The sequence below is a fragment of the Robertkochia solimangrovi genome, from assembly GCF_007279655.1.
GTDB classification, from domain to species: Bacteria; Bacteroidota; Bacteroidia; order Flavobacteriales; family Flavobacteriaceae; genus Robertkochia; species Robertkochia solimangrovi.
In genome coordinates, this window is record NZ_QKWN01000012.1 from 57672 (window position 1) to 115342 (window position 57671).

The 57671-nt window shown below is 41.5% G+C and carries 48 protein-coding genes (2 of these 48 cut by a window edge); 31 read left to right on the forward strand and 17 right to left on the reverse strand.

Features of this window, described 5'->3' with window-relative positions; all coding sequences use genetic code 11:
- The 3 genes in view from DMZ48_RS15735 to DMZ48_RS15745 are tightly spaced (each overlapping or abutting the next) and all read left to right on the forward strand, a layout consistent with a single transcriptional unit that may run on beyond the window.
- Positions 1–105, forward strand: partial view of an ABC transporter ATP-binding protein gene (locus DMZ48_RS15735; protein ID WP_143956127.1) — the 3' portion only. The gene continues 753 nt to the left of window position 1, outside the view; 105 of the gene's 858 nt are visible here — the last part of the coding sequence; the start codon falls outside the window, past its left edge; the stop codon is at positions 103–105.
- The gene (locus tag DMZ48_RS15740) at positions 102–935 is read left to right on the forward strand and encodes an ABC transporter permease (RefSeq protein ID WP_143956128.1); all 834 of its coding nucleotides are present in this window, start codon (positions 102–104) and stop codon (positions 933–935) included. The genes DMZ48_RS15735 and DMZ48_RS15740 overlap by 4 nt, the downstream gene beginning before the upstream one ends.
- Positions 932–1588 carry a hypothetical protein gene (locus tag DMZ48_RS15745; RefSeq protein ID WP_143956129.1) on the forward strand — a complete coding sequence of 219 codons (657 nt, stop codon included), beginning with the start codon at positions 932–934 and terminating at the stop codon, positions 1586–1588. Before DMZ48_RS15740 ends, DMZ48_RS15745 begins: the two co-directional genes overlap by 4 nt.
- A gap of 343 nt (positions 1589–1931) precedes the next feature.
- Here the strand turns inward: DMZ48_RS15745 and DMZ48_RS15750 are convergent, their stop codons facing one another.
- A complete protein-coding gene (locus DMZ48_RS15750; RefSeq protein ID WP_143956130.1) occupies positions 1932–4373 on the reverse strand; it encodes a M14 metallopeptidase family protein in 2442 nt (813 codons plus the stop codon).
- Between the two features lie 216 nt (positions 4374–4589).
- Between DMZ48_RS15750 and bshC the strand changes: the two genes are divergently transcribed.
- From bshC to DMZ48_RS15815, 13 genes are all read left to right on the forward strand, one after another.
- On the forward strand, positions 4590–6209 hold the full coding sequence (gene bshC, locus DMZ48_RS15755) for a bacillithiol biosynthesis cysteine-adding enzyme BshC (protein ID WP_143956131.1): 1620 nt from the start codon (positions 4590–4592) through the stop codon (positions 6207–6209).
- Positions 6210–6347: 138 nt separating this feature from the next.
- Entirely contained in the window at positions 6348–6824 is a 477-nt protein-coding gene (locus tag DMZ48_RS15760) for a VOC family protein (RefSeq protein ID WP_162558740.1), read from the forward strand.
- 53 nt (positions 6825–6877) lie between these two features.
- On the forward strand, positions 6878–7462 hold the full coding sequence (locus DMZ48_RS15765; protein WP_143956133.1) for a GrpB family protein: 585 nt from the start codon (positions 6878–6880) through the stop codon (positions 7460–7462).
- A gap of 101 nt (positions 7463–7563) precedes the next feature.
- Positions 7564–8838, forward strand: coding sequence for a TraB/GumN family protein (locus DMZ48_RS15770; protein WP_143956134.1), 1275 nt, complete (start codon positions 7564–7566; stop codon positions 8836–8838).
- Positions 8839–9414: 576 nt separating this feature from the next.
- Positions 9415–10206 carry an alpha/beta hydrolase gene (locus tag DMZ48_RS15775; protein WP_143956135.1) on the forward strand — a complete coding sequence of 264 codons (792 nt, stop codon included), beginning with the start codon at positions 9415–9417 and terminating at the stop codon, positions 10204–10206.
- A 114-nt stretch (positions 10207–10320) separates the two neighbouring features.
- On the forward strand, positions 10321–12198 hold the full coding sequence (locus DMZ48_RS15780; protein WP_143956136.1) for a helix-turn-helix domain-containing protein: 1878 nt from the start codon (positions 10321–10323) through the stop codon (positions 12196–12198).
- A 168-nt stretch (positions 12199–12366) separates the two neighbouring features.
- Positions 12367–12951, forward strand: coding sequence for a hypothetical protein (locus DMZ48_RS15785; RefSeq protein ID WP_143956137.1), 585 nt, complete (start codon positions 12367–12369; stop codon positions 12949–12951).
- Between the two features lie 736 nt (positions 12952–13687).
- A complete protein-coding gene (locus DMZ48_RS15790; protein ID WP_143956138.1) occupies positions 13688–14260 on the forward strand; it encodes a dihydrofolate reductase family protein in 573 nt (190 codons plus the stop codon).
- 86 nt (positions 14261–14346) lie between these two features.
- Positions 14347–14577 (forward strand): hypothetical protein, encoded by a 231-nt coding sequence (locus DMZ48_RS15795; protein ID WP_143956139.1) that lies wholly within the window; start codon positions 14347–14349, stop codon positions 14575–14577.
- Between the two features lie 133 nt (positions 14578–14710).
- The gene (locus DMZ48_RS15800; RefSeq protein WP_143956140.1) at positions 14711–15112 is read left to right on the forward strand and encodes a GFA family protein; all 402 of its coding nucleotides are present in this window, start codon (positions 14711–14713) and stop codon (positions 15110–15112) included.
- A 187-nt stretch (positions 15113–15299) separates the two neighbouring features.
- Positions 15300–16421 carry a ligand-binding sensor domain-containing protein gene (locus DMZ48_RS15805; protein ID WP_162558741.1) on the forward strand — a complete coding sequence of 374 codons (1122 nt, stop codon included), beginning with the start codon at positions 15300–15302 and terminating at the stop codon, positions 16419–16421.
- Positions 16422–16523: 102 nt separating this feature from the next.
- On the forward strand, positions 16524–16952 hold the full coding sequence (locus tag DMZ48_RS15810; RefSeq protein ID WP_242009235.1) for a helix-turn-helix domain-containing protein: 429 nt from the start codon (positions 16524–16526) through the stop codon (positions 16950–16952).
- Between the two features lie 29 nt (positions 16953–16981).
- Positions 16982–17692, forward strand: coding sequence for a CPBP family intramembrane glutamic endopeptidase (locus DMZ48_RS15815; RefSeq protein WP_242009236.1), 711 nt, complete (start codon positions 16982–16984; stop codon positions 17690–17692).
- 21 nt (positions 17693–17713) lie between these two features.
- Here the strand turns inward: DMZ48_RS15815 and DMZ48_RS15820 are convergent, their stop codons facing one another.
- Positions 17714–18262 (reverse strand): pyridoxamine 5'-phosphate oxidase family protein, encoded by a 549-nt coding sequence (locus tag DMZ48_RS15820; protein ID WP_162558742.1) that lies wholly within the window; start codon positions 18260–18262, stop codon positions 17714–17716.
- Between the two features lie 77 nt (positions 18263–18339).
- Between DMZ48_RS15820 and DMZ48_RS15825 the strand changes: the two genes are divergently transcribed.
- Entirely contained in the window at positions 18340–19710 is a 1371-nt protein-coding gene (locus DMZ48_RS15825; RefSeq protein WP_143956143.1) for a pyridoxal phosphate-dependent decarboxylase family protein, read from the forward strand.
- Between the two features lie 31 nt (positions 19711–19741).
- Here the strand turns inward: DMZ48_RS15825 and DMZ48_RS15830 are convergent, their stop codons facing one another.
- Positions 19742–21139, reverse strand: a complete 1398-nt coding sequence (locus DMZ48_RS15830; protein WP_143956144.1) for a porin family protein — start codon at positions 21137–21139, stop codon at positions 19742–19744.
- Between the two features lie 125 nt (positions 21140–21264).
- On the opposite strand from DMZ48_RS15830, the gene guaA reads away from it, so the two are divergent.
- The 6 genes from guaA (at position 21265) to yidC (ending at position 29249) form a co-directional block, all read left to right on the forward strand.
- On the forward strand, positions 21265–22794 hold the full coding sequence (guaA, locus tag DMZ48_RS15835; protein WP_143956145.1) for a glutamine-hydrolyzing GMP synthase: 1530 nt from the start codon (positions 21265–21267) through the stop codon (positions 22792–22794).
- A 10-nt stretch (positions 22795–22804) separates the two neighbouring features.
- Positions 22805–24820 carry a PBP1 and LysM peptidoglycan-binding domain-containing protein gene (locus DMZ48_RS15840; protein ID WP_143956146.1) on the forward strand — a complete coding sequence of 672 codons (2016 nt, stop codon included), beginning with the start codon at positions 22805–22807 and terminating at the stop codon, positions 24818–24820.
- On the forward strand, positions 24753–25169 hold the full coding sequence (locus tag DMZ48_RS15845; protein ID WP_143956147.1) for an OsmC family protein: 417 nt from the start codon (positions 24753–24755) through the stop codon (positions 25167–25169). The genes DMZ48_RS15840 and DMZ48_RS15845 overlap by 68 nt, the downstream gene beginning before the upstream one ends.
- A gap of 3 nt (positions 25170–25172) precedes the next feature.
- A complete protein-coding gene (locus DMZ48_RS15850; RefSeq protein WP_143956148.1) occupies positions 25173–25397 on the forward strand; it encodes a DUF3820 family protein in 225 nt (74 codons plus the stop codon).
- A 216-nt stretch (positions 25398–25613) separates the two neighbouring features.
- Positions 25614–27248 carry a CTP synthase gene (locus DMZ48_RS15855; RefSeq protein WP_143956149.1) on the forward strand — a complete coding sequence of 545 codons (1635 nt, stop codon included), beginning with the start codon at positions 25614–25616 and terminating at the stop codon, positions 27246–27248.
- Between the two features lie 111 nt (positions 27249–27359).
- Positions 27360–29249, forward strand: coding sequence for a membrane protein insertase YidC (gene yidC, locus DMZ48_RS15860; RefSeq protein ID WP_143956150.1), 1890 nt, complete (start codon positions 27360–27362; stop codon positions 29247–29249).
- Positions 29250–29323: 74 nt separating this feature from the next.
- Here yidC and DMZ48_RS15865 read toward each other — a convergent pair whose 3' ends face one another.
- Both DMZ48_RS15865 and DMZ48_RS15870 read right to left on the reverse strand, forming a co-directional pair.
- Positions 29324–30334, reverse strand: a complete 1011-nt coding sequence (locus DMZ48_RS15865; protein ID WP_143956151.1) for a fasciclin domain-containing protein — start codon at positions 30332–30334, stop codon at positions 29324–29326.
- 186 nt (positions 30335–30520) lie between these two features.
- Positions 30521–32368 (reverse strand): fasciclin domain-containing protein, encoded by a 1848-nt coding sequence (locus DMZ48_RS15870; protein WP_143956152.1) that lies wholly within the window; start codon positions 32366–32368, stop codon positions 30521–30523.
- A 261-nt stretch (positions 32369–32629) separates the two neighbouring features.
- Between DMZ48_RS15870 and mnmA the strand changes: the two genes are divergently transcribed.
- Together mnmA and DMZ48_RS15880 are read left to right on the forward strand one after the other, a co-directional pair.
- On the forward strand, positions 32630–33817 hold the full coding sequence (gene mnmA, locus DMZ48_RS15875; protein WP_143956153.1) for a tRNA 2-thiouridine(34) synthase MnmA: 1188 nt from the start codon (positions 32630–32632) through the stop codon (positions 33815–33817).
- Positions 33818–33832: 15 nt separating this feature from the next.
- Positions 33833–34783: an NAD(P)H-dependent flavin oxidoreductase gene (locus tag DMZ48_RS15880; RefSeq protein ID WP_143956154.1), complete on the forward strand. Its 951-nt coding sequence runs from the start codon at positions 33833–33835 to the stop codon at positions 34781–34783.
- Positions 34784–34884: 101 nt separating this feature from the next.
- Here DMZ48_RS15880 and DMZ48_RS15885 read toward each other — a convergent pair whose 3' ends face one another.
- The 5 genes from DMZ48_RS15885 to DMZ48_RS15905 all read right to left on the reverse strand — a co-directional run bounded on the left by DMZ48_RS15885 (position 34885) and on the right by DMZ48_RS15905 (position 37668).
- Positions 34885–35319 (reverse strand): hypothetical protein, encoded by a 435-nt coding sequence (locus DMZ48_RS15885; RefSeq protein WP_143956155.1) that lies wholly within the window; start codon positions 35317–35319, stop codon positions 34885–34887.
- A 468-nt stretch (positions 35320–35787) separates the two neighbouring features.
- A complete protein-coding gene (locus DMZ48_RS15890) occupies positions 35788–36300 on the reverse strand; it encodes an SRPBCC family protein (protein WP_143956156.1) in 513 nt (170 codons plus the stop codon).
- 175 nt (positions 36301–36475) lie between these two features.
- On the reverse strand, positions 36476–37216 hold the full coding sequence (locus tag DMZ48_RS15895) for an NYN domain-containing protein (protein WP_143956157.1): 741 nt from the start codon (positions 37214–37216) through the stop codon (positions 36476–36478).
- Positions 37217–37220: 4 nt separating this feature from the next.
- Positions 37221–37415 (reverse strand): 30S ribosomal protein S21, encoded by a 195-nt coding sequence (gene rpsU, locus DMZ48_RS15900; RefSeq protein ID WP_143956158.1) that lies wholly within the window; start codon positions 37413–37415, stop codon positions 37221–37223.
- Between the two features lie 58 nt (positions 37416–37473).
- Positions 37474–37668: a cold-shock protein gene (locus DMZ48_RS15905; protein WP_143956159.1), complete on the reverse strand. Its 195-nt coding sequence runs from the start codon at positions 37666–37668 to the stop codon at positions 37474–37476.
- A gap of 537 nt (positions 37669–38205) precedes the next feature.
- Between DMZ48_RS15905 and DMZ48_RS15910 the strand changes: the two genes are divergently transcribed.
- A complete protein-coding gene (locus DMZ48_RS15910) occupies positions 38206–39885 on the forward strand; it encodes a M1 family metallopeptidase (RefSeq protein WP_143956160.1) in 1680 nt (559 codons plus the stop codon).
- A complete protein-coding gene (locus DMZ48_RS15915) occupies positions 39885–41273 on the forward strand; it encodes an aminopeptidase P family protein (protein ID WP_143956161.1) in 1389 nt (462 codons plus the stop codon). Before DMZ48_RS15910 ends, DMZ48_RS15915 begins: the two co-directional genes overlap by 1 nt.
- 65 nt (positions 41274–41338) lie before the next feature.
- Here the strand turns inward: DMZ48_RS15915 and agaR are convergent, their stop codons facing one another.
- The 7 genes from agaR to DMZ48_RS15950 all read right to left on the reverse strand — a co-directional run bounded on the left by agaR (position 41339) and on the right by DMZ48_RS15950 (position 48811).
- Complete coding sequence (gene agaR / locus DMZ48_RS15920; RefSeq protein WP_143956162.1) at positions 41339–42100, reverse strand: transcriptional repressor AgaR; 762 nt, start codon at positions 42098–42100, stop codon at positions 41339–41341.
- Between the two features lie 76 nt (positions 42101–42176).
- On the reverse strand, positions 42177–43163 hold the full coding sequence (locus tag DMZ48_RS15925; protein ID WP_143956163.1) for an amidohydrolase family protein: 987 nt from the start codon (positions 43161–43163) through the stop codon (positions 42177–42179).
- Positions 43145–43987, reverse strand: a complete 843-nt coding sequence (locus DMZ48_RS15930) for a class II fructose-bisphosphate aldolase (protein WP_143956164.1) — start codon at positions 43985–43987, stop codon at positions 43145–43147. Before DMZ48_RS15930 ends, DMZ48_RS15925 begins: the two co-directional genes overlap by 19 nt.
- A gap of 19 nt (positions 43988–44006) precedes the next feature.
- Complete coding sequence (locus DMZ48_RS15935; RefSeq protein WP_143956165.1) at positions 44007–44951, reverse strand: carbohydrate kinase family protein; 945 nt, start codon at positions 44949–44951, stop codon at positions 44007–44009.
- Complete coding sequence (locus DMZ48_RS15940; protein ID WP_143956166.1) at positions 44944–45864, reverse strand: 1-phosphofructokinase family hexose kinase; 921 nt, start codon at positions 45862–45864, stop codon at positions 44944–44946. Before DMZ48_RS15940 ends, DMZ48_RS15935 begins: the two co-directional genes overlap by 8 nt.
- Positions 45865–45869: 5 nt before the next feature.
- A complete protein-coding gene (locus DMZ48_RS15945; RefSeq protein WP_143956167.1) occupies positions 45870–47021 on the reverse strand; it encodes an SIS domain-containing protein in 1152 nt (383 codons plus the stop codon).
- A gap of 11 nt (positions 47022–47032) precedes the next feature.
- Complete coding sequence (locus DMZ48_RS15950) at positions 47033–48811, reverse strand: sodium:solute symporter family protein (protein WP_143956168.1); 1779 nt, start codon at positions 48809–48811, stop codon at positions 47033–47035.
- 269 nt (positions 48812–49080) lie between these two features.
- Between DMZ48_RS15950 and DMZ48_RS15955 the strand changes: the two genes are divergently transcribed.
- The 4 genes from DMZ48_RS15955 to DMZ48_RS15970 form a co-directional block, all read left to right on the forward strand.
- A complete protein-coding gene (locus tag DMZ48_RS15955; RefSeq protein WP_143956169.1) occupies positions 49081–52005 on the forward strand; it encodes a SusC/RagA family TonB-linked outer membrane protein in 2925 nt (974 codons plus the stop codon).
- A gap of 18 nt (positions 52006–52023) precedes the next feature.
- Positions 52024–53667: a RagB/SusD family nutrient uptake outer membrane protein gene (locus tag DMZ48_RS15960; protein WP_143956170.1), complete on the forward strand. Its 1644-nt coding sequence runs from the start codon at positions 52024–52026 to the stop codon at positions 53665–53667.
- A gap of 10 nt (positions 53668–53677) precedes the next feature.
- Positions 53678–55030 (forward strand): DUF3472 domain-containing protein, encoded by a 1353-nt coding sequence (locus tag DMZ48_RS15965; RefSeq protein WP_143956171.1) that lies wholly within the window; start codon positions 53678–53680, stop codon positions 55028–55030.
- Between the two features lie 151 nt (positions 55031–55181).
- On the forward strand, positions 55182–57671 hold the 5' portion of the coding sequence (locus DMZ48_RS15970) for a glycoside hydrolase family 2 TIM barrel-domain containing protein (RefSeq protein WP_143956172.1). 846 nt of this gene lie beyond the right edge of the window; 2490 of the gene's 3336 nt are visible here — the first part of the coding sequence; it begins with the start codon at positions 55182–55184; its stop codon lies beyond the right edge, outside the window.

The following is a 57671-nucleotide window of genomic DNA, read 5'->3' on the forward strand; positions in this document are numbered from 1 at the left end:
GGTATTCCTGAATTGCTGAAGGGATTGTCTTCGGAAAATATTAAGATTCATTCCTGCATACCGGAACTGGATATGGTTAAACTCTTTGACTTCGCTCCTCAATGATAATTGCCATTTTTACCACAGAACTCTATAAGTTGCTAAAGCAGGCTCGTACCTGGTATGCCCTGGGGGCCCTGTTATTGATTGAAGGTATTGTATTATTTGCCGCATACTACCAGGGAACGAATATCATCGATATCCTGTTGGATAACCTGAAACAGAATTTCTATTTTGAAGGTGATCTCGTAAATGGGAATCTCCTGATCTATCTTATTTTGAATACGATGTGGTTTCATTTGCCGCTGATCCTGATGATCGTGATTTCCGGGATGCTGACCTCAGAATACAAGGATCGTACACTCCAAACGGTAATGCTACAGCCTGTATCCAGAGCCGCATTTATTACAGGGAAATTTCTGGTGGCAATCGTATTTACCGTCTTTGTCGTAATCATGATGGCACTCTCCAGCTTTATCCTGTCATACAGTTTTTTTGGATCCGGAGATCTTATCGTTTATCTGGATACCCTAAATTTCTTTTCGGCAGACGATGCGCTTAAGAGACTATGCCTGGCCTATGCTGCAGGAACCTTCTCTATGGTTTTCTTTTCAGTAGCAAGCCTTACCATTGCGGTGATCTTTAAAGAGGCGACCAAGACCTGGATCGTCGCTGCGTTCTTCCTGATCATATGCAACCTACTGGTCAAAGTTGATCTCGGTTATGCGATTTTTGATGATTATTTCTTTGCGAAGCTTAATGATACCTGGCAATATTTCTTTTACTTCGATATCGACTGGTCGCGTATATTTATGAATTTATCACTGTTAACGGTCTATATAATATTGTTTATACTGGCAGGTGTGTTTATCTTTAAAAAAAATGATATAGGATGAGAAAAATGCTTTGTGCTTTTCTATACCTGGCCGTAAACATGGTCTCAGCTCAGGTAGTTGATCCGGACCTGCTTTTGGTTAAAGCCAGAATGGATTCTATCATCGGTTTTGAAGCCAATTTGGAATTAAAACTGGATGTGGAATTTATAAATATGCCCGCAAAATATGCCGTGATGAAATATGAAAAAGGAAAAATGATCGATTTCGATTCGGAAGACTTTGTCATGATTCCACGCAAAGGATTGGATTTTACTCTGGGAGAATTACTAAAGTATCCTGTGATTACCGTAGATCGGGGGATGGAAGTAGTGAATGGTGTATCATGCAAGATGATCAATGTAATTCCCGATGACCGTCGGGCTGACTTTTCGATCGCTGCCTTGTTGATCGATACTGCACGAAATCGGGTTATGCAATCGGAAATCACAACCCGTAAGCACGGCACTTACCTGATGGAATTCAAGTACCGGAGTAACAAGGACCCTTTGCCGGAACAGATCATTGTAAACTTCGAGATCGAGAAGATTCGAATTCCTCTGAGTTATATGGGAAAAGAGGCAGATGTTGATAAGGAGAGGATGAAAGCGGAAGGCCCAAAGACGGGGAGTATTATATTGAATATGAGCGATTACCAGATCGATTATCTCCAGTGACGGCCATCAAAGCCTTTGGCTTTGATGGCGTGACGATCCTGAAGGCTGGCGCCTTCACTTCCTAGTGTCGCGGTTTGTTTTGCTGGCACAAAACTCCCTTAAGTGACCTTACTGCTCGCTTCGCATTGCTTTTTTGGGTTCGCTTCGCATTGCCTGATAGAAAAAATATGATTTAAGCCAATATTTCATCAAACATTGGTCTCAAAACTATTACTGTCATAGAAAAAGCGCAAATTTTAAAATTCGTTCTCAAAGTCCCTTAAAAAGCTCAACTCTCAACTCTCAACACTCAATTCTCAACTCTTAATTCATAATTCATAATTCTTAACTCATAACGCTGCCCTCAATCTACCATAAAGATCGCATTGGCGAAAAAGAGTTTTCCGTTTTCCCAGAAAGCTCTGAAAACAGGATTGTCGACCAGATAAACAGCGGTACCTCTTCCCATTCCGGTAGATCCGAAAACGAGACTGTTTTCCTGAGTTTTAAGTGCTTCACTCCCCGCAAATCCTGCAACAGGCTTGGCCTCAGCCCCGATGTATGCGGCTGAGCCATTGGTTAGGGTCTCAAAGGCTATACCGTCTAGTTTTAAACTAAAATAGTCATCACCATATCCGTAAGCTAACGGATTGGTGTTATCAACTTTAGTTTTGAAGATAGCTCCGGTAATCATATTCTTGATATAGGAGCGCTGTCTTGACGAATAAGGTACCGGTAGTTCCGGTTCTTCCTCTTTCGATTCTTGTTCTTTGATCTTTAATCCAAAATCCTCGTCCTCTGCCAGGGAAGAAAGACTCTGGCCGATAGCGATCAGTTTACCACCTTTTTTCACCCAGGATTTAATTTGATCCCTGCGTTGTTCACTGATGTTGTTCGCTTCGGGAAGGATCAGAATATCGTAATGATTAAGGTCGACACGATTGAAATAAGAATCGTCAATTACAGTTACAGGAAACTTTAGTTGTTGCTCAAAGAAATGCCAGATCTCACCGAAGTTCAGCGTGGAAACACTTCCTCCTGAAAGCATCGCGATCTTTGGATTTTTGATCAGTTGCACCGCACTGGACCCAAAGTCCTTTCCACTATCAACGAAACCGCTGTTGGTAGTGAACAATGATTTATTGAATTTCTTCGCAATCTCCGGGATCAGGGTATCAAAATCCGTGATGGAAGCGTTATCGGATCGGGTGATGATCAGTGATCCGTTGTCAAATTCATTTTGCCCGATTCTGAATTCTTCATGGTTCGTACGTACCTTAATATTTTTTGTCAATAAAGCACTGAGAAATTTAGCATCATTGATCGAATGCCATTCGGTAACATAGGCATAGATATTTGTACCCGATGCGATTTCCGGAGAAAATTGAGAAGTAGTACGGTCGGTCGGTATCAATTTTTCAGAAGCCAGGGCATTCAGGCCATAGGCATAGGGTAATGACCAGGCCGTGATGTCATAGGTTAGTGAGTCTGATAATTTTGTATTAGGTTCGAAAAGCACTTTTACAAGTGTGCCCTTAGGTTGGTCGGTACTGATTACTAATTTTTCGCTCCCTGATTCTATTCTTCCTTTTTCCTCGGAATTGAATTTTATTCCATCGATCTGTTTATCAGTAAATCCATAAGTTATTCCGTGGGCGTCTAAAAGTTTTGAAAGCGTATTGATCATTGAAGGATCTCCCGTCATTGCATAGGAGTGATATTTATAATTCTGAGATCTGTGGAAATTCCTGAATTCTGTAATGAGGCGGTCTGCATGGGTAGAAGCCATTTCAACGGTGGAGAGACCAGTGGTAAAGTGATGATCGATCCTGTCATTGAGTGTCAGGGTATCTTCGGAAGCGGTAATTACTCCAAGGCCGGCTCTGCCGCTACCTCCTTGTTCATAGGTCATACCAATACTTCCGTTATAGATAGGATAGGTGTCTCCATAGCTCGGATAAAGCAGGTCGAAAACTTCCTTTGTAAAATAGAACCAACCATTCGCATCGAAATAACGGGCATGATTCTTTCCGATAATAAGCTGAAATTCTTTCTGCCAGTCGGTGATTACTTCATGCATCGGTTCAGAAGCTGGAGCAAAGAAATACGGGTTGTTAATTCCCTGTTCATGAAAATCGACATGAATGTGAGGGACCCATTGCGAAAACTGAGCTATTCTTTGCTGACTTTCTACTTGTGTAAGCCAGGCCCAATCGCGATTCAGATCGAAAAGGTAATGATTTGGTCTGCCAGAGGCCCAGGGTTCATGATGTTCCCTGGAATCGGGATTTACATTATTTGGGTGATTGCGATTTTGATTGTACCAGTTCACATACCGGTCACGACCATCAGGGTTTATACAGGGGTCGATGATCACAACGGTGTTCTTTAGCCAGTTTGAGTGAGATTTAAGTAGTTCATAAGCAGTCTTCATTGAGGCTTCTGTACTTACACTTTCGTTGCCGTGAACATTATAGCTCAGCCATACAATTGCGGTGTCGGTATCTCCCTTCCCGGACATGTTCTCCTGATGAAGCTTTTTGATGGTTTCAAGGTTGCTGATATTCTCCGGAGACGATAAAACGGCTAATAAAAGTTCCCTGCCTTCATAAGTCTTGCCATAAGGAATCAGTTTTACCTGATCCGGTAAGGTTTCAGCCAGGTATTCATAGTAATCGATGACCTGATGGTGACGGGAGAATTCACTCCCAAGATGATATCCCAGAAAATCAGAAGGAGATTGAATCTTTTGTGCGGTTACGATCGAACACAAAAAAATAAATAGTAGCGCAGTTTTAATATTCATGTCAGGTTGGTATACTTTTCTCAAATCTACTAATTAATTTTGTAGTTTATATCTTAACTAATTTTTAGGAATAGAAAGTACAAAGTATTTTATCTTTACTTTTTTGAAAGTGAGGTTATGTGACGGAAGAATAGTTCTTTTGAACCGGTAACGATCCCGTTCATTTTTCAGCGAAACGTCCTGATAACCACCGCCTAAAGAATTTCGCAAACGACTATGCCAGCAAACTATATTCCCTTTAAAGAAACAGGATATTTTTCAACCCTGATCTGTGATTATCTGGATCAGTATGAGCCTTTAAGGGAGCTTTACGGTCAATTCCCCGGGATTGAAGAATTCGGGAAACAGCTCGAGGAGAAGAAGGAATCTTATACCGCCGGTCAAAGGGAGGTTCTTGTGACTTCCTTAAGAGCACAATATGCAGATATCCAGTTAACTGATCCAACTGCAAATCATCTCGATCTTCTCGAAAATAAAAATACGTTCACGATCGTTACAGGGCATCAGTTGAATCTTTTTACCGGGCCGCTGTATTTTCTCTATAAGATTATTTCTACGATCAATCTTTGTAAGCGATTAAAGCAAGCTTATCCTGAAAATAACTTTGTTCCTGTCTATTGGATGGCGACAGAAGATCATGATTTTGAAGAGATCAATTACTTCAATTATAAAGGGAAAAAGTTTCAATGGCAGGGACCTGAAAATGCCGTTGATAACAATGCAGGAGCTGTAGGTAGAATAGAGACCAATGGTCTTGAAGAGGTTTTTGAACTTTTCAATCTGGAACTGGGTCAGGGTAAAGCAGCGGATACCTTACGGGAATTGTTTACAAAAGCGTATTTGCAAGGGTATACTTTAAGTAAGGCTACTCGCTTACTGGTGAATGAACTCTTTGGAAACGAAGGACTGGTGATTCTTGACGGAGATGATGCAAAGCTGAAATCACTTTTTATTCCTGTAATGGAAAAGGAATTAAAGGAGAATTTTGTGTCTGAAAATGTAGCGGAAAGTAATGCAAAACTGAATGACATCGATGGTTCCTATAAGATTCAGGTAAATCCGAGAGAGATTAATCTGTTCTATCTGGATGAGGGTTTAAGAGAACGAATCATTGAAACTGAAAATAAATTTTTGGTTAATAATTCAGATCTGGAATATTCAAAGGAAGAACTCCTCGATCTTCTTCATACGTCTCCGGAGAAATTTTCTCCAAATGTTTTGATGCGTCCGATGTTTCAGGAGGTGATCCTGCCTAACCTGTGTTATATCGGTGGTGGGGGGGAACTCGCTTACTGGCTGCAGTTAAAGAAAGCTTTTCATGCTGCTTCACTGGTTTTCCCGGTTTTGTTATTACGCAATTCAGTATTGATTAAGGAAGGAAAGCAGGCAGAGAAACTTGAAAAATTACATATTAGCGATCGTCAGTTGTTCCTGAACAATCATAGTTTTATCAATAAAAAGGTAAGAGAGATCAGCGATATCGATATTGACTTTACTCCACAAAGAGAACTTCTTAAAGAGCAATTTAGATCGATGTATGAGCTGGCAGAGAAAACTGATGCCTCTTTTTTGGGTGCAGTAAAGGCTCAGGAAGTAAAACAACTGAAAGGGCTCGATCATTTGGAAAAGCGATTGCTTAAAGCACAGAAGCGAAAATTATCGGATGAAGTGAACCGAATGATGGACCTTCGCAATGCTTTATTTCCAGGTGATTCTTTACAGGAGCGTACCGCTAATTTTTCTGAGTTTTATGAAACCTTTGAAGATGCTTTAATACCGACACTACTCCAGGAACTGGATCCCTTAAGAGCAGATTTTGTCGTACTGACCCTGTGATCGGGATCTCGTTTTATGGGTCAGATCGATTCCTTTACCTTTTAAAAGTACCGCCTGAATAGGTTTCGGAACCCCGAGGTCAGTAGTTGTAGGCAGCCATTTTAATTTTGTATCTTCATGAAATATAATAGTCTACACATGAGGATTCTGTTTTTGTATTTACTTTTTTTATTCGCTGTATTTCCGGCAAAAGCTCAGACGATCAAGCCTTTTGGAGCAGCTATTTATGTGGACGATCTGGAGCGTGCCTCTGAATGGTATCAGGACATTTTTGATGTGACTTCCACAAATAAAATATCATATCCCGAACTGAATAATTTAAACATAGAAATTCTCAACAATGAATATCTTCAGTTTGAACTGGTGGAAAGAGACAATTCCTTTTCCATTTACGAACTGGAACCTGATTACAATATTAGAGAGAAGCCATTAAGAGGGTTTTATAAATTAGCCTTTCAGGTGGAGGATATTGAGTATCTCTATGAACAGATACAGGCAAAACAAGTTGAGATTCATTTTGAACTTACTACCGATTCGGAATTTGGCATAAAAACATTTATAATAAGAGATCCAGGCAATAATCTGCTTCAGTTTATCGAAATTATTTCTAAATAATGACACTTTATGAATGACCTTTCCAGTTTAAAACTGGCATCGTTTAATGAAAAATGAAAAATACCGTGACAATCATTATTGAACCCTTTAGTCTTCAGTGGGAGAAGCATTTTTCATCGTTACAAGCCTATTTACTCCAATATTTGGAAAACGATATTCTAAACATAGAGCATGTGGGTAGTACTGCGGTTCCAGGAATGAGTGCTAAACCCGTCATTGATCTGGATATTGTGATCAGTAATGATAATACCGTTATGAAAAGGGTAATCGATAAACTGGAAATGCTCGGCTATCAGCATTGTGGCGAAATGGGGATTTCTGGAAGAGAAGCCTTTAAGAGAAGAAGTTCAAAAGTTCGTGTTACCGATTCAAATAAGGAATGGTTTAAACATCATCTCTACCTCTGTAAAGAAGGCAGTGTAGGCTTACGTAATCATTTGGCTTTAAAAAAACATCTGCTCGAAAATCCTCAAATGGTTGTAGAATATAGTGCATTGAAGCGGGAGCTTGCAATGAAATATCCAAATGATATGGAGGCTTATATCGAGGGTAAAACCGAATTTATTCTGAACATTCTGAAAATAGAGGGGTTAAGTGGTGATGATCTGGATCTTATCAAAAAGGAGAATGAGATGTAGGAAATTCAAGGCGGTTAAGTAATAAATATCGTTAACTTAGTGCAATTTTATATTTGTATTAATAGGTGATCTAAAGACTTATACCGGATTAGTAATTTAAAATGAAGCCCATCAAAAGAACACAGATATTTACGATGTTATTAACCTTTGTACTACTGCATGGTTATTCCCAATCCAAAATAGCATATTTAGAAAAAAACAGATTCGATTTAAATTCCTCAGCGTTTGATTTTCCGGAAAGGGATTTCAATATTATTGGGTTCGGAGCTTATCATGGAAGTGCGAAAACTGAACAAACCGAATATGCATTACTCAGATCTTTAACGAAAGAGGGTTTAATACAATATTATCTGCCGGAAACTGATTTTAGTATCGGACATTTCTTCAATGAATATTTACAAACAGGAGATACACTTTTACTCAAGGATTTGATCTATAATTATGGAATCAGGGTACCGCAGGAACGAAGTATAGAGACCTATGAAAAATGGAAAAAAATTAAAGAACTTAACGATGATTTATCAGGAAAGCACAAATTAACCGTTGTAGGAATCGATCTGCTAGTCTCCTATAAATACACCTGTAAACATCTGCTTGAAATTATTGACTATAAACAAAATCAGGAAAAATCATTACTGGGAATCGTCAATATGGTAGTATCTGATACTACTGATTTTTCACCTTATTATGATAGTTATTCGAAAAAAGTACTGAAAAATTTTGTTGAGGATTACGAAATAAATCCGGCAAAATTTGAAACGGTAATTAAAGATAAATTTGTCTTTGATCACCTTATAGAAAATCTAAAAAGTACATTTGAGAATTTTGGCAGTTCCTCCAATCGCGAGAAAATAATCTATGACAACTACCTCCGGTTAAATGAGTATTACAATTTTGACAGGAAACGGCAATTTGTTCGATTTGGTTTTTTTCATTTAGAAAAGGAGAGAGAAGGAAATAATGCATCCTTTTTTACAAGATTAATAGAAGGCAATATATATCAACGTAATAAAATTATTACGGTAATCGGGTATTTGACCAATAGTCGAGTACTATGGGATATTGTATATGACGATCATAATAATTACAAGTCCTACACTACCGAAGGGGGTTATGGAATAGGAGATTATGAGAAGGAGTATTTTCTCGGCATCGGGAATCTAAAGAATGCCAAAAACTCGGATATTACGCTTTTTCGACTTAATCAAAAAAATACACCCTATTCCAACGGTATTCCCGATTTGATGGAAATTGTAATGGAAGATGATACTTCCAATGGAGAACAGGTAAAAGGAAAATCTACCACTGAATTTTTGGATTATGCAGTACTGATTTCTAACTCTAAAGCGAATACGCCCATTGAGGAAATCAAATAAAACAGTCGCTGATTATTCTTTTAAATCATGAGAATATTTCCGCCCCTTCCAATTGCAATTCGGATCGCTGCAATCGATAATATATGACTATGCAGAAAATTTAAAAAATCACAGTGATTTTTAGGAGTATCTCCCGAATGGTAAGAATAGCCAAAATAAGTGCGTATCATGCTTAGCGATAAAAATACTGATGACAGTTTGGATTAGTCCTTACATGCGGTTGTTGCTTTAAATTTCTGTGCGATTTATTTCTTTTTGAATGCATGGCCAAATGTAAGAAGGAAGTATGGTGTAAAAGAAAGGTATTCATTTAAATAACACTTCCTGATAATAATTTGGGTAGTTCTACGGGTCTGCTATCTGCATCGGGAATACTGTGGGACTATAGGTTCAGCATTGTGATGTTTCTGGTTTAGAAAGTTATCGACTATTTTCTTATCTTATACTGTCGTAAGAATCTAAAGTCTGATAACAAAATCGCTCCTATGATTGCTGACCTTTAGATTGAATTATTCTTCCCATTTCATGAACATTGACTTATCCTTGAATCAAGTTGTTGCATTTAATTAAGTCAATATGAAGTCATTGAAACAAGTATTTATTTTATTTATTCTTTCAGGTTCACTAATGTTGAACCAAACTTTTGCTCAGGATGATGTTCCGAATAAAGATACTACCCTATGGAGCAGATCGGAGGCATATACGCCTACGAGAGTTAATTTGCCGGATAACTATGATCCCGATAAACCCTATACTCTGGTAATTGGCCTGCATGGCTATGGTAGTTCCGCAGAAGGTTTTCTTGCACTGAGTAAACCTTTTACTGATGCAGGATTTATTTTTGCAGCACCGGAAGCATACTATCCAGTGCCGTTGGATAACGGTAAATTGGGGTATGAATGGTTTCTATATGATATCTCATCGTTAATTATGCTGGAAAGGCCTGCATCTGACCTTGAAAAGGCCGCAATGAGAGTCACTACAGAAAAGCAAATGGGGCAGGTGATCAGCGATCTTAAAACTAATTATCGTATCGATAAGGTCTTTGTGGCTGGTTTTTCACAAGGAGGAATTATTACCTATCTCACCGGTATCCATCACTATGATAAGATTGACGGGATGATAATTTTTAGTTCTGTGGTCGATACAGACTGGTTAGGGAATGATGATATTCGGGAGGGCAATCGGGTCAGGACTCTGATCATTCAGGGCGAACAGGATACGCTGGTTCCGATAGCACTGGCGGAGAATGGCAGAGATCTCTTACTTGAAAATGGTTATGAGGTCACCTACAGGAAATTCGAAGGGAAACATTCCATACCGATGCATCTTATGGACTTTGTGATTGAATGGATCAAAGAAGAATAGGTGAGCTGCCATTGATAATTATGCGATCATGGCCGGTCAGGAAGTTTTGAATTTATCCGTATCTTAGATATAGGGGTAAATTACTGGAGTTAAGTATTTTGAAAGCCGGGGTTTATGAATTTCAGTTCTTTAAATGATACAGAATTCATTGAGAGGCTCAGTAAGGTCGTCGAAGCAAACCTTGCTGATGAGAATTTTGGTGTAAATGAACTGGCAACCTGTATCAAACTTAGCAGAACTCAGCTTCACCGAAAGCTCAAAGCTATAAGGAATCAATCAGCCAGTCATTTTATTCGGGAGATCCGACTGATCAAAGCCCGCGAAATGTTACAGGACAATGTGGGTACAGTCTCTGAGATTGCATATAAGGTTGGCTTTGGGAGTCCTTCGTACTTTATCAAATGTTTTCATGATTTTTATGGCTGTTCCCCGGGTGTTCTGATGAAATTACCCGCTGGTGAAGCAATAGAATTTCGTGATCCCTCTGATTCAAATCTGAAACCTTCCAAAAGGAAAATTATTCTCAGCCTCATCCTGGGGTTAGCGAGTGTAGTTTTGCTAGCTGTGCTGATCTTGCTTGTATCCGGATATCTGAGTAGTAATTCTGAAGCTGGTCCCACAGACAAATCCTTAGCGGTTTTACCCCTGAAAAACCTGAGTGACAACCGTGATATTCAATACCTCGCAGATGGGATTATGGAAGATATCCTGAATCGGTTGTCGAAAGTTCATGACCTCAAGGTTAAATCGAGAATCTCCTCAGAACAATACCGGCAGCCTGAAATGTCGGTTCCCAAAATTGCCCGGGAAATGAAGGTTTCCTATGTTTTGGAAGGAAGTATTATGAATCAGGAGGACAAAGTTAGGATCTATGTCCAGCTGATCGATGCCAAAAGTGATAATCACATTTGGTCACAGGAATACAATCAGGATCTGACCGATATATTGGATATTACCACAGAAGTTTCCCGTCAGATTGCCCGAGAGTTGCAATTGGCACTTACGAACAAGGAAGCTAACTATCTTGGAAAGAATTATACAACAAACCGTGAGGCTTATAATCTCTATTTAAAAGGCCGGTTCTTCTGGAGTCGGCGAACGGAGGAAGACCTGCTGAAAAGTATTCTGTATTTTGAACAGGTGATTGAAAATGACGAAAATTTTAGCCTGGGTTATGCAGGACTTGCCGATGCCTATTATATTTCTGCCTGGTGGGGGTTTTATCCCAGAGTAGCGGGTTTTGAAATGAGTAAACGATTTGCTCAGAAAGCTCTGGAGTTAGATAATGAGTTGGCTGAAGTTCACGCAACGCTGGGAGGTATTGCTACCTTTTATGACTGGGACTGGAAATCAGCAGAGGAGGAACTAAGAATGGCGATAGCGCTCAATCCTAATTATGCCAGCGGCTATCAGTATTATGCGGAATTCCTGGATATTCTGGGTGAAAAAGAAGCTGCGCTTAATATGATCACTAAAGCGATGGAACTAAATCCGAATGTCTCGATCTTCAACTATATTCGTGGTGTCTGCGAGTATAAAAACGGGAATTTTGGAGAAGCCTTGAATTCCTGTAATAAAAGTTTGGAAATAAGTACCATGGAACTGCCATTATGGATCAAATTTTATATTCATCTGAAGCAAGGAGAAGATGTATTGGCGATTGCGGTGCTTAATGAAGTGCTGACCTTTCTGTATCCTGAAGACAATCCGCAACGGCAAATTCGAAGAATACATGACCGATCTGATATGAAAGAGGTCTTATTATATACCACAGAATGGTTGAAGGATCATGGTTATCAAAATGATTATCGGTTGGCTGAACTCTATGCCTTAGCCGGTGAGGAACAGATTGCATTGGACTATCTGGAGCTGGGATTTGAGCATGGAAATAACCGGATTCCAAGAATGAACAGCAATCCTGAATTTACCTCGATTAGTCAGGATCCGCGGTTTATCGCATTATTGGAAAAGATGAATCTCATTGTCGATTAAGGGGTGGTAAATCCAAAATAGCAGCGCAGAATAGATATTCAGGGAGGAACATAATTTATATGTTCCTTTTTTTATTAGGATGATTGGAACATGATTAATAGGTTTCAGGAAGGAAAAGGGGTGAACTTTAAATACCGTTTAAAACAGTGTTTAACCAAAAGAAAAATTATGAGAACTATTAAATGTATTTTCTGTGCCCTGTTTACCATATTTATGATCGCAGCTTGTGATAATAACACCGAAAGCGATTTAAACTCAGACCTGCAAAGCTCTGCAATAGAACAGGATGTATCGAACAAATCCCACACTGTAACTCTGCCGTTCAAAGGCAAATTTACAGTAATGCGAGCAATGGATCCAGTTGTGATCGAATGCGGGTTGCAAGAATCCATGATCGGAGCAGGAACATTGACCCATTTAGGTAAAATGAGCACAACCATGTTGTTCTGTGTAGATCTTTCAGATCTTAGTTATTCCTTCCTGGAAGATGGTGCCTTTGTGGCGGCCAATGGAGACGAATTGTATTTTAGGGTAGATGACGGGCAGATATTATTCGGTGATTATGGCTATTATCAGGGCTATTTCAACGATGAGGTTGTTTTCACCGGAGGTACTGGCCGATTCGAAGGGGCAACCGGTTCTATCTTTACCAATGCTTACGTGCATTCCGGAACTCCGGGTAATGAATCTGATCCGTTCCATACCGATTTTTCCATCATTGAAGGAAGTATTACGCTTAATAAAGGAAAATAACCCATGACTCTTAAAGCGCCATTAATTAGTTGATTACAATGCTTTTAAGGTCCGAAGGAACCTGTGTTACAGGTGTGTGTTATCCAAATCAAAGAATTGCAGGTTCCTTTGTTTTTTGCTATTGTATTGTTAAGTGAATACAGAAAATTCGTATTAAACACCTATATTCCCCATTACGACAGCATAATCTCAAAAGTAATGAGGTTTCCCGTTTTAGTTTTGTTAATGTTATTGCTTACCGGAATTGCTGATTATTTACAATCAATCGAAAATAACTGTTCCGAAAATTTTAAAAGCGATGTGGCACTTGGTGTCAATGCAGATAGAGATGTGTACAGGGTGGGAGACACCATACATCTGCGTATTATTTTTAGGAATACCTCCTCATAAGATCTGACGATCGCCTTCAGGTAGGGCGATTTTCATTATTGGCAATTAGGAATCACGCAAAATGGCAAAAAATTGATCGGTGCCGATCGATATGTATTTAAAATTCCACCTCTTGGATTTTTTGAAAGTGATTATCATGATCTTGCCAGCAGTTCTTTCCGGGAATTGAATAAGGGGTTTAATTATAGTATACGAGTGCCAAATTTTGCCGCAGAATCGAGCAATTCACCCTATCTCAGAATGAAAGCCGTATGGTATGGGAATCTAAGTGCTGAACAAATTAATATCCAGATAACATGTTAATTCCTAATTGATTAATTTTAGAAGATAAGACAAAATTATACTTATGAGAAGAATAATCTCTTTTGTGCATATTTCACTAGATGGATTTGTAGCAGGACCAAATGGAGAAATGAACTGGATAAAGCTGGATGAGGAGTTGTTTGATCACATTGGAATGCGAATCAGTAAAAGTAATGCCGGGTTATATGGACGTAAGACTTATGAATTGATGGAGGATTACTGGCCGACTGCGGCAGATAATCCGAATGCCACTAAACACGATATCGAGCATTCTGCATGGTATGCCAGGGCTCATAAGTTCGTGATATCCCATAGCCTGAAAGGCTCATCGCTGGAAAATACAACCATTATCGGGGAAGACCTTACGGGACAGATCAATGAGTTGCGTCAGCAGGAAGGGAAGGAACTCCTCCTTTTCGGGAGTCCGACCACCACACATGCTCTCTTAAGATTAAATTTGATCGATGGTTTCTGGTTTTTCGTGAATCCTGTGGTGTTAGGTGAAGGTATTCCCTTGTTTGAAGGTGTTAAGGATCCCTTAAAACTGAAACTTCAGTCTACGAAACGGTTTGCTTCCGGAGTAACGGAATTGAGTTATAGTGTAGTTCGTAGTTAGTACCTGATTGCAGTATTACTATAGGGAACTTTGAAGGCAATTACATCGAAATTTTGTGTTTTATTCCCAGTATCTAAAAATCAAAAATGGTAGGAATACAAAGCATAGAATCTAATGTTGATCATCAGTCTGAAAGGGTTAAAAAGTATATAATTCTTTGGTGTAGCAAAGGCCATTTCTCCCTGGAAATGGATAATAAAAGTATTATTCTGAGGAAGTATCAGGTGCTGACAATCACTTCCGGTAAACATAGTGTGAGCACCAAAACCGGTTGTATACTTTTTCAGTCGATCCCAGAGGAAGTTATATTATTATAGGGTAGTCACCAGACAGTGTTTTCAAATCTTAGGAAGTGTGAAACAGTTCAATTGGAAAAAGCACTGCCCCCTTATCAAATGGCTATGAGGTAATTTGCATAAATTTGATATTCAAAATATAGCAATTCGATTTATGGAATATTCAGGTTCATGTTTGTGTAAAGGTGTAAAGTTTAAAATAACTGGTGTATTTGAAAGTTTTTATCTCTGTCATTGCCGATATTGCCGAAAAGATACCGGATCGGCACATGGAGCCAATCTTTTTTCATCCTCTGCGAAAATTGAATGGTTAAGAACCGAGAAAAAAATTAAAACGTATCAACCTCACAAAAGTGAACATCTTAAAGCATTCTGTACGAATTGTGGTTCAGCTTTACCAAGTTTGCAAATGGAAGGAAAGCTTTTAGTAGTTCCGGCAGGTTGTCTGGATACAGAAATAGACCGAAGACCTGATGCACATATCTTTTTTTCCAACAAAGCAAACTGGGATGAATCTCTGGAAACACTAAAGCGATTCGATCGTCTGCCTGATTAGATTTTTATTCTGGTAATGATACGAAAGGATATTTGACAAGATTTTAATAAGGGCATTGCTGTGAACATTACCTGACATGGAACTTTAATTGCCGGAAGATCCTGTTTTTTATACTTTTAAGGAGGCGATGAACCGAAGTGATGAGTTTTGTTTCAACTCGGTATTGTGGTCACTTAAAATTTCGAAAATGCATAAAATCAATTGTAATGTGATAGTTATGGTAAGGCTCTTAGGTTTTGTTTTTTTAGCGATTGCCACATTTTCATGTAAAGGCCAGGAAACAGAGAATGTTCCCGTTGGAAGTATGGAACAAAAGGAGCTGTCCGATACGGTTGCAATTCAACCGCTGGTTTATCAGAAGCCTAGGGCTGATACCCGCCACCATTCCACCTTGAACGGTAAGGTTAGTGAATTTATATGGCAGTTTTTTGAAGACAGTCTGGGGAATTTTTGGTTTGGAACCAATCATGACGGAATCATCATGTATGATCAAAAATCGCTCGTAAATTATAGGAAAGTGGATGGAATTGGAGGCAATGCGGTTAGAGCGATTAAAGAAGATCGCGATGGTGGAATTTGGTTCGGCACTTCCGATGGACTCACCCATTTTAACGGGAAGGAGTTCATCAACTATACTACAAAAGACGATTTGATCAATGATGAGATCTGGGCAGTAGAGATCGATCCGTCAGGACTTCTCTGGATAGGTACGGCCGGAGGGGTGAGTAAATTTAACGGGAAGCGGTTTGAGGATTTCATGATTCCAAAACCTGAGGTTGCCGATGCGCGGCCAATGCTGTCTGCCGACAGAGTGAGTGATATTCTGATCGATGATACTGGTAAAGTATGGTTCGTGAATGACGGTTATGGTATCACCCTATACAAGGATGGTCGTTTCGAGTTTTTAACGGCTGAATATAACCTTACGGATAATAATGTTGCGGATCTTTATCAGGATAGCCGGGGAGATATCTGGATTGGAACTTTCTATGGAGGCGTGAGTAAATTTAATGGGGAAACCTTCAGGAACTTTACCAGCGAAGGACTTTTAGAAGGTGTGGAGGCTTATAATTTTTGTGAGGACAGGAATGGAAATATTTGGTTCTCTGCAGAAAATTTCGGAGTGTACCGATACGATGGCGAAAGGTTCACCCGATTTTCTATAGAGGATGGATTAGCCACTAATACTATACAATCGATTTACGAAGATAAAAAAGGGCAAATCTGGTTCAGTACCTGGAGTGGGATCAGTCTGTATGATGGGGAGGGAATCAGCGATGTTGCAGAGAAAGTGCTCTGGGCAAGATAAATACGGATAATAGAAATGTGAAATTTGTGCTAGCCCGTTAAATGGCGTAAGAATGGCATATTGGTGACGTCCGTTAATTTGATTAACTAAAATAATTTTACGATGAATAAGGGAAAGCAACTCATGATAGCAACTATCGTAAAAGAAAGACGGATGAAGTTTAATTATACTCAAATGGAATTGGCGGAAATCTCCAATATTAGTCTGCGTTCCATTCAGCGCATCGAAAATGGAGCGGTTATGCCAAGAGTACATACCTTGAAAATACTTGCTAAGATTCTGGATTTCCCTCTGGAACTTATAACTACAACGGATAGTTTAAACGTAGGTAAATGGCAAACCTGGTCTTTTAGAGAAATTATCATTTCTCTTCTGATAATTATTGCAACTATATTATTGGCAATTGCCTTTATCGCACAATCATCAACATTTCCCGAAACTGATTTCGAGTTGTTGCTGTATTGTGCTTCCGTAATAGGGATATTGATTTTCCTGTTACAGTTATACTGGAGATGTAAGGTTTTTCGATAGGTGAAACATCGATCTGAAACGAATACAATATGATCGGAATTGTCATTATTCTCATGGCTTCATGGCTGTTACTTTATTTTTTTAGGCATGAAGGACTGCAGGTGCTCGGAATTTGTCCATTACGGCAAAGGAGTACTGAATTCGCCGTTGGTCTGACCTTCATCTTTCTTTTAAAATCCATGTTCATTATCATCGATTCAATGGTGTATGCGATAGACTGGAAACTGAATCCTGCAATTGATTATATGCATACAAGTCGATCATTTTTGTATCATCTCAGATCGGCGCTTACGGAAGATCTTGTGTTTCGGGGGGCGCTGTTTTATTTGCTACTCCAAAAACTTGGAATGCACACAGCAATTCTGATTTCTGCTGTTGTCTTTGGTATGTATCATTGGGTTTCCTATGGTGTAATTGGCGATGGGATAGTTGTCTTAATCTATGTACTTGTAACGACAGGTTTAACCGGTTATATCTGGGCTTTTACCTATGTAAAGACGGGTTCAGTCCTCATGTCTTTTGGCTTTCATGCCGGTTGGAATTTTTTTAACACACTGTTTTACGATTCTGAACCTTATGGCAATCTTCTTTTTCTGGACTCCACACGGCGTAGTTTATCTGGAACTTATGGCACTCTTTATGCTATTTTTATAGGTATTGCACCCGCCATATTTACACTGATATTTGTAAAGTGGTGGGTTAAATTTAAAAGTATCTCTGAAGAGGAGTCCCCAATGTAAACAAAGGCATGAGCGTCGGTTCTATGGTACCATAAAATGTCCGCTCCACTGACCGCTTTCTTCATAACTGTACATCACTCGAAGATGAATCGGGCGTTTTAACTGCAGGTACTCGATTTTGTAAGGTTCTATGTTTAAAACACAGAAATGATTACTGTTATTCAGGTACTCGATCTTGTCAGGTCGTGTGACCTTAGTGCCCGGAGATTGTGCAGCACTGTAATCATGCTTAGCTTCTTCATTGATCTGTTCCCAGAGCTTTTTAATACGCTTTGGGTTCTCTTCGGGAAAAGCGACTGCATCGATCTTTACCTGTAATAATTTGAAGTGATCGAAGAACAACAGGCATACTTTGTTGTTCTCTCTGATATGTGTTACTTTCTTAGATCTGCGATCGGTAAAGATCGAGATCTTGAGCTCATCATCCACATCTCTGAGTACCACTGTTCTCAATCGGGGAGTCTGGTTGATACCCATGGTAGCCAGCGTAAAATATCGGAAGGGATGTTTATGGTCTTTAAGAGCTTTTTTTAGCTCATTTTTGGCATTATCTAAATATTCCTGAGTCACGATCCAAGTTTTTATAAAGGTACAAATTCTGTGTTAAATTTTACAAAAGCCTACCTTTGCAAAAAAATTACAGATACATGCATAATATCGATATAGATGTGGTGGAAATGACATTGGATGTCATGAAGTATGCCATTCACAGAATTACGAATTCCAATCCTGAACTGGGTATTCCCCGTAAAGAATCTGAATTACGGGAATTGGTAGGTGAAACTATTACTGAGCAAGGGATCGGTGGAGAAAAAGCCTTTCAGTTATTTCGTGATGTACTCGTGAAAGCTACGGTACCGATCGATCACCCCAGACACCTGGCTTTTGTGCCTGCATCACCAACCCGTGCAGCTGTGATGTTCGATCTTGTGACTTCTGCTTCCAGTATCCATGGTGCCTACTGGATGGAAGGTGCCGGTGGAATTTATTGTGAGAATGAAGCGATGAAATGGCTGGTCTCACTTACCGGACTTCCGGAAGGAGCCTTTGGTGTATTTACCAGTGGAGGTACTGCTGCCAATCTTTCAGCTATGGTAGCAGCTAGGGAAAATTGGAGATCTGCAGGCGAACATATCAGGGAGCGTGGACTCATTATTACCTCAATAGGGGCCCATTCGTCTATCAAGGCAATGGCCAAGGTCATCGATGCCGATGTTTTACTGGTGGATACAGAAGATCGTATGGATGCTGAGATGCTGATCGCGAAGATCGCAGGATTGTCAGAGCAGGATCGCCATCGTCTATTTGCTGTAGTAGCAACCGGAGGTACGACCAATGCCGGGATCATCGATGATCTGGATGGTATCGCTTCTGTTTGTGAGCAAGAAGAATTATGGTTCCATGTAGATGCCGCTTATGGTGGAGGAGCATTGGCTGCTGATTCGGTTCGGCACTTGTTCAATGGGATCGAACGAGCAGACAGTATTACCATTGACCCGCATAAATGGTTGTTCTCTCCATACGATTGTGGGGCTGTTATCTATAAGAGACCAGAACTGGCTAAAAAGGCACATTCTCAGGAAGGATCCTATCTCGACATTTTTAAAGATGAAGGAGCACACGGATTCAATCCTTCCGATTACCAGATCCAGCTTACCAGAAGGGTGAGAGGCTTACCTTTGTGGTTCTCACTGGCCATGCATGGAACCGATAAATATAAATGGGCGGTCGAGTGTGGAATATCGATGGCCAAAAAAGCCGGAGATATGATCGAGGCGGAAGATCATGTAGAACTGGTTCGTGACCCTAGCTTGTCTTGTGTTTTATTCAGAAGAAAGGGATGGACGCCGGATCAATACCGCGACTGGACTTATAAGAACCATCGTGAAGGTGTCGCATTGGTTACTCCTACAAAATGGAAATCCGGACAACAGTATGAAACCGTAGCGCGATTTTGTTTTATTAACCCGGATACTACGGAAAAGGATGTACAGTTGATACTGGACACCATGAAATAATAAAAATAGCCCCGGATTCGTTCCGGGGTTTTTAATTTAAAGGGATGTTGAAACCCACGAGAAGTCGGAAGCGGTCAACACTTACCGAAAGATTGTCGTCGTTGAAATCTGTTGGCCCTACAGGTAAGGTGATCGCTCTTTGAAAATCTCCCGCAGCGGTGGTATATACTGCTCCAAAGACGAGGTGGAAAGTGTTGGCATCGATATTTACCCCACCTCCGAAATGATAATTGTCGAGGGTAAGGAGATTCTCCTCTCCGAAGCCATTTTCATTCTCGATGAGTGACTCATTTCTTTTCACCGGTGAAAAATCAGTGGTAAAGCTGAGGTAGAGTCCGAGTGTCTTTGTCAAATATAGCTCCGTACCAAAACCAAAATTGAGGACCCCTTTTAGTTCTTCTTTTCTTTCTGCCGTATCCACAGGTTCTGTTACACTTTCGATGGGAGGAATATCGAGTCGGTCATAGGCTGAAACCGGTGCATGCCAGTCGGCATTTAGATGGAGTACATGTTTATCAATTGGAATTCCCGCCCCGATATTCACGCCTAACGGGACCTTTCTTTTAGAATTTATATTGTCAAACTGAGCGATGGTAAGAATGTCGGCACCGGTATTTCCGGAAGCGAAGATAAACTCACCGTTATAATTTCCTTTCTGGCTGATCTCGAGGTAAGGAAGATCGATGTTGATCCCCAGGTCAAAGCTTGGTAATTTCCATGCAGCACCTAATTTAAAGAACAGCCCCATGGAATGTTGTTCGAAAGAGGTTTCTCCATCGGAAAGGTAGATCGGATCGTCTTCATTTAAGAGTACGAAACGAATGGCATCGGTTCCGCTGTAATTATAGAAACTGGCGAACATAGAAATACCAATACTGAAATTGTCTTTGAGCTTTTTACCCCAACTCAGGCCGAACCACTCTTCAGTGACCTTCATAGTAATGCCAATTTTGGTATTGAAGAATTGCCCAGGTGAAAGAAGGTCCGAATTATCTGCGTCCAAAAGGCCTGTGTCAAAGGAAGCATCTACGTCGATGCGGCTACGGGATAAAAAAGAATAATAGAAGTTCTCAGTTCCCAGTTTAACGCTACCGGCTACTAGTCCGGGAAGGGCATTGAATCTTGGGTTCTCGATGTTGATACCTTCTCCCAGAAAATCATCGATACGTATCATCGAACGTTCGTAGAATTTACCTTCGATGGAAAACTTTGGGTTTTCGACCAAGGCAAGTCTGGCTGGATTATAGAAAACAGCACCGAGATCGGTTACACTTCCAGTAACGTTCCCATTGAGAAGAACAGATTTATTACCATAGTTTTCATAGCGATAACTCCGCTGTCCATAGGTGTTTAAATTTATAAATACTACAATTACTGTAGTGAGAAATGTGAGGCGTTTCGGGAAATTGCGTCTTTCAGATACTATCATAAAAGTATGAATCGGTTATTTGAAGGGGCATGGGATAACGCCTTTTTTCTAAAGGTGTTGATTATTAATTTTTAAATATAGTTAAAAGAGACTTTTTCTAACAGTTCAAATTGTTATTTTTGCGCATGCAAAATAATGTACTCATTTTAGACTTCGGATCGCAGTATACGCAACTCATTGCGCGCAGGGTCAGGGAACTGAATATATACTGTGAAATTCATCCATACAATAATATTCCAGAGAATCTATCTGATTTTAAGGCGACCATCCTTTCCGGGAGTCCGTTTTCAGTAAGGGCGGAAGATGCTCCGCATCCGGATCTCAGTGGAATTAAAGGAAAAATGCCTGTTCTGGGTGTTTGTTACGGTGCTCAATATATGGCACATTTCAACGGAGGAAATGTTTCTCCTTCTAACACCCGTGAATACGGAAGGGCAAATCTTTCCTTTATCAAAGAGAATGAATCTTTCTTCAACGATATTCATATCGGGAGTCAGGTGTGGATGAGTCACAGCGATACAATCAAGCAATTACCCGAAGGCGGAGTGAAGCTGGCAAGTACTGCGGATGTTGAAAATGCAGCCTATAAGATCGAAGGTGAGGAAACCTATGCGATCCAGTTCCATCCGGAAGTTTATCATTCAACCGATGGTAAGAAGTTATTGGAAAACTTCCTCGTAGGCATTGCAAAAGTTAAACAGGACTGGACTCCTGATAACTTTGTGGAAATGACCGTGGAAAGTCTTAAAGAAAAAGTAGGGGATGGGAAAGTTGTACTCGGACTTTCAGGAGGAGTAGATTCAACCGTTGCTGCTGTCTTGCTCAATAAAGCTATCGGAAAGAATCTGTATTGTATATTCGTGAATAACGGACTTTTACGTAAGAATGAATTTGAGAACGTTCTCGATCAGTATGAGGGGATGGGACTTAACGTAAAAGGAGTGGATGCGACGGCACGCTTTTTGGATGCATTGGATGGAATCGAAGATCCTGAGGAGAAAAGAAAAGCGATCGGTAGAGTATTTATCGAGGTCTTCGATGATGAGGCGCATCTCGTACAGGATGTTGACTGGCTCGGACAGGGTACTATTTATCCTGATGTGATCGAATCTATTTCTGTTAAAGGGCCTTCTGCTACGATCAAGAGTCATCATAATGTAGGTGGATTGCCTGATTTTATGAAACTTAAGGTGGTGGAGCCATTGAATATGCTCTTTAAAGATGAAGTGCGACGCGTAGGAGCAAGTCTTGGTATCGATCCGGAACTGCTTGGACGTCATCCATTTCCGGGACCTGGTCTGGCAATTCGTATTCTGGGTGATATTACTGCCGAAAAAGTTCGTATTTTGCAGGAAGTTGACGATATTTTCATCAGCGGACTCAAAACCTGGGGACTGTACGATAAAGTATGGCAGGCAGGAGCTATTCTTTTACCGGTGAATTCGGTAGGAGTAATGGGAGATGAACGAACCTACGAAAAATGTGTGGCCTTACGTGCGGTGGAAAGTACCGATGGAATGACTGCAGATTGGGTGAATCTTCCTTATGAGTTTTTACAAAAAACATCTAATGATATAATAAATAAGGTTAAAGGCGTTAATAGAGTAGTATATGATATCAGTTCTAAGCCGCCGGCAACCATAGAATGGGAATAACATTAATTTCATGAAGAAACACATTGTAACTTTTGTACTGACACTCGTGATCGGTTTTGTCGCTTCTGCGCAGGATCATTTTAAGACCCATGCCGTTAAAGAAGGTGAGACGGTAGAGCAGATCGCGAAAATGTACAGCGTCACTCCTTACAATATCTTAAAATTAAACCCCGAGATAAAATCGGGGTTGAAACCGAATACCATCCTGATTATTCCAGTTGGCGATGTTGCCGTGCCGGAAACCAAGGATGTGGTGACCACCACAAATGTTGATCCGTTACAGCAGGAAGTGGAGCGTTTCATAAAGCATAAAGTAAGGAAAAAAGAGACGCTGTATGGTCTGGCACAGAAGTATAATGTGAGTGAAGCGGTTATCAAAAGATACAATTCACAGCTTTATAGCCGTACACCGATGAAAGGTGAAAAACTGGACATTCCGGTATTCAAGAAAATACCTGTAAAAGAGGATAATGGGCTTACCAACGGACTCGTTCCTTACCTGGTGAAGGCTTCAGAAGGGAAATGGCGTATTGCTTATGAACATGGGATCACCGAAGCGAAATTGCTGGAGCTGAACCCTGAAATGAAAGAAATACTGCAGGAAGGTGATACGCTTATGGTACCCTTCATTGCCGGGAATGACATGAGAATGGTAGATTCTGACGAATATAATTATTATACGGTTCAGGAGGCAGAAGGTTTTTATCGACTCAATGTAAAACTCGGACTCACGCAGGATCAGATCGAAATGCTCAATCCTGAAGTTAAGGAAGTCGGGCTTCAAAAGGGGATGATCCTTAAAATACCCAAAGAAGTTACAGGTGATTTTACTGTTAGTGACGGAAGACTTGTGGAGAAATTCAGTTTGCTGGATAGTCTGAACTATGATTCGGTTTCAAGAATTGCGATCGTACTTCCTCTGGATCTTGGAAGTCTGGATTACGATTCTATTCCGGCTCTCCAAAGCCGTCTGATGCATACTCCTGGTAAATCACCTGACTTGCTGGAACTGGGAGTCGATTTTTATAGCGGAGTTCTTGTAGCTCTTGACTCGGCACGCGATCTCGGACTTTCAGTAGATGCTAAGGTCTTCGATAGCGGTAAGAATGAGAACAGAATTTATCAGTTGCTTTCCAGCGGGCAATTCGCTGACAGAGATGCGATCGTCGGACCAATAATTCCTAATTCCATTAATCAGATCGCTGATTATGCCGGGATGAATGTGCCGGTATTTCCTCCATTCACCTATAAAGGGATCAATCTTAAATATAATGTTTTTCAAACCCTGCCACCTGATGAGTTATTACGACGTCATATGATCGACTATATGGTGGCTCATGGTGCGGATAAGAATATCATTATTATTGCTGATAAAGAACATGAGGCGGTACAAAAGGAATTGCAAGCTAAGTTTCCGGGAGCCAAGATCGTAAATCCAAAAGATGAATCCATCATCAGATTAGATGACATCAATCCGTTCCTTACCGCAGAAAAGAAGAACTGGGTGATCGTTGAAACCGATAACTTCTCACTTCTTTATAATATCACTACTGTTGTTAATTCTGCAAGAACTGAAGAATTTAATATTCGTATGCTTACTACCCTCAGAGGTAAGGCCTATGATAATTCCAATATTCAGAATATAAGTTTGTCTAACCTTAACTTCATTTATCCGTCACCGTACAACCCGGCGATCAAGGAAAATAGTTTTGCTGAGCGTTATCAGAAACGCTTCGGAGCGCTTCCGAATCGTTATGCTACCCGTGGATTCGATCTTGTGATGGATCTGCTGTTACGACTTGGGTATAATAAGAATTTATACTATGTGAATTCGAGGGTCAGCGAGATGGAGTACGTTGAGAATAAATTCGATTATCGCCCATCTACCGAGGGCGGCTACTATAATCGGGCGATGTATATCGTTACTTATGATAATCTTGAAATAAAAGAAGTTAAGGATGACACCAACCTCTACAGTGAAGTACCTGGGGGACTTAAGAACGGAATGCGTTCACCTCAAAAGTAAGAATACCTTTATTACCGATGCCCCGACCGATAACAATGGAAAAGGGGAGGCATTTTCACCTACTGATACCGTAGCCACTGCGCTGGCAAGCTGTATGATGACAGTAATGGGGATAAAAGCGCGCGATTTGGATGTTGATCTTACCGGAAGTCTAGCGACTGTGGAAAAGATCATGTCGGCTAATCCAAGAAGAATCGCTCGTATCAACGTCGTGCTGGATATTCCGGTAATGCCGGATGAAAAGTCGGTTAAGATTCTTGAGAACACCGCTCGTACATGCCCGGTACTACTAAGTCTACACGAAGATATCATCAAAGATATAACGATCAACTGGAATGTAAATTCCTGATGTATGAACGATGGATTCAATAGGGAATTCCTGGAAAAGCTAGCTGCCATGAAAATGCCTTATGGCAAATATAAAGGCAGACTCCTGGTGGATATTCCTGAGCCCTATTATACCTGGTATCGTCAAAAAGGTTTCCCTGAGGGCAAGCTCGGAGACTATCTGAAAGCCATGCATGAGATAAAGATCAATGGTCTGGAAGGGTTGATCCGTAAAATCAACAGATTATGATCGTTAAAGTATAGGGTGAGTTTTTGTGATATTCTGAGATATGATGATAATTAGTTGGTTTTTTACTACCTGAAATGTAAAGTGTTGAAGAAGGCTGCAATCGTATTCTGAGATTCGTATTAATTATTAAAAATCAGTCTGGAGGCGGGATTTTTTTAATTCTTATTTTGTATTTTTGGCGCGAATTTTTGAGCAACTTATACAAGCGTTTTTTACATGGCAGATACCAAATATATTTTTGTGACAGGTGGGGTTTCTTCATCGTTGGGTAAGGGGATAATCGCGGCTTCACTGGCCAAACTATTACAGGCCAGAGGTTATAAAACAACCATTCAGAAACTGGATCCCTATATCAATGTTGACCCGGGAACACTGAATCCGTATGAACACGGAGAATGTTACGTTACCGATGATGGAGCAGAAACCGACCTTGATCTTGGCCATTATGAACGCTTTCTAAATGTTAACACCTCTCAGGCGAATAACGTGACCACCGGTAGAATATACCAGAGCGTTATCGAAAAAGAAAGAAGAGGAGAGTTCCTTGGGAAGACCGTACAGGTTGTGCCGCATATCACTAATGAGATCAAAGAACGAATTCAGTTGCTCGGAAAAAGTGGTGATTTCGATATTGTCATTACTGAGATCGGTGGAACGGTTGGAGATATCGAGTCGCTACCATACATTGAAGCTGTTCGTCAACTTATGTGGGAGCTGGGGGATAATAATGCAATTGTTATTCACCTTACGCTGATCCCTTTTCTTTCCGCAGCTGGAGAACTTAAGACCAAACCAACCCAGCACTCGGTTAAAACACTAATGGAAAGTGGTATCAAAGCTGATATCCTCGTTTGTCGTACCGAGCATGAATTGTCTGATGATCTTCGTGATAAACTGGCGCTGTTCTGTAATGTTAAGCGTGAAGCAGTAATACAGTCGATCGATGCATCTACAATCTATGATGTACCAAACATGATGCTCGATGAAGGACTGGATCTGGTTACCTTAAAAAAACTCGCTCTGCCTGAGCAACAGGAGCCAAACCTGGTGAACTGGAATAAATTCCTGGACAGACACAAGAATCCAAAGAATGAGGTGCATATAGGACTCGTGGGTAAATATGTAGAACTTCAGGATAGTTATAAATCCATCCTTGAAGCCTTTATTCATGCAGGTGCAGCCAATGAAGTAAAAGTTACTGTTGAATATATCCATTCGGAATACATCACTGAAAAGGTATTAAAGGATAAAATCGCAAATCTGGATGGGATTTTAGTCGCGCCCGGTTTTGGAGAACGCGGTATTGAAGGAAAGATTCGTACCATTCAGTATATCCGTGAGAACAATATTCCATTTTTGGGAATCTGCCTTGGAATGCAAATGGCGGTTATCGAATTTGCGAGAAACGTGCTCGGACTTAAGGAGGCTAACTCTACCGAAATGAATTCAGGGACCGTGCATCCTGTGATCGATCTTATGGATGAACAAAAAGATATTACGCATATGGGAGGGACCATGAGACTCGGTGCCTGGAAATGTGCAGTAAAAGAAGACAGTATGGCACATAGGATCTATGGGGAGACCCTGATCTCGGAACGTCACCGTCACCGTTACGAATTCAATGATAAATATCGAAAGGAAATAGAAGCTGCCGGACTTAAAGCTACAGGTCTTAACCCGGATACAGGATTGGTTGAAATAGTGGAACTTGCTGATCATCCATGGTTTATAGGTGTGCAATATCATCCGGAGTACAAAAGTACCGTTGCGAATCCGCACCCGCTATTCGTTGCCTTCGTCGAAGCTACTCTGAATTACAAAACACAGAAATCAAATGCCACTTTGGCATAAAGTACGGAATTGGGTTTATCTTTGATAGCTGAAAGTAAAATGAACAAATTAAGTTCAGATATCGCTATCCCTTCCGGAAGCGAATTTGATCTCCTAACTAATTATTGTTAAATGGAACAAAAGAAGTTTGACATTAACTCCATCATCGGATTTGTGCTTATCGGTGCGATTTTGATGTGGGTAATGTATACCAACCAGCCTACACAGGAAGAAATCGATGCAGAAAAGGCGAAGACCGAGCAGGTGGAACAGGAAAAGGCTACAGAAGCCGCAACCACGGAATCTACGTCAAGTCAGGAACAGCAGGTCGATCTTAATGATTCTACCGCCCTTGCCAGTTACAAATCTGCATTGGGTGCATTTGGTTATTCCGCTGCCTTACCAGCTGCAAAAGGTGGACAGACCGTACTTGAGAATGAGCTTATCAAATTGACGATCGATAACAAAGGGGGTGAGATTACCGAAGCTTTGCTAAAGGATTTTCATACCTATGACTCTGTACCGGTTTATCTGGTGAAGGATGGTAATTCAAGTTTTAACCTGACATTGCAAACTACTGATAACCGTACCCTGAATACCAAGGACCTGTTCTTTGAACCAGTCCTTTCTAAGAATGGAGACACACAGGTATTATCAATGCGATTGAAAACAGCATCTAATAATTATCTGGAATATCGGTATGAATTGAAGCCTGATGAATTTCTGGTTGATTTTGCCATTCGTTCTCAGGGATTGAACGGGGTACTTAACAGCGCGCAGCCTGTTAACCTGAAATGGGATCAGAAAGGGATCAGACATAGTAAAAGTATTGAGTATGAAAACCGTTATACACGACTTACTTATATGCATGACGGTTCGGTGAGTAAATTGTCTCCTGCAGGTGAAGATGAAGAATCGGCATCTGATCTGAAATGGATCTCCTACCGTCTTCACTTTTTCAGCACGATACTTGCTTCGGATAATTCCTTTAAGTCGGCTACGATGACCTCAGAAAAATTATTTGAGGAGGAATCACCGGAAGCAAAATATACAAAAGGATACAGCACCACCATTCCACTTGAGGTTCAGGGAGGGGAATTGAACTATAATTTGCATTGGTATTATGGTCCTACAGACATCAAGGTGTTGAAGAAATATGAAGACTTAAAATTCATCGATTCCATTCCTTTCGGGTGGGGGATCTTCGGATTTATCAATAAATATGTCTTTACACCGCTATATGATTTCCTAAGCTCGTTCCTGCCTTACGGAATAGCGATTATCGTAATGACGATCCTGGTTCGATTGATCATGTCTCCAGTAACTTATAAATCTTACCTTTCCCAGGCTAAGATGAAAGTATTGCGACCTGAGATCACTGAGATCAATGAGAAGTTTAAGGACAACCCTATGAAGCGTCAGCAGGAGACTATGAAGCTATATGGAAAAGCTGGAGTGAGTCCGATGAGTGGTTGCGTGCCGGCATTGATGCAGTTGCCTATTTTCTATGCACTCTTCATGTTTTTCCCGACTGCTTTTATGTTAAGGCAAAAACCTTTCCTCTGGGCAGAAGATCTTTCTTCTTATGATGTGATTGCTGAATTGCCTTTCAAGATCCCATTCTATGGAGATCATGTGAGTCTATTTCCGATTCTTGCATCAGTAGCGATCTTCTTCTATATGAGAATGACGACAGGACAACAGCAAATGATGCAACAGCCAACTCAGGAAGGTATGCCAGATATGGGAAGTATGATGAAATGGATGATCTATATCTCACCATTGATGATGTTATTCTTCTTTAATAACTATGCGAGTGGTCTGTCTTTGTATTACTTCGTATCTAACCTTATTACCATCGTGATCATGTTGGTGATCAAAAATTATATAATCGATGAGGATAAGATTCATGCACAAATTCAGGAAAATAAAAAGAAACCGAAAAAGGAAAACCGTTTCCAGAAGAGAATGCGTGAAATGATGGAGCAGGCAGAGACTCAGCAAAAACAGGGTAAAAAGTAATTCATTGAATAATAAATAAAAAAAGGCTGTCAGATTACTGACAGCCTTTTTTTTATTTGCATCCCAGGATGGTTTTAATCGTTGAGTTCAAATACTCCGTCAACGATATGGATCAATCCATTCCATGCAGCTATATTCGCTGTTTCGATCTCAGCAACATTACTTGCTTCATCGATCAGGTAGACCTGACTTTCGTGGTTTACCGTTAAGTTCGAACCTTCCCAGGTGGTTAGTGATTGCCCTGTGTTGAATTTTTCATACCTGATAATATGATCTTTCAGGATATGATATTTCAGACATGACATGGTCTCTTCCTGGGTGGTTTCCGTGTTTTCCAGGGACTCGTTTATAGGAGCGAAGATGGTAAAGTCCTTTTCCAGATCATTGAGCTCTTTACCCATATCTGCGCTAATTGCATCGAGCATGCTTTTTAATCCGGCCAAAGCCGGGTCTAATTCGATGAGTCGCTTCAGGCTGACCGGTTGAATAACTGCATCGGTCTTATTGAGGATGCCGTTCCCAACTTTAATGTTCTTTTGAACTACTGATGCCTGATCGTTGATCATCAATTTACCATCTTTTTGCTGAAGGAAGATGTCGATGTTAACCCTTGACACGAACTCTTCAGACAAGGTCTTAAAGTACGTTCCAGGGAAATATTCCATTCGTTCCTCACCACTGAACATATGCATTTTGAGCAGTGATGTCAGAAAAGTGGTATTCATATTCTTTACTGAAGAAACATTATTCGCATTTAAATAACTATTGAAGGCAGCATTGTCAGGAGCGAAGAACGTAAAGGATCCTGGATTATCAAGAGCCTGTTCGTAGCCTATCTGTTCAATTGCTTCAGTGAGTATACTGTAATCCGGATCATCCTTCAGGTAGCTCCAGATAGATTTGGTTGATACTTCACTGTAACCACCTTCATTTTCGTTGTCTGTCGCGCTTTGTTCCTGTGGGATGCTGAATGTTTCCATTTCTAAGTTTGCTTCTTCTTCGAAGCTTTCCGGTTTAGAGCAGGAGATAAGTAGGATAATGGTAACAATGGGGCAGATAACTGAAAAGTTAAATGGTTGTTTCATATGTCAAAGAATTTGGTCTGGCCAAATATATATTTTAGTAGGAAAATACTTAATTAACATATAGGAATATTAGTTTAAGTTTCATCAAAAGACGATGAAATGTTAAATTTTCGCAACTTATAACAATGTAAAAGGGTGCCCTCCTTTCGGAAGGCACCCTTTTAACGAGGTCTGAGGAATGAATTGTTATAAAGGGGGTAGTATAACTTTGTCGATGGCGTGGATTACTCCGTTAACAGCCTGTACGTCGGTTGCAATTATATTAGATATCCTCCCATTTGCGTCGGTAAGAGTGGCGCCACCCGTTACGTTAGCGGTAATATCCCCTCCCAGGGTTGTTACGGTCATAGCATCGGTTAGATCTCCTGCCCGCACGTTGGCTTCTCCTACGACATGATAGTTGAGGGTTGCTTCGAGGGTGGCTGTGTCAATATCATCAAGACTCCCGACTCCCAGTTCGGTCAACAGATCGCCAAATGCAGCATTAGTTGGCGCGAAAACGGTAAACGGTGCGCTTCCGTCACCCCATGGCGTTGACAAGGTCTCTACATACGTAAAGCTATCTTCCCGGGTAAGCGCGCTAACCAGGGTTGAAAAATTCGGATCTGCGAGTGCAAAATCAACTACGGTAGGCAATCCTATTACTGCATCTACTGCGTGGATCACTCCATTAGAAGCCTGTATATCGGCTGTTATCACATTGGCCACCCCATTAATCATAACTCCATCTTCCGTATTAGCGTAAAGACTAAGTTGATCACCATCTGCATTGGTAGCCATGGAATTGTAGTATCCCGTTGTGATATCAGCCGATAAGGCTTCTCCTTCAACCACATGATTTAGCAAGATTTCTTTTAAAATATCGGTAGGCACATCTTCCAGACTGCCAAAGCCATTGTCATTAAGGAAGGTTGCAAAGGCTGTATTATCCGGGGCAAATACGGTTAACGAAGCTTCGCTATCGTTTAATGCATCTGCTAAACCTGCTGCCTGAACCGCAGCGAGAAGGCTGCTATAGTTCTCATCTTCTGCAACCATTTCTGCTATGGTCTTATTCATAGATATGGCGTCGACAACTTCCTGAGGGAGCAATACTTTATCGATGGCATGAATCACACCGTTACCTGCCTGAACATCTGCAACTACGACATTTGCATCGGTATCCGTAGCATCATCGATCATAACACCGTCTCCAGTCATGATTGTAAGGTCACCTCCATTAGCTGTGGTAACGGTCATGCCATCAGTTAGGCCTTCAGAACGGGCGTTGGCTCCAACTACTACATGGTAGGTGAGTACAGCTTCCAGGGTATCATCATCGATATCATCCAGTGAGGAGATTCCAAGGTCATCCAGCAAAGCCTGAAAAGCGGCATCAGTGGGTGCAAATACGGTAAATGGTCCGCCATCCATATCATCCAGAAGTCCGGTGTAGGTGTCACCGAAGCGCGATAGCGCACTAACCAGTATAGAGAAATTTGAATTGGCTACCGCGTGGTCGGTGATACTCGGAATTGTTAAAACACCATCAACAACGTGTACAACACCGTTGGTGGCTTCAATATCTATCGCATTGGCTACCGGCGAGGCAGTACCATTGAATATGATACCTCCCTCGGTGTCTATATAGAGACTCAGGTCGCTGTCGTCAGGTCCTGTACCAAGAGTAGTGGTATAACCAGTTGATAGCGAAGATGACATTACAACACTGCCCAGTACGTGATTAAGCAGCAGATTGGTGAGTGCCTCATCATTAATGCCGTTTAGATCAGTGATACCCGCATCCTGAAACGCTTCATCGGTGGGAGCAAAAAGAGTATAGGTTCCGCTCGCATCTAATACATCATCCAGGGCTGAAGCCTGCAGGGCTGCTGCCAGAATTGTATGATTAGCGGAACTTTCTACAATTTCAGTGATGCTGTACTCCATGGGAAGTTCAGGAGTGCCATCATCGTCATCATTATTACAGGATTGCAGACCTGCAAGAAATACTAATAAGATCGTGATTTTGAACAGATGGTTTAGAGTTTTCATCGAATTTACATTTAAATTGTTTAGTGTTTACTAAATAAAGTTAAACAAAAAGAAGCTTAATACAATAATGTTTAACATTAATTAAGAAAAATTAAACATAAAATATTTGGTTTTGATACTGAGATGGTTAGAAACATTAGGTTGCAGGGGCATTTTAGCGTATCGGAAGGTTGTAAGGATTTGTATTGATAAGCGTCGAAAGAACTTCTTAACTTATTTTGTAATTTTGCATACTGTCGGGAAGCGACGAAAAATGGTAATATGAAAAGAGTAGTTGTAGGTTTGTCTGGTGGAGTAGATTCCAGTGTTACTGCATATCTGTTGAAAGAACAAGGGTATGATGTTATCGGGCTTTTTATGAAGAACTGGCACGATGATACGGTGACCATATCTAATGAATGTCCGTGGCTGGAAGATAGTAATGATGCTATGATCGTTGCCGAGAAACTGGGTATTCCTTTTCAGACTGTCGACCTCAGTGTAGAATATAAAGAACGCATCGTTGATTATATGTTCAACGAATATGAAAAGGGGCGTACCCCGAACCCGGATGTACTTTGTAACAGAGAGATTAAATTCGATGTGTTCATGAAGATCGCGTTAAGCCTGGGGGCAGATTATGTGGCGACCGGACATTATTGTAGAAAAGACAGTATTGAAAAGAATGGTGAAACCATATTTCGATTATTGTCCGGAAAGGATCCAAACAAAGATCAATCGTATTTTCTGTGTCAGTTATCTCAGGAACAATTGGCGAAGACCTTATTTCCTATAGGTGAGTTAACCAAACCTGAAGTTCGAAGAATAGCTGCCGAGAACGACCTTATTACTGCAGATAAAAAGGATTCTCAAGGGCTTTGTTTTGTTGGGAAAGTACGTCTGCCTGAGTTTTTACAGCAAAAATTAAAACCAAAGGCTGGAAATATCATCGAGATCGATGCCGATAGCATGCTGGGTAAAAAGAACGGAAAAGAGTTCTCTTCAAGACAGGAGGAACTTGAATATCTGGCTGAGAAATTCGTTTATTCTCCGACAGAAGGTAAGGTAGTTGGGCAACATCAGGGGGCGCATTATTTTACCAAGGGACAACGAAAAGGTCTGGCCGTTGGCGGTACGCCCGAACCTCTCTTTGTTATCGAGACCGATGTAGAAGAAAATGTCATATATACAGGTCAGGGGAAAGATCACCCTGGTTTATTTCGAAAAGCTTTGTTTGTATCTCCTGATGAACTTCATTGGGTTAGGGAAGACCTTGCCTTAAAACCCGGGGAGAATATGAAGTTAAAGGCAAGAATACGTTACCGTCAACCTTTGCAGGAGGCAGAACTCATTCGGGTCGAAGATGGGCTTTATGTTGAATTCTCTGAACCACAGAGTGCGATTACCGAAGGTCAGTTTGTGGCCTTCTATCAGGATGATGAACTGATAGGTTCCGGTGTTATTGCTTAAAATCAAAATCAATTTATGCAAAACAGAATAACCAGCCTTTTTAAGATCAAATATCCGGTCATACAGGCTGGTATGGTCTGGGCAAGTGGCTGGAGGCTGGCTGCGGCTTGTTCAAATGCAGGTGCTCTCGGACTCATCGGGGCGGGCTCTATGTATCCCGATATATTGCGGGAACATATCCGTAAATGCAAGGTGGCAACAGATAAACCATTTGGCGTGAATGTGCCGATGCTCTATCCTGACCTCGAAAAAGTGATCGACATCATTATTGAAGAAGGTGTGAAGATCGTTTTTACGTCTGCGGGGAATCCCAAAACCTATACTTCTCGTCTGAAAGAAAATGGGATCACGGTGGTTCATGTGGTCAGTAGTGTCAAATTCGCTCTTAAGGCTCAGGAAGCCGGTGTGGATGCCATTGTGGCTGAGGGTTTTGAAGCCGGAGGACATAACGGTCGTGATGAAACCACCACCTTTACGCTCATTCCGATGGTTTGTGAGAAATTGAATATTCCGGTAATTGCAGCCGGGGGAATCGCTACGGGTGAAGGTATGCTTGCTGCTATGGTGCTGGGAGCGGAGGCTGTTCAGGTTGGTAGCAGGTTTGTAGCAAGCGATGAGGCATCCTCTCATATCAATTTTAAGAATAAAGTCGTGGAATCGGTTGAAGGCGACACCATGCTCACCTTAAAGGAGCTTGCTCCCGTACGACTGATTCGCAATAAATTCTTTGATGATATACAGGAACTTTACAAAAAGGGTACCAATGCAGAGGAATTGATGCGACTACTCGGAAGAGCCAGGGCCAAAAAAGGTATGTTCGAAGGTGATCTTGATGAAGGTGAGCTTGAGATCGGGCAGATCGCTGGATTGATCCATGATATAAAACCCGCAGCTGAGATTATTTCAGAAATGATGCAAGCGTATAGGCAGGCTGTAAAAAAAGTTAAGAATCTACCCGAGTTCTGACTTTAATGGTGAGGAACGGTCGATTTTATAAAAAAGGAAAAGTGGCTGAGGGGGTACCCCGCCACTTTGTATCTCAATCAGCGATTTCTGAAAACCAATGACTAATTGAGTTTCCTTGATATTTCTACTTTAGAGTCTTTGACATAGGACCAGTATTCCTCCAGAATTGCATCAGCTTCCTCTTTACTACCTGCAATTCCAACCAGTGCATTGTACCATTTAATAGTTTCGGGGCTTAATTCCCAGTTGAGCGATTCAATTCCATTTTCATATTTCCAAACGATCACCAGGTCATATTCACCGGTTACCATTTCCATTGTGAGTTCTGCTGCAGGTAAACCCGCTTGTTTATCGGCTTCCAGAAAATAAGTCTTCATAAGATCCATTGCCTTGTCATAGGTCCCGGGATACATATTGAGGCTGATCACTTTAAGCCATTCGGGGTTTTCTAGTCGTTTTTCTGTGAGTTCCTGTGCATCGACTGCAAAGGCTGCTAAAAAACAGATGATAATGCAAATTTTAGTAATGATTCTCATATTTTCGATTTCGCTGGGTTAAAAGATTCATACTGCCTGAATGGTATTCGGGCAAATAAATACTTAAAACTTTTTAACCGTTAAAGTGATTAGTCTTGGTAGGATTGAGGCGATAATAAATCAAAAAATTACCCGACGCCGGAGGGATCTTTTGGAATCGGGCAGTGATCGGGTGGAGGATTAGGCTTTAAAAGCCAGAATAATTTCTATTTTCATAAAAATTGCCACCGGATCAGGACAGACAGAAAATTGTGTTTGATACCCTTAACACGCTGTCGATCAGGAGTGATTTCGATTTGCAAGATACTATTAATAAACTATATTTCAAAGTTTTAAAAAGGAGTAGTCATCAAATTTTATTGCGTTATATCGAGGGTGTCAGCGACAAGAAAGTATGCGGGTGGAAATATGAGATTTCCTAAATGGTATTAAGGGGTTCTGTTGTAGAAACTAGCACGTATTCAGTATTTACATATTTACAAATTCAAAAGCATAGTTGTCATAGGTGCTCAGGTCTATCCCGGTCTCATTGAGCAGGATATTGTGTTCGAGAAAAGCTTTCAGATTTGCCATCCAGAATGACCAGCCATTGCTGCATCCGAAATGAACCTTCATCTTATGATCATCATCGGTAGGGATGTTTGACTGAGTGAGTGTAAGCAATGTGTGGTCATGCTTGCTTTCTAAGGTGATGGTAAGATGACAATCTCCTGCAAAAGTATATACAATTTTATCTTTCCCGTTGGCTTCAAGAACCTTTCCCGTTTCCTGACCTTCCCAGTTATGCCACATCCAGCAATATTCATCACCGGCTTGCACAAATTCATTGGGTTTTAATCGATTTCCATTTCTGGTAAAGTCTGAAGCTCGCAGAAACCACGAAGTGATACCATCTTCAGTTGCCCAGCACCAGTAAAGTTTCTCTATGGTAGTGTTGATAAAAATTCTTTTAGTAAAACGTTCAAAGGATAGTGCAGCCATTTTTTTGTAATTATACTAATCGTCAGTAAATTACAAAAAAAATCATTAAAGAATAACACCGGTGTTTTGTGAGCGATTCTTAACCGGTAAAGTAAAAAGCAAACAGCTGAATCCTGGAATGAGGCGTATTAAATTACAGGAAATTGATAGGAAGGAAATTAGAGGTAACTGTAGTTCAGGATCTTTTTCTCACATAGATAAGATTTCGATTCCCGCGAGGGTTTTTTCTGGATTCTATCTCTAAAGATTCTATTGACTTTACCAAAGGGGTAAGCTTTTGGAATCCATAATTTCGAGAATCAAAGTTGGGTTGCTTTTTTTGGAGCAATGCTCCCACTTCCCCTAGAAATGCCCATCCTTCTTCATCTTCGAGGTCTTCAATGGTAGAAGCGATGAGTTTGATGACATTGGGTGTGATTTTATCTAATTTTGATTTATTCGATTCTTTCGAAGTAGAAGCGATATCGGTTTCTTCATTCGATTTTTTAAGAATTTCAAGGTAGATGAATTTATCACAGGATACTATGAAGGGGTCGGGAGTCTTTTTTTCGCCAATCCCGAAGACTGTCATGCCTGCTTCGCGAAGGCGGACAGCGAGTCGTGTAAAATCACTGTCACTGGATACCAGGCAAAAACCTTCTACTTTGCCTGAATACAGGATGTCCATGGCATCGATAATCATGGCGGAATCTGTGGCATTTTTACCTGAAGTATAACCGTACTGTTGAAAAGGGGTTATGGCGTTCTCTAAAAGCACCTTTTTCCATTTCGACAAACTCGGTTTGGTCCAGTCACCATAAATTCTTTTTATGGTAGGGTTGCCATACTTGGCGATTTCTTCCAGCATTTCCTTAACATTGGTGGCCGGAATATTATCACCATCGATCAGAACCGCCAGATTTAAATCGTTTTTCATGGAGTTAACCTTCGTGCTGACGGTCGAATTCCTGCTTGTAAACCGCTTTGGCGATCTCTTTTCTTCTCAATTCAGACTTCTTAACGAACTGTTGATTGTCACGCAGGTTTTTGATTTGTTTGGTTCTGTTTACTTTCTGACGATAGCGTTTCAGTGCACGTTCTATGGTTTCACCTTGCTTTACATTGATTATGAGCATAAAAAATATTTAAAATTAAAAAGCCATTTGTTGTTGCAAATGGCTTGTTCCGATTTTCTTAGTCAATTACCTCTACGTTGATGGCATTGATTCCTTTTCTTCCTTTTTCGGTTTCAAAGCGAACTCTGTCATTTTCATTGATCTCATCAATTAGTCCACTCTGGTGTACAAAGATATCTTCGTTAGAATCTGTTGTTGTGATGAATCCAAATCCTTTGGTTCTGTTGAAGAACTTTACCGTTCCTTCTTTCATTGTATATAAATTTAAAAATGTTCGTATATAATAATCCAGACGAGCAGCAAATACAGGGTGTAACAATGAAACCCGATACGCTGCATATCTTGTTTTTCAGCAAAGAATCAAAAAATAGGAATGAATTACATGGAAGAGTAAAAAATTTCTAGGCCTTGGTACTTAATTGCTAATAAGCTGCAAAGGAACGGTTTTATTTTGGAATTAACTATTTAAACAGGTTTTATTTTGAGAGTGAGTCATTTCTTGACCACTGATTGTTCGATTTAAACTTATTAATAATGGTTACTTGTAACCCTTTGTAGTACATTTCCTGGGTCTTCAAATAGTGTAATGCTGTTTATGGATAGACTTTAGGTTTTATTATCATGAAAGTCTCAATGGTCTTAGATGATTCGTAATGCGGAGTATCAAAGATTATATTACCCGGCTTTAGTACTTTATTAACTGATAATTGTCTTTGTTCTTGATATATCCGATCATTATTTACAAATTTGAAACAGGGAATCCAACTAAACTGAAATGCCCGCTATACCTATGAATAAAATCCTAGCCACAGCCCTCTTCCTGGGGCTTTTACAAACTACATTGGGACAGGACAAGATCAAAGAATTTACACAGGCTGATACCTTAAGGGGGACTATTACTCCCGAAAGATCCTGGTGGGACGTCATGCGTTATGATGTCTACGTACGTCCTGTATTTGAAAAGAAATATACTTCAGGCTTTAATGAGATCACCTATACCGTGGTTGAAGAATCACATCCAGATAAAATGCAGATCGATCTTCAGAAGCCTTTAAAGATCGATAGTGTGTTGATGGATGGAAAGGAAATAAAGCGTTATAAAAGAAAGGGAAATGTCTACTGGATAGAAACCCCACCCCAGGCGATGGGAACTGAGCATAAGATTAAACTTTATTTCAGTGGAAAACCTCATGAGGCGATCCGTCCACCATGGGACGGAGGCTGGTCGTTCTCTAAGGATGAGCAGGGAAGGCCCTGGATGACTGTTACCTGTCAGGGACTGGGAGCTTCCATCTGGTATCCAAATAAGGATCATCAAAGTGATGAACCTGATCATGGTGCTTCACTAACCATGCGTGTTCCTAAAGAGTTGACCGCTGTAGCAAATGGACGGCTTCTCGATCGAACGGATCATGAAGATGGAACTGTCTCGTTTAAATGGGGTGTGGAGAATCCGATAAGTAACTATACCATAATTCCCTATATCGGGCATTATGTTAACTTCTCACAGGTCTATACCGGACTAAAGGGGAAACTGGACCTCAATTACTGGGTGATGGATTATAACCTTGATAAAGCAAAAAATTATATGCCGGAGGAGGTACATAATATGCTGGATGCCTTTGAATACTGGTTTGGTCCTTATCCCTTTTATGAAGATGGTTATAAATTGATAGAGGTGGATAATACCGGAATGGAGCATCAGACAGCAGTATCCTACGGGAATTACTATGCACCGGGGTACAGAGGTCGAGACGGTTCTGGGACCGGGCTTGGGCTCACCTGGGATTTTATTATTATTCACGAAAGCGGGCATGAGTGGTTCGGAAATAATATCACCAGCAATGACCTTGCTGATATGTATGTGCATGAAAGTTTTACCAATTATAGTGAGACTTTGTTCATCGATTACATCTACGGGGAAGAATCGGCAAATGAATATAACTATGGGATTCGTCAGGGTATCAGAAATGATAAACCGATCATTCCTGCCTACGGTGTGAATGCACAGGGAAGTGGTGATATGTATCCGAAAGGCGGAAATATGCTACATACGATTCGACATAGTATCGATGACGATAAATTGTTCAGGAATATACTTGCAGGTCTGAATCAAACCTTTCATAACCAAACTGTGGATGGGCCCCAGATTCAACAGTATTTTACGGAGAAAACAGGATACGATTATTCTAAAGTTTTCAAACAATACCTTACCACCACAGAAATTCCGAAATTGCAGCTATATATCGATTGGAAAAATAGTTTGATGTATTACCGTTATACCAATTGTATCGAAGGATTCAATCTTCCACTGGTGTTGAAAGGAGAGAGGGAGTCGATCAGGATCGCGCCGGATAAAACCTGGAAAAGTACTCCGATCACGCACCGAAACCAATACCTGTTCACGCCTGGAAGAATTGAGAAGATGTATTATTTAGATGTGGAACTATTGAAAAATATGGAAGAATAATGTTTTCAAAACAAACGTATACCGAGAGAAGAAAAGTATTGAAGGAAAGTGTTGGAGAGGGACTCCTCTTATTTCCTGGTAATAAGGAGATGGGAATGAACTACAAGGATAACTGGTATCCCTTCCGACAAGACAGTACGTTCTTATATTATTTTGGGATCGATCTACCGGATCTGTATGTGGTGATCGACGTGGAAAAAGATCGTGAGATCTTGTTCGGAGATGATCTGACACCGGAAGATATGGTTTGGGTAGGTGCGGCTGCGCCTCTTAAGGAATATGCTGAAAAGTGCGGCATCGCTGAGGTGAGGCCAATGGCTGCTTTACTGTCCTGGTTGCAAACCGAAGCCGCTACGGGTAAGGATGTACATTATTTACCGCCCTATCGGGGGAATGTGAGTATTGAAATCAGCAATATTACAGGTATTCCGGTTAATGACGTTGCTTTAAAATCTTCCGTAAGATTTACCAAAGCGGTTATAGCACAAAGAGCCATAAAGACGCAGGAAGAATTGAAAGAGATCCATAAAGCCGTCAATATTACCGCGGCAATGCATACTCATGCTATACGTGCTTCGGTACAGGGAAGAACCGAGAAGGAGATCGCAGGTGAATTACAGGCAATTGCTATCGGTGGAGGTGGAAATATATCATTTCCTATCATTCTAACCAGAAATGGTCAGTATCTGCATAATCATGCGACCACCGCGACCATCAATAAGGGAGATCTTGTGCTCTGCGATTGTGGAGCAGAAACGGAAATGCATTATGCTGGCGACATGACGCGAACATTTCCGGTTTCAGAACGTTTTAGCGGTCTGCAGCGGGAAGTATATGATATCGTGCTGAATTCACATGAGACTGCGGTGGCAGCACTAAAACCTGGCATTCGTTTTAAAGACGTGCATTTGATGGCATGTGCCGCCTTGGTGGAGGGCTTAAAAGGCATGGGACTTATGAAAGGAAATACCCAGGAGGCTGTGGATGCAGGAGCGCATACCCTGTTCTTTCAGTGCGGATTAGGTCATTTCATGGGCCTTGATGTTCACGATATGGAAAACTTTGGAGAGCAGCTTGTAGGTTACACGGACGATCTTAAGAAAAGTACGGAATTCGGACTTAAATCTTTGAGGTTAGGTAAAGAACTTCAGGTGGGAAATGTACTTACGGTAGAGCCGGGGCTCTATTTTAATCCGTTTCTGATCGATGCATGGAAAGCTCAGGGGAAATACACAGATTTTGTGAACTATGAAGCGGTTGAGAAATTTAAGGATTTTGGAGGTATCCGGGTCGAAGAAGATTTTGTGATCACGGAAAAGGGTAAACAATTACTGGGTGATCCTTTGGCTAAAACTGCCACAGCTATAGAAGACTTAAAAAATTCCTGAACCATTTTCAGGATGCTTTTACGAGTAAAGCAGAGGGCCTTTCTTTTTTGAGAAAGGCCCTTATTTTATTCAGCAATTATTACTTCTACATTCTTTTTTTCAAGCCAGAATATACTTTCACGATCGATATTTATATCGGTAACGATCTTATCAACTTTATCCAGACTTTCGATGAATGCAAGTCCCGTTTTCTTGAATTTTGAACTGTCGGCTACCAGAATCACTTCTTCTGAGATCTCGATCATGATCTGATTCAGATAGGCTTCCTCCATATGATGCGTGAATACACCTACTTCTGGTTTAATGCCGTCTACTCCCAGAAATAATTTGTTGCAATGTAATTGTCGTAAATTTCTTTCTGCCATCGGTCCTACCAGTGACATGGAAAATTCCTTGAGGTAGCCTCCCGGCATATAAACCTGGAGGTTTTTATACTGTGAAAGATTATTCACGATATCCAGCGCGTTACTGATCACGGTCAGCTCATTGAATCCGGCAAGATTATTTGAAATTTCAAAGGTTGTTGTGCCGGAGTCGAGTATGATAGAATCCTTTTCATCGATCAGACTCGCAGCTTTTTTTCCGATCAATCTTTTGAGTTCCTGATTTACCCCTTTTTTCTCAGAAACTGTCAAGGCGATATTACTGGTTTTGAAAGCACCCCCGTGCGTTCTCACCAGTAACCGGTTCTTTTCCAGTTTGTCAAGATCATTTCTAATGGTAACTTCGGTAACTCCGAATTTTTCGCTCAGTTCCTGAACATCGACCTTTCCCAATTCATCCAGTATCTTAAGAATATTGGCCCGTCTTTCTGCTGCTTTTTTCATAATCGGTAATACGGTAGTATTTCTATAGAAACAAATATAATTTATTTCGAAACAAAAGAATATTTAAATTTTCGAATTAGAAATTATAGGTTTTTTTAGCATTTTCCCGAAAAATCTTTTGAACCACTTCGGAGGGAAGTCCCAGGCCTTTAAAAGTTCCTTCGAATTCCGGAGCGACCATTTCTTCTTCGGTTTCAAAATACTTCCAGTGATTTTTCCAAAGTGTTTCAAAGCGCTGACTGAGCGCTTTCGGCGATCTGGATCCGTCATCGATCACATCGGAACCATAGATAATTCGATCCTGATAGGTGATAAAGAACTCACGTACAGATTCTCGATCCTGCATCGACTGAAATTGAACATGACAGATGCGCTCGGCCAGATCCGTCATTGTATTCGGAAATTTTTCGAGCCGTTTTGCTACTTCTTTAAGGTTCCACTCCATGCTGAATAAATGGAGCCCCACATATTTCAGATCGGGATATTTCTCGAGAACCCGGTCTCTTGCCATCATCTGACATTCGTAACTAGGATAGTCAGCATTTTTATACATATGATACTCAGGATGCGAGCCGAAATATTCCTGGTCGGAATTCATGGTCATCTCTTCCAGAGGTAGCCAGCAATTCCTGGGTTCTCCCTGATGGCCTATCAATAAAATACCCTCATCGCAAAGATATTGGTATAGGGGGTCAAAGCGTGCATCATCGACCATGACGAATTTTCCTTCCGAATCGGCTATTGCTGCATCCATGCCGATATTCTTCCAGATCTTTACCGCTACGGCACCATTGGAAATACCTCGTTTCAATTGTTCCAGGGCATGAGGTAGCCATTGTTGAGTGTTCCAGTAACGGGTGTCAAAACTAGTAGCATATCTGATCATATCCGGATAGCGTTCCTGCAACTTATGAATGGTCGCTTCCTGTGACTCCAGTGATTCGAAAAAGGGAATGTCCGTGTTGATCGAAAGAAATTTTACCCCGTTCTTAAGGGCAGTTTCCATTTTTTCGGTGGAAAGCGTGTTTAAATGAACATGAGCATCTATAAAAGATCGGGGCATGGCATTTCGTTTTTAACGATTCTCAGTTTATTTTTTACAAGTTTAGTAATTTCTGCCGTGGCAACGGGGAATACTTTTCTAAGATCAATTTCTTCGTTTTCCGCCAGCGTGTGCTGTAGGGTTTTCATAAAAATATTCTTGATCTCTGTGGCGAGATTAACTTTACAGATCCCGTTACAGATCGCTTCCTTGATCTGCTCTTCCGGAACGCCTGAGCTGCCGTGCAATACCAGAGTGGCGGGTGTAATCCTATGGATCCTCGAAAGAAGTTCGATATCGAGCTTCGGGGTTTTTTTATAAAATCCGTGAGCGGTTCCGATCGCTATGGCCAGCGCATCCACACCGGTTGCTTCCACAAAAGATCGTGCCTCATCCGGCTGTGTGAATCCTTGTGCGCCATGATCTTGACCGAGTTTGGCGACATAACCTAATTCGGCCTCTACGTGTGCGTTATATGATTCTGCTCTTTTGACCACTTCCCGGGTGATCCTGATATTTTCCTCCAGAGGGAGTTCGCTGCCATCGATCATCACAGAATCAAAGCCTGCGTCGAGGCAACGTTGAGCTAATTCTACTGAACCTCCGTGATCCAGGTGAAGATAGCCTTCCACGCCATAATGTTTTAATCCTTCACGACCCAGCTTAACGGCGGTTTCGAGCCCCATATAGTCGATGGAGCTCTGGGTAAGTTGAAGAATGATAGGGTCGTTATTTTCAGCGGCTGCCTGGAGCACTCCCTGAAGAGTTTCCATGTTGTAGAAATTGGTGGCAAGTAGGCCGCGTTTAAGATTGGTGAATTCTGAAAGGCGTTCTTTGATTCTCACGATTTAGATTTATTTTAGATTAGGTCTCCGGATCAAATAGTTCTCTGATCCTGTTTTGAATTTGGTCTTTGTTTTGAAACGCTGCTGTACCACCGGCAGCGGTTGTATTCAGTGCACCCATGATATTTCCGTATTGCAGACAAAATTCCAGAGGAGCTCCTGAAATATATTTTGAGATGAATCCGGCATTGAAGGAATCTCCGGCTCCGATCGCATCGATGAATTGTGGGTTGATGAATGCCTTTACTTTGATCACCTGATCTTCTGTGAAACCGATACTTCCCTGTTCTCCCAATTTCAAGGCGATTGTATTTGCATAAGGACTTACTGCGGTAATGGCTTCTGTGATAGAATCAGACCCGGTTAAAGCCTTTATCTCCGCTTCATTAGGAAAGAAGACATCTACATAAGGCAGGCAACTTCTGAAGTCGAAGTCCCATGTATTCCCCGGATCCCATTGCATGTCCAGTGAAGTTGTAACACCTGTTTCTTTTGCTTTTTTGAAGATCGCTATGATGTCTGTTTTGATACCTTTCTGTAAAAAGAAATTGGAAAGATGGAAGTGCTTGTGTTTGGCTACCTCTTCCCAGGGTATATCCTGGAAGGTGAGAGCTTCCATCGCACCGCAATGAGTGACATTGGCCCGATCTTGATCGTAACTCATTACGACGGTAACACCGGTATTGAGTGTTTCCGTTCTTTTGATAAAATCAGTGACAACTCCCTTTTTCTTTAGTTCTCTCAAGACAAGATCACCGAAGATATCATAGCCGATCATACCGCAAAAGGTCGTCTCTGTACCCATCGATGCGGCATTTGAGGCCATGATGCCTGAAGAGCTTCCTAATACAAGATTCATGTGGTCAGCGATGATCTCGGTTCCGATTTCCGGGAATCCGTGTATGTTATTTAATATCAGGTCTGCATTCAGTTCTCCTACTACGAATAATTCTTTTTTACGCATGGCTTAGATTTTTAATGTTAATGAGTGGGAGTAAAGATTCCACGTCTGTTTTTCTGAGCATGCCCAGTTCTTCGTTCAGACAATTGGCTGCACCACAGGCGACACCGTAAGTCGCGATATCTGAATTGGCCATTTGTCTTTCAATGGCAAAGGCGATACCTGCTGTCAGGCAGTCACCGCTACCAACGGTACTGATGACATTATCAATGGTTGTACATGCGTGGATCAATTCCTCACGGAAATATAGCCATAACCCTTGTTTGCCTTTGGTATAGGCAACGAGTTTTACGTTTTTTTTAAGATGTTCGATTACTTCGAAGGGGTTGGTAGTGCCCAAAATTTCACCGGCTTCTGGTTCGTTAAGGTGGATCCCGAAAAATTCCGATTTCAAGGCATTTTTAAGTTGTGAGCCATTGCAATCTATGATCAGGTCTTTGCCGGCTTCATGACAATGTTCACTGAGGAGTCTGTTGGCGCTCTCGGGAGTTCCGGCTGGCCAGGATCCGGAGGCAATGATCAATCGATGATTTCTGATCTCCTTTTTAAATATATCCAGAAAGGATTGCCAGTCGCTTTTTGTTATGAACGGGCCCGGTTCCAGAAGTTCGGTGTTGTTTAATTCCTGATCCTGAGATCGTATGGTGTAGCATTTTCTGTTTTCAGAATCTAATTCCGGTCCTATTACATCGATACCTTTATTCAGGCAGGCTTCCTTAATCCAGGAACCGTTTCTTCCTCCCCAGAATGCAAGCAGGGTGGCGTCTTGTCCTAACTCTCGTTGGGCAAACGCAATATGCGTACCTTTTCCTCCGGGATATTCCTGAAGAGATTCAAAACGATTGGTGGTTCCGCTGGAGAATCGGGTGATCCATGCAAAGGTGTCTATCGATGGGTTCGGACAAATGATCAGCATTTTTTTCAGTCTTTAAAAGGGTATATAGTTACGCCCTGAACCACACGGTTGATGGCGCCTGAAACCGAAGGATTGTCCGGGTTGAGTCCTGTGCCTATAGATCTGTGATAGCCGAGTAACTGGCCGATCAGGGTAAATGGGATCATGTCAAAATCAGGATAATTAATGGTGTTTTTCAAAAGTTCGAACGTCGTAGCGTTGCTGAGGTTTTCGGGTACGATCTTTCCGATACTGAGACAAGCGATCTTATGGTTTTCATTATTGATGGATCTTGCCAGGTCGATCTCATATTTCCGCGAGTAATCGTTGTTTGAAAATAAGTATACAACCAGTGTCTTCTCGTTCACGACCGCTCGCGGACCATGTCGGAAGCCTAGGAAGGAATCGTGTTTGCAGATCACTTTTCCATCAGTCAGTTCCTGTAGTTTTAAATGACATTCTCTGGCAATCCCGACCAACGGGCCTGATCCCAAAAATACGACCCGGTCAAACTCCTGATTGATGAGCCGGTTGAAGAGGTCCGAATGTTTCAATATATGATTCCCCTGGGCGGCGATATGTTCGACTGCAGCCGCTGAATATTGAAAGGGTTTCTTTCGTATGATCAGAAGTATACAAAGTAACATGGAAGTAAAACTACCGGTCATCGCGAGGCTTTTATCATTAGACTCCTCGGGTAAAAGGATAGCATAATTACGTTCCGGATTTTGTCTGGCGTAATTCATGAGGATACCTTCATCATTGCAGGTGATGATGAGGTGTACCATATTTTCTCCACAGATCTGATCGGCAAGTTCAACCGTTGCAATGCTTTCCGGACTATTGCCTGATCTGGCGAAGGATATCAGCAGCGTAGGACGATGTGGCTCCAGAAACAGATCAGGGTTTGTTACCAGTTGTGTGGTGGCAATAGCCCTGGTTCTGCACCCTGTCTCTTTTTGTACGTAGGCTTCAACGGCTTCACCGATGAACGCTGATGAACCTGCTCCGGTAAGTACGATCTCTGTTTCTGGTGTTATATGGTCCTGAAAGAATCGGCGGATCGCAGGTTCCTCTTTTGAGATCTGTTGGAATACTTTCTTCCATAGATGGGGTTGTCCTTCTATTTCTGAAAGGGTGTAGCAGGTTGATTGTTCTTTATCTGAATCTACTCTCATAATCGCTATGGCTATAATTTTTTTCTTAGTTGTAACAGTATCAGGAGGCATGTGGCAGCTATTGCCAATAGTATGGTTCCCCATATCGGGCTTCCCAGCAGTAATTTTCCGATTCCGATCATCAGGCTGTAGATGCCTGTGGTTCCTATGCTCATCGAGGCAAGTGCTGCCGGGAAATTGATCGGTTTGGGAATGATACCTGCGCGGTCTGTAGCCGACAGGGTTTTTAGTATAGGGGTCCATCCGGAGCCTCCGGGATTTACCTTTTTTACGAATTTTATCAGGGTCTCACGATCGGTTTCCGGACTCACATAGGCGGTGATGATCCAGCAGACCGTTGTAATGGAGACACCGATGATCAGTTGTTGCCATGATTCCAGGGCTGGCAGATGTAAAAGGGATTCGTGTATGAAGGCAAAATACAGCGCCACCAAAAAGGAAACGATCATAGCTACCAGTTCAGTAGCGGCATTGATGCGCCACCAATACCATCGTAATATGAATAGGAGTCCGGTGCCTGCTCCGATCTGTAATAATATCTGAAAGCCTTGTAAGGCATTGTTTAGCAAGATGGCCATTATGCCACCGGCGATCATGATCAGTAAAGTAGAGATCCTTCCGATTTGAACCTGTTTTTTATTTGAACTTTTCGGATCGATAAAGCGAGCATACACATCATTCACCAGATAGGATGAGCCCCAGTTCAAATGCGTTGAAAGAGTAGACATGTATGCTGCCAGTAATGAGGTAACCACCAGTCCCATTGCACCCTCGGGTAAAAAGGATAGCATGGCGGGGTAGGCCATATCATCTCCAATAATGGAAGCTGATTCAGGAAAAGCGGTTTTTAGGGCTTCCAGGTTTGGAAATACCACGATTGAACATAAGGCAACCACGATCCATGGCCATGGCCTTAATGCATAATGGACGATGTTGAAAAGGAGAACGGATCTTACTGAATGTTCTTCGTTCTTTGCTGAGAGCATCCGTTGTACCATATAACCTCCTCCGCCCGGTTCAGATCCCGGATACCATACGGCCCACCATTGAATAAATAATGGAACGAGGAAAATTGTCAGGAAGAGTTCCGGGTTTGAGATGTCAGGTATAATATTCAATCTTTCTGATACAGCGGTATTCTTCAAAAGGTTGTCCATACCACCGACCTCCGGGTGGGAGAGCGCTACAAAGGCTGCGATAACTGCGCCGGCAATGGATAGAATAAATTGTATCGCATCGGTCAGAATCACTCCTTTTAGTCCGCCTATCGCACTGTAGACCACTGTCACCACCCCGGCGATCAGAAGGGTTTCCACAGGCGTTAAGCCTAAAAGGACACTGCTGATCTTGATGGCTGCGAGTGAAACGATGGCAATGATCATTACATTGAAAAAGAATCCGAGGTAAATGGCCCGGAAACCTCTCAGGAAAGCGGCGATCTTTCCGCTGTATCTCATTTCGTAAAATTCTATATCGGTAAGGATGTCGGTTCTCTTCCAGAGTCTGGCAAAAAAGAAAACTGTGAGCATTCCGGTAAGCAGGAAGTTCCACCATACCCAGTTTCCGGAAACCCCGTGTTTTCTTACAATATCTGCTACCAGATTCGGGGTGTCGGTAGAAAAAGTTGTGGCGACCATGGAAATACCTAAAAGCCACCATGACATTTTACCGCCTCCTTTGAAATATTCATCGGATGATTTACCGGCTGATCGGGAACTGTAGATTCCGATCATTAAAGAGATCAAAAGGAAAACGAATATTATTAATAGGTCTATGGTTGATAGTAACATGAAATATTTTTGAAAAGCAAATAAAAACAATTATAACGAAAGAAAAAATAAAAATAAATAAAATTTTAATGGATAATTTTCTATTTGTATTGAGTCAATCTCAAAAAACATAACAAAATATTTACTTAAAACTATATATAAGTGTAATAATTTACTGTTTGAATAAAATTTAACCTTATTTTTTTGTTAATTAATATTTAATTATAAATTAGTGGCATTAAAAGAAAGTAAAAAGCTTTCGTAACGTAACTAATTAATTAATTTAATTTATGAAAATTAAGCTTTGTATTGTTTTTCTTTGCCTGGGACTCAGCTTCACCTGGGGACAGAATTCAGGCGTTATTAAAGGAACGGTCAGGGATAGTGAAACAGGTGTTCCTATTCCGGGGGCTAGTGTTCAGGAAGTAGGCACCACTAATGGAACAGCAACTGATTTTGATGGAAATTTCAGTTTAAACGTCTCTGCAGACGGTGTGATCAGGGTCTCTTATCTGGGATATGAATCTCAGGAGATCTCAGTAGGTGGCAGATCCGATATCTCCGTTGATCTGGTGGTATCTGCATCGGAACTTTCAGAAGTTATCGTGACCGGATATACCCGGCAAGCCCGGGGTGAAGTTACAGCTTCCGTACAGACTGTTAGCAGTGAAAAATTGCAGGATGTCACTTCTCCTGATGTTTCTACCATGCTTCAGGGGAAAGCGTCCGGGGTTCAGGTAGTTCAGGGTTCGGGACAACCCGGAGCTAATCCGAGTATCACTATTCGGGGTATCACCTCTATGAATGGAAGTGTGAGTCCTTTATGGGTAGTTGACGGAGTTATTGTTCACGGAACTCCTAATCTGGCTCCTAATGAGATCGAAAGTATTTCTGTTTTAAAGGATGCTTCTGCGACTGCGCTCTACGGATCCCGAGGTGCCAATGGGGTTGTGGTCGTATCAACCAAAAGCGGAGTATCAGGGAAAACAACGGTCAGTGTATCATCCAGGATCGGGGTTTCTAAATTCAATAGTGGAAATTTCGATGTTATGAATTCCGCTCAGCTTTATAATTATTATGAGAACTTTGGCAATCCGTCAAGTATTCCGGATTACTTTACTCCGGATCTCCTGAACAGAGATTTTAACTGGTTGGATAATGGTACACAGGATGGTGTGGTTCAGGACGTGAATCTCAGTATGACCGGAGGAACCGAAAAGTCAAAGACCTATGTCTCTATAGGCTATTTTAAAGAAAAAGGAACCTTGAAAGGGTATAATTATGACCGTGCAAGTTTCCGTCTGAACCATGAATACAAAGTGTTTGATAATCTTACGCTCAAACCTAAAGTTGCCTTCAATTACGAAAAGACCGATGATCGTCAGCATTCCCTCTATGCATTATACACCTATATGCCCTGGGATTCTCCGTATGATGAAAATGGTGATCTGATCAATCCTCAGGATTATCAGGGAACCTGGTACGGACGCGATAACAGTAATTATCTGTACGACCTGCAGTGGAACTATGGTAAAAATCGCGAATTCAACCTCTTCACCAATTTTGACATTGAATACGAGATCGTACCGAATTTGAAATTCATCTCCACGAATAGTATCACCATGTATTATTCAGATTATATGTCCTATACTGACCCGGCTTCGAATTCCGGATTGGCCAATAATGGACAATTATATAAATCGAATGCCAAACGAATCACGAACTTTACCAACCAGATGCTTCAGTATAAGAATCAATTTGGTGATCATAGCGTTAGTGCATTGGTGGCATATGAGTATAACGATTATAAATATCAATCGTCCAGTGCCACCGGATACGGTATCGTAACCGGAACCACCATCCTCGACAATGCGGCTACACCGGGTGCCGTTGGAGGATCTGCAAATGATTATGCATTACAATCGGTTTTATTCAACTCTGATTATTCTTATGCGAACCGGTATATGGCTCAGTTCTCTATCAGAAGAGACGGGGCCTCTAATTTCGGAGAGAATAACCAATATGGTACCTTCTATTCCGGAAGTTTAGGTTGGAACATCCATAATGAGAATTTTTTCAATGTAGATGCCGTTGATCAGTTGAAATTACGGGCCAGTTATGGTGCGGTAGGAAACAGGCCTGGGTCTCTTTATCCACAGTATGATCTTTATAGCCTGGGTAATACATACGATGGGTTTCCGGCGCCAACGCCTTCCCAACTCGGGAATGATGATCTTGCCTGGGAGAAGTCCTATCAAACCAACATTGGTATCGATACCCGTTTTATCGATCGTCTTAACTTTTCTGCAGAATACTATTATAAAGATACCTCAGACCTGCTTTATTTTGTTACCCTGCCATCGACCAGTGGATATACCGGATACTGGGAGAATGTGGGAGGTGTCACCAATAAAGGTTTTGAAGCATCTCTTGATTTCGACATCTTTAAAGGCGATGCGTCAGAATTCTACTGGAATATCGGGGGTAATATCGGAACCAATAAGAATGAAGTTACCGATGTTTACGAAGGGGAGGATATCGATCGAGGAACCAAGCTTACCCGTGTGGGCGAGGACTTCAATTCCTGGTTCATGCGTAAATGGCTTGGAGTGGATGCTGATACCGGTTCTCCTCTCTGGGAGGTTGTTGATGCTGAAACCGGTGAGCGTACTTCTACCACCGATTATAATGCAGCAACAAAACAGATCGTAGGGTCAGCTTCACCTGATTTCTATGGTGGATTCTCTACACTGATGTCTTATAAAGGATTCAGTCTGAGTGCAAATTTTGCCTTTGTGAGTGGAAATAGGATCTATAATTCCTCCAGAGAACTGTACGATGCCGATGGCGCGTATCCGACTTATAACCAGCAGGTTCTGGCGGATGGTTGGAGCCGTTGGGAACAACCGGGAGATATTGCAACGCATCCTCAGTTGCTGTATGGTGGAAATAATCTTTCGAATAAAACCTCCAGCAGATATCTGGAAGACGGAAGTTATATCAGACTTAGAAATGTCCGTTTCGGCTATACCTTCGGTTCAGGCCTGATCTCGCACACCGGTATCAAAAGCCTTGAGCTCTATGTGACCGGAGATAACCTTTGGACGATCACTGACTATACCGGGATGGATCCGGAAGTAGGAGCCGATGGATATAGCAGTACTTTATACCCGGTTCCAAAACGAATCGCATTCGGACTTAATCTTTCATTTTAATCAGAAAACAATATAATTATGAAGAATATCATAACGAGCCTATTGGCAGCCCTGGTGCTTGTCTCTTGCGACATCGACAGATTTCCCTATGATTCCATCGCTTCAGAAGAACTTTTTGGGGGTGAAGGAGGATTGGAGTCGGCTACTCTCGGTAACTATTCTATGCTGAAAGGGGATGCAGACGGTAATGGATTTGCACCTCAGATGCACCGTTTCGGTGAATATGCCGGAGATAACGTGGCACTCAGTGGAACGACAACTGACCCTTTGTTTTATATTTATAACTACCATAATATCACTACCAGCGGAAAGGCGAATAATCTATGGACCGCTGGATATCAGACGATCGTTGGCTGTAATAAGATCATTGGTCTTGCAGAAGAAGGTGTTACCTCCGAAATGGATCAATTGATCGGGGAGAACTATTATTTGCGCGGACTTGTGTATTTTCAGATGGTGAATGTATTCGGCAGACCCTATTCCCAGGGAAGGGAGAATCTCGGGATTCCGTTGAAGTTAACAGATGATGTAAGTGATACTCCAGACAGAAATACAGTTGGCGAAGTCTATGATCAGGTATTGGCCGACCTTACCAGGGCCGAAAGCCTGATGACGGTGGATAAGGCTAATAATTATGCGACGAAAGAAGCGGCACAAGCCTTATTATCCAGAGTTTATCTGTATATGGAGGAGAATGAAAAGGCGGTGGAATATGCCGACAAGGTGATCAATTCCGGAAAGTATAGTCTGGTTAGTCATGATAACCTTTCTAAATACTTTCAATTGAATCCGAATGATAACCCTGAAACGATCTTTTGTTTTAAAAGACTGGAAGATTCCGATTATAACCATGGTTGGTATACCGTAGGTTCGTTGTATGCCAATATCAATGGTGCCGGGTGGGGTGAGATGTATGCATCCAGTGATTACCTGGACCTGTTGCGTATGAATCCTGCTGATCAGCGTTTCGGATTTATCGAACCGCAATATTTGTTCGATGCCAATGGAGATAAGATTCCTGCAGTTTTCTGGGTTGATGGTGATTATAAGTACCAATTCAGACCGATCACAGAAAACGGAAGTAGTATAACCTTTGATCAGGATGGTACTACCTATGATGTATTGTCTGAGCAGGAGGGTGACCTTACTAAATATTACTTTGAGACCGGAGGAGAGAAACAGTATGTAGTTAAAGATTACGACATGGTAAAGCGTAACGGGTATCCAAAATTCTATATTCTTAAATGTTCACTACAGGAGGAGGTCTCTCATTTATGGTCTCCACTGGTTTCAAGACTGGCTGAAATGTATCTGAACAAAGCTGAAGCCTATGCTAAATCAGGTAATGAAGCTGCAGCGATCGAAAATGTGAACATCATTCGTGAGCGAGCTGGAATCGAGACGTATGAATCAGGTAATTTACCTGCCGGGATGACAGCTCTTGATGCAGCACTTCAGGAAAGAAGAATGGAACTTGCCTATGAAGGTCACCGCAAATTTGATGTATTCCGAAACAACAGGGCCCTAAACAGAAGATATCCGGGTACACATCTGAATGGAAATAATCCTTATTATGAGGTGACCCCTACAGATAACCGGGTAATTGTGTATATTCCAGAAGCACAAATCACGGCGCAGCCTTCGCTGATCCAAAACCCTTGATGATAGGAATATGAATTTGAGTAAAGTAGTTAGCGGTTTACCGGCAGCTCTGTTATACCTCGCCTTAGCTTGTGCGGGGTGTAACAGCTCCGGTAGCCATCAAAGTGAAGAATTAGCCACGGTTTCCTGGCAGAATGCCCAGCGTATTCCTGCAGGAGGAAATAGTTGGGTCCTGAACAATGCGTCTGCCAATGAAGTACTGATCTCTGAAACAGGGATCCATAACTGGGCTGCTGCGGAAGATGTCATTCGGGTATATTTCGCTACCGAACAAGCCGGGCAACTCGACCTGGCATTACATATGAAAGTGTCTTCCGGAGTTTCAGTAATAAAGGTAGGTATAGGTGAAGATATTCGGGAGATCGAAGTATCCAATGATTCCTACCAGGATGTTCCGGTAGGTAGTTTTGGTATAGAAAATGCCGGGTATCATTATGTGGAAGTACAAGGGGTATCAAAAACTGCCGAATATTTCGGAGACATTACCGAAATTGCTATCACCGGTAAAGCTTCGGAAGGAAAAGTAACCTATATCAGGGAAAAGGAAAATTTCTATTTTGGAAGACGAGGCCCTTCTGTTCATCTGAGGTTTCCACTTCCGGAAAATAAAGATATCCGCTATTTCTATTCTGAGATCACTGTGCCTGAAGGTGAAGATGTGATCGGATCCTATTTCATGGCCAACGGTTTTGGACAGGGGTATTTCGGTATTCAGGTAAACAGTGAAGAAGAGCGAAGAGTACTTTTTTCAGTCTGGAGTCCTTATACTACTGATAATCCGGATGAAATCCCGGATGATTATAAAATCGGGCTACTGGCAAAAGGGGAGGATGTGCATACCGGTGAGTTCGGAAATGAAGGATCCGGAGGTCAAAGCTATCTGAAATATAACTGGAAGGCAGGAACCACCTGTAAATTCTTACTTAAAGGTGAGCCTTCAGGCAATGAAAGTACTGATTTCACCGCCTGGTTTTATGCTCCCGGAGAGCAGAAGTGGAAGTTGATCGCTTCTTTCAGAAGACCCCATACCGATACTTATCTAACCGGTTTCTATTCATTCCTTGAAAATTTTGATACGAAGACAGGCGATCAGATGCGTATGGCAAAATATGGGAATCAGTGGGTGGTAGATAAGGAGGGGAACTGGTATGAACTTACAAATACTATTTTTTCCATCGATGCAACAGGAGATGCGGGCAGACGTACAGATCATGCCGGAGGACTTGATGCTTCCGGAGATTTCTATCTTAAAAATTGCGGTTTTTTTAGTGATAATGTTGCAGAGGGAGCAAGCTTTGAACGTCCGGAGACAGGAGCAAAGCCCGTTTTAGATTTTTCTGCCCTGGAAGCTAAGATACCTTGAATTGAAGAATCCCGGGTCTTTTGAATAACCGATGATTTGAATGATCTGCATTATAAATAAAAAGAGTTTTAACGGAAAGGACAGTTCTTTAAGATTGTCCTTTCTTTATTTTTGTTTACCGGCCCTCCGGTAATTACCTAACGAAAACTGAATGAAAAAAATTTACCTGTTACTATTCATCCTATTGAGTATTGCCAATGTTCAAGCACAGCAAAATCCTGAAGAGGATGTTTATCACTATATCGAGAACCCTGATGTTCTCTCTGAAAATAAGTTAGATCCGCATTCCGGATTCTTTTCCTATGAAAATTCAGCACTCGCTGAAACCGGTATCCCGGCAAACTCAACAAATTATATATCACTGGACGGAATATGGAAATTCAACTGGGTACGTAAACCCGACGAAAGACCTGAAGACTTTTATCGTGAAGATTATGATATAGCCTCCTGGAAAGATATTCAGGTTCCTTCCAATTGGGAGATCGAAGGATTTGGGATTCCTATCTATGTCAACCACCAATATGAATTTGCCGATTATAAAGCCCCCGTTTCTAAGGAGATTGATTTTACAGACCGGATCTATCCCAGTGATCCGGGTAAAGTACCTCATGACTATAATCCTGTTGGTTCCTTTAAAAGAGAATTTACCGTTTCTGAAGACTGGACTGGAAACAAAAGCATAATTCTTCATATCGGTGCCATGAAATCCGGAGGGTTTGTATGGATTAATGGAACCTATGTGGGATATTCTCAGGGAAGTAAATTGCCCGCTGAGTTTGATGTGACCGATTATGTGCATTCCGGCGAAAACAGTATAGCTATACAGATCTTTCGATGGACTGACGGATCATATTTGGAATGTCAGGACTTCTGGAGGATCAGTGGTATCGAAAGAAGTGTTTACCTGTATGCTCAGCCCGTGAATCACATTACCGATATTAAAACAGATGCCTCACTTGACGAAGGCTATAATAACGGCGTTCTTAAGGTTGATCTTACCCTTGGTAATCGCAGTGGTAAAGATCACAGATCGAAGCTCAAATATACGCTGCTTAGAAATGGTAAAGTCATTTTGCAGGAAGAACGGGATTATAAGCTGACGGCTGGTACTTCGACGGAGGTCAGCTTTGACGGAGTTGTCCCGGCTGTTGAGAAGTGGACGGCGGAGACTCCGGAACTCTATACGCTCTTAATTACGCATCAGGACAAAAAGGGTAGGGTATTGGAAGTGATTCCTCAGCATCTGGGATTCAGAAAAGTGGAAATACGCGATGGCCTTCTAAAAATAAACGGGCAGGTTGTTACCCTCAGAGGTGTGAATACACAGGAACACGATCCGGAAACCGGACATGTGATTGACCGGGAAATGATCATGACTGATATAATACTCTGGAAGGAGAATCATATCAATGCTGTTCGATTGAGTCATTATCCGCGTGGCGATGAATTCTATGAATTATGCGACCGGTACGGGATCTATGTGGTGGATGAAGCAAATATTGAATCCCATGGAATGTATTACGGAGAGCACAGTCTTGCCGTGAAGCCGGAATGGGAAAAGGCGCATTTGGAACGCATGAAACAGATGGTGATACGGCATTACAATCATCCATCCGTGATCATCTGGTCTATGGGAAATGAAGCCGGAAACGGTGTGAACTTTTACAAAGGGTATGATCTTATCAAATCCTTGGATTCCACCGGCAGGCCGGTACAATATGAACGCTCTTACAAAAAGGAAGACGGGAACCTGTTTGATATGGACCGTAATACCGATATCATCGTTCCTCAGTATCCTTCCCCCGGAACATTTGAATTAATCGGACAAAATAAGTCAGACCGGCCTTTTATTCCGAGTGAATATGCTCATGCGATGGGGAATAGTATGGGGAACTTTCAGGAATACTGGGATGAAATCGATAAGTATGATAATCTTCAGGGTGGGTTCATCTGGGATTGGGTCGATCAGTCGGTTTGGAAAAAGGACCTTTTTGGAAATCGCTTCTATGCTTATGGTGGTGATTACGGGAAAAATATGCCTACCGATAATACATTTTTGAATAATGGGATAGTTGACCCGGATCGCTCTCCTCAACCGGAGCTGTTCGAAGTAAGGAAGGTACATGAACCGGTAAACTTTAAAGACAAGGGTATTAACCGGCAGAAGGAAATGAGAATTTTGATCGAGAATCTTTATGATTTTACAGATCTCAACACCCTTCAATTTTCTGCAGTGATCAAAGCAGACGGAATGTTACTCCGGGAAATTACTTTGGACCCTGGTAGTATAATTCCGCATACTGGCCGGTTAGTTCGGATTCCTTTCGGAGATATTGTCTTGGATCCGCTTACAGAGTATTTTATCGAAATCAAAGGCATATTGAAATCAGAGCAGGATCTTTTACCCGCCGGTTACGTGATCGCCAGAGAACAATTCAAATTGGAGCCTGCAGCCAGGGAAATAGCAAAATTGGAAATAAAGGACTATGGTTCCGTAAACCTGAAAAAGGGTAAAGGAAGGATCGAAATATCCGGTAATTCCTTTTTCATAAGTTTTGATCGATCCTCAGGTAAGATCCTTGATTATAAAATTGACGATAAGGAGATGTTTTTGCCGGAGAATGGTCCGGTACCTAACTAT

Excerpts from the sequence above, each read along its gene's own strand:
- DMZ48_RS15740 (WP_143956128.1), top strand. The coding sequence starts at position 102 with ATGATAATTGCCATTTTTACCACAGAACTCTATAAGTTGCTAAAGCAG.
- DMZ48_RS15745 (WP_143956129.1), top strand. The coding sequence starts at position 932 with ATGAGAAAAATGCTTTGTGCTTTTCTATACCTGGCCGTAAACATGGTC.
- DMZ48_RS15750 (WP_143956130.1), bottom strand. The coding sequence starts at position 4,373 with ATGAATATTAAAACTGCGCTACTATTTATTTTTTTGTGTTCGATCGTA.
- bshC (WP_143956131.1), top strand. The coding sequence starts at position 4,590 with ATGCCAGCAAACTATATTCCCTTTAAAGAAACAGGATATTTTTCAACC.
- DMZ48_RS15760 (WP_162558740.1), top strand. The coding sequence starts at position 6,348 with ATGAGGATTCTGTTTTTGTATTTACTTTTTTTATTCGCTGTATTTCCG.
- DMZ48_RS15765 (WP_143956133.1), top strand. The coding sequence starts at position 6,878 with ATGAAAAATACCGTGACAATCATTATTGAACCCTTTAGTCTTCAGTGG.
- DMZ48_RS15770 (WP_143956134.1), top strand. The coding sequence starts at position 7,564 with ATGAAGCCCATCAAAAGAACACAGATATTTACGATGTTATTAACCTTT.
- DMZ48_RS15775 (WP_143956135.1), top strand. The coding sequence starts at position 9,415 with ATGAAGTCATTGAAACAAGTATTTATTTTATTTATTCTTTCAGGTTCA.
- DMZ48_RS15780 (WP_143956136.1), top strand. The coding sequence starts at position 10,321 with ATGAATTTCAGTTCTTTAAATGATACAGAATTCATTGAGAGGCTCAGT.
- DMZ48_RS15785 (WP_143956137.1), top strand. The coding sequence starts at position 12,367 with ATGAGAACTATTAAATGTATTTTCTGTGCCCTGTTTACCATATTTATG.
- DMZ48_RS15790 (WP_143956138.1), top strand. The coding sequence starts at position 13,688 with ATGAGAAGAATAATCTCTTTTGTGCATATTTCACTAGATGGATTTGTA.
- DMZ48_RS15795 (WP_143956139.1), top strand. The coding sequence starts at position 14,347 with ATGGTAGGAATACAAAGCATAGAATCTAATGTTGATCATCAGTCTGAA.
- DMZ48_RS15800 (WP_143956140.1), top strand. The coding sequence starts at position 14,711 with ATGGAATATTCAGGTTCATGTTTGTGTAAAGGTGTAAAGTTTAAAATA.
- DMZ48_RS15805 (WP_162558741.1), top strand. The coding sequence starts at position 15,300 with ATGCATAAAATCAATTGTAATGTGATAGTTATGGTAAGGCTCTTAGGT.
- DMZ48_RS15810 (WP_242009235.1), top strand. The coding sequence starts at position 16,524 with ATGAATAAGGGAAAGCAACTCATGATAGCAACTATCGTAAAAGAAAGA.
- DMZ48_RS15815 (WP_242009236.1), top strand. The coding sequence starts at position 16,982 with ATGATCGGAATTGTCATTATTCTCATGGCTTCATGGCTGTTACTTTAT.
- DMZ48_RS15825 (WP_143956143.1), top strand. The coding sequence starts at position 18,340 with ATGCATAATATCGATATAGATGTGGTGGAAATGACATTGGATGTCATG.
- DMZ48_RS15830 (WP_143956144.1), bottom strand. The coding sequence starts at position 21,139 with ATGATAGTATCTGAAAGACGCAATTTCCCGAAACGCCTCACATTTCTC.
- guaA (WP_143956145.1), top strand. The coding sequence starts at position 21,265 with ATGCAAAATAATGTACTCATTTTAGACTTCGGATCGCAGTATACGCAA.
- DMZ48_RS15840 (WP_143956146.1), top strand. The coding sequence starts at position 22,805 with ATGAAGAAACACATTGTAACTTTTGTACTGACACTCGTGATCGGTTTT.
- DMZ48_RS15845 (WP_143956147.1), top strand. The coding sequence starts at position 24,753 with ATGACACCAACCTCTACAGTGAAGTACCTGGGGGACTTAAGAACGGAA.
- DMZ48_RS15850 (WP_143956148.1), top strand. The coding sequence starts at position 25,173 with ATGAACGATGGATTCAATAGGGAATTCCTGGAAAAGCTAGCTGCCATG.
- DMZ48_RS15855 (WP_143956149.1), top strand. The coding sequence starts at position 25,614 with ATGGCAGATACCAAATATATTTTTGTGACAGGTGGGGTTTCTTCATCG.
- yidC (WP_143956150.1), top strand. The coding sequence starts at position 27,360 with ATGGAACAAAAGAAGTTTGACATTAACTCCATCATCGGATTTGTGCTT.
- DMZ48_RS15865 (WP_143956151.1), bottom strand. The coding sequence starts at position 30,334 with ATGAAACAACCATTTAACTTTTCAGTTATCTGCCCCATTGTTACCATT.
- DMZ48_RS15870 (WP_143956152.1), bottom strand. The coding sequence starts at position 32,368 with ATGAAAACTCTAAACCATCTGTTCAAAATCACGATCTTATTAGTATTT.
- mnmA (WP_143956153.1), top strand. The coding sequence starts at position 32,630 with ATGAAAAGAGTAGTTGTAGGTTTGTCTGGTGGAGTAGATTCCAGTGTT.
- DMZ48_RS15880 (WP_143956154.1), top strand. The coding sequence starts at position 33,833 with ATGCAAAACAGAATAACCAGCCTTTTTAAGATCAAATATCCGGTCATA.
- DMZ48_RS15885 (WP_143956155.1), bottom strand. The coding sequence starts at position 35,319 with ATGAGAATCATTACTAAAATTTGCATTATCATCTGTTTTTTAGCAGCC.
- DMZ48_RS15890 (WP_143956156.1), bottom strand. The coding sequence starts at position 36,300 with ATGGCTGCACTATCCTTTGAACGTTTTACTAAAAGAATTTTTATCAAC.
- DMZ48_RS15895 (WP_143956157.1), bottom strand. The coding sequence starts at position 37,216 with ATGAAAAACGATTTAAATCTGGCGGTTCTGATCGATGGTGATAATATT.
- rpsU (WP_143956158.1), bottom strand. The coding sequence starts at position 37,415 with ATGCTCATAATCAATGTAAAGCAAGGTGAAACCATAGAACGTGCACTG.
- DMZ48_RS15905 (WP_143956159.1), bottom strand. The coding sequence starts at position 37,668 with ATGAAAGAAGGAACGGTAAAGTTCTTCAACAGAACCAAAGGATTTGGA.
- DMZ48_RS15910 (WP_143956160.1), top strand. The coding sequence starts at position 38,206 with ATGAATAAAATCCTAGCCACAGCCCTCTTCCTGGGGCTTTTACAAACT.
- DMZ48_RS15915 (WP_143956161.1), top strand. The coding sequence starts at position 39,885 with ATGTTTTCAAAACAAACGTATACCGAGAGAAGAAAAGTATTGAAGGAA.
- agaR (WP_143956162.1), bottom strand. The coding sequence starts at position 42,100 with ATGAAAAAAGCAGCAGAAAGACGGGCCAATATTCTTAAGATACTGGAT.
- DMZ48_RS15925 (WP_143956163.1), bottom strand. The coding sequence starts at position 43,163 with ATGCCCCGATCTTTTATAGATGCTCATGTTCATTTAAACACGCTTTCC.
- DMZ48_RS15935 (WP_143956165.1), bottom strand. The coding sequence starts at position 44,951 with ATGCGTAAAAAAGAATTATTCGTAGTAGGAGAACTGAATGCAGACCTG.
- DMZ48_RS15940 (WP_143956166.1), bottom strand. The coding sequence starts at position 45,864 with ATGCTGATCATTTGTCCGAACCCATCGATAGACACCTTTGCATGGATC.
- DMZ48_RS15945 (WP_143956167.1), bottom strand. The coding sequence starts at position 47,021 with ATGAGAGTAGATTCAGATAAAGAACAATCAACCTGCTACACCCTTTCA.
- DMZ48_RS15950 (WP_143956168.1), bottom strand. The coding sequence starts at position 48,811 with ATGTTACTATCAACCATAGACCTATTAATAATATTCGTTTTCCTTTTG.
- DMZ48_RS15955 (WP_143956169.1), top strand. The coding sequence starts at position 49,081 with ATGAAAATTAAGCTTTGTATTGTTTTTCTTTGCCTGGGACTCAGCTTC.
- DMZ48_RS15960 (WP_143956170.1), top strand. The coding sequence starts at position 52,024 with ATGAAGAATATCATAACGAGCCTATTGGCAGCCCTGGTGCTTGTCTCT.
- DMZ48_RS15965 (WP_143956171.1), top strand. The coding sequence starts at position 53,678 with ATGAATTTGAGTAAAGTAGTTAGCGGTTTACCGGCAGCTCTGTTATAC.